Source organism: Streptomyces sp. NPDC028928 (assembly GCF_055564915.1).
On sequence record NZ_JBVHVI010000016.1, the window covers coordinates 1 to 56,934 of the forward strand.

A 56,934-nucleotide genomic window follows, 5' to 3' on the forward strand; every position below is an offset into this window, starting at 1 on the left:
AGCGCGAACATGTTCTTGCTGCGCTCGGCCTCCTTGCGGGACAGGTCGAACTCCTTCAGCGCCTCCACCGTCAACGTCGTCAACGGCACCGGATGGACGTGGTAACCGTCCAGCGAGCCGTCCTCCAGCGGAGAGGTCTCGTAACCCACCTTCGCCATCGCCCGCTTGGCGAACTCGTCCGTGTTGACGATGATCTCGCCCCCGCGCGGCACGTCCCCGATGTTCGCCTTCAGGGCGGCCGGGTTCATGGCGACGAGGACGTCCGGCGCGTCACCGGGAGTGAGGATGTCGTGATCGGCGAAGTGCAGCTGGAACGACGACACACCCGGCAATGTCCCCGCGGGCGCACGGATCTCCGCCGGGAAGTTCGGCAGCGTCGAGAGGTCGTTGCCGAACGACGCCGTCTCCGAGGTGAACCGGTCCCCCGTCAACTGCATACCGTCACCGGAGTCACCCGCGAAACGAATGACCACCCGGTCCGTCGATCTGACCTCTTTGGTGCCCCTGCGGGGGGCAGTCGTGTCGTTCTTCGTGGTGCCGGTCACAGGTCTTCTCCATACATCGGGGATATTCGCCAAGAGGCGCCTCTGCCGTTCAGAGGCGCCTCTCAACGGCGTCGGTCCCGCGGGACCATCGGGGGAACCGCCGTGGGTGGGTCAGTTCGACGCGGACGCGGCGGGCTTGCCACCCCGGAGCAGGAGGGCGATGACCGCGAGGAGCACCAGGCAGGTCGCGGCGAGCACCCAGAGCACGGTGTGGAAGGAACCGTCGTACGCCTTGATCAGGAAGTCGACGAAGCCGTCGCGCTGCGCCGCGGGGACCGCCTCGGCCGGGCCGGTCACGTTGCCGCCGGCGGCCGTACCCGCCACGGTGGCGGCGTCGCCGGCACCCGGGAAGCGGCCGATGCCGTCGCTCGTCCTGCCGGTGAGGAGGGTGGCGAGCAGCGAACCGTAGACGGCGACCGCGATGGCCTCACTGCCCAGGCGCAGGGTGTTGAGGAAGCCCGCGGCCATACCGGCACGCTCCGGGGCGACCAGGCTCAGGGCCTCGCCGTCCACCAGGCCCGCGGCCAGGGCGTATCCGGCGCCGGTGATGAGCATCGGCAGGGCGACCAGGGCGAGGTTGACGTCCGGCGAGTAGAGGGAGAGTCCGGCGACGCCCACCACCAGGCAGACCAGGCTGATGAAGATGATGCGCATCGCGGGGACGCCCTTGGCCACGAGCTTCGCGGCGACCAGGGGGAACACCAGCATCGGGAAGGTGAGCAGCACCATGATGACACCGGCCTTGCCGCTGGAGTAGCCGGCGGCCGCGGTGAGGTAGCTGGGCAGGTAGGTCAGCATGGTGACGAAGCCGAAGGAGCCGGCGACCGGCACCAGGCACAGGGCGAGGAAGCGGCGGTTGGCCACGGCGCTCAGGTCGAGCATGGGGTGCGCCTGGCGCTTCTCCACGGCGGCGAAGACGATCAGCGCGACGATCGTGCCGGCGAACAGGCCCAGCACGCCCGGGCTGGCCCAGCCCCACTGCGAACCCTGGGCGATGCCGGTGGTGAGCAGCAGCATCGCGAGGACGAAGACGGTGGTGCCCGGTACGTCGATCCGCGCGTCCGGGTTACGGCTCTCGGTGACGCCCTTGCTCATCGCCGGAACGGCGAGCAGCACCAGGCCGAGGACGATGGCGTGGAGGGCGAAGACCCAGCGCCATCCGGCGCTCTCGATCAGCAGGCCGGACAGCGACGGTCCGAAGGAGACGCCGATACCGGCGACGGTGCCGAAGAGGGCGAACGCGCGGCCACGAGCGGGGCCTTCGAAGACGGTGGACAGCAGTGCGGCGCCACAGGCGAAGATCGCGGCACCGCCGATGCCGGCGAGCGCGCGGGCGGCGTCCAGCACGTAGACGTTCGGGGCGAAGACGCTGACCAGCGAGGCGAGCGCGTAGATCACCGCACCGACCGTGAAGGCGCGGATGCGGCCGATGATGTCGGCGATCGAGCCCCAGGCGAGAGTGAAGCAGGCGAACGCCACGTTGAAGGCGTTGACCACCCACTGCAGCGGTACCAGGCCCGCGCCGGTGTCGGACCCGATGTAGGGCAGTGCCACGCCGGTGCCGGAGATCGAGGTGGGGACGACGAAGATCGCCAGCAGGACCGCGCTCAGGATCAGCGTCTGCCGCTGAGGCACCGCCTGGCCCGATGCGGGTGATGCGGCCTCTTCCCCGGTGGGGACGGACTCGGTTTGTGTCATTGGAAGAAGCTCCCGTTCCAGCGGCATCCGACCACGAAGGTTCGGAATTTTTCGAACCTAGGTTGGCAGAGGCGGAGGTACGATGCAAGTGAAACCTGACTGCGGCAGCAGTCACCGAACGAAGGAGCCGAAGAGATGCCCGACGAGGAAGGACACCCGAGTCGGAGCGAGATGGATCTCATGACGATCCTGAACGCCCTCTCGGACCCCCTGCGCTACGAGGTGATCCAGACGTTCCTCTCACTTCCCGAGGGGACCGAACGGACCTGCCTGTCCTTCGGCTTCCCGGTGTCCAAGTCGACGCTCAGCCACCACTTCAAGACCCTGCGCGAGTCCGGCCTGGTGCTACAGGTCAACCGGGGCAACAGTCGCAAGGCGCGGCTGCGCAAGGAGGACCTGGAGGCCCGCTTCCCCGGCCTGCTCGAACTGCTGGCGCAGAACCCGCTGCGCCAGGCCCGTACGGCCGGGAAGGAGGCCGCCGCGCCGGCCGCCGAAGCACCATCGCGGTCACGATCAGGCCGTCCCGGGCGAGCCACCGCCCGCTGAGCCGGAGCGACCGCGCGACCCGCTCACCGTGCCCCGGCACGGCGACCCGCGCCTGGAAGGTGCGGCCCGCCGGATCCACCGTGATCAGCGCGTCGCCGAAACCGAGCTGCCCGACCACCGGGTAACAGGCCTTGTAGACGCATTCCTTGGCACTGAACAACAGCCGGTCCCAGCTCACCTCGGGCCTGCGGGTGCGCAGCCGCGCCACCCACGAGCGCTCCGCCGCGAGTGACACCCGCGACAGCACGTCCTCATGACGCAGCGGCTCATCGGGTTCGGCGTCCACACCGATCGACAGCACCTCGTGGCTGCGGGCGACCGCGGCCGCGTGGTAGCCGGTGGTGTGCGTCATGCTGCCGGTCAGTCCCGCCGGCCAGAGGGGCGCGCCCCCCGGACCGCGCGGAATGGCCGCGGGTTCCATCCCGAGCTGTCGCATACCCCGGCGGGCGCAGTCCCGGACGGCCGCGAACTTGGTGCGCCGGGCCGTCCTCATCGCGGCGGCCGTCGCCTCCTCCTCGGGGAAGAGGCGGACGCCGTCCGGGACGTGGAAGGTGTCGACGGCGGCGACGGGCGCAGGAAGCAGTTCCTCGATCACGCGTGCCCCGCGTTTCCGGGGACGGCGACGGGCTCCGCGCCCTTGAGGATGCGGTCCTGGAGCAGTTGGACCTCCCTGGACGGTTCCATGCCCAGTTCCCGTTTGAGCAGTGTCCGCAGCGCCTCGTAGACCCCGAGTGCCTCGGCCCGTCGGCCCGACCGGTGCAGCGCGCACATCAGCTGCGCGTGCATCCACTCGTTGAACGGCTGGTCGGCGACGAGGGCGCGCAGTTCGTCCACGATCTCCCGGTGCCGGCCGCGCCGCATGTCTGCCTCCAGGCGGCTCTCCAGCGCCTGTTCCCTCAGCCCCGACAGCCTGGCCGCGAGCGGCTGCAGCACGGGTCCCTGCTGTACGTCGGCCAGAGCCGGGCCACGCCACAGCGCCAGGGCCCGGCGGAGCGCCTCGGCCGCCTCCTCCACCCGCCCCTGGTCGAGCAGATCGAGGCCGCGCCGGTGGGCCAGCCGGAACACCTTGGCGTCGACGCTCTCCTCCGGAACCTCGAGCAGGTATCCGTGCGGACGGCTGAAGACCAGCGGCCGGGAATCGCCCTCGACCGGCAGCCCGGCGAGCCATTTCCTCAGGTGGTACACGTGCGTACGGGCCGTCATGACCGCGCTGTGCGGCGGCTCGCAGTCCCACAGCTCGTCGATGAGGTCGTCGAGGCTCACGGTCTCGTTGGCCCGCAGAGCGAGAAGCGACAACACCTTTCTCAGTTTCGGGCCACCCAGCGTGAAGTCCCTTGCCCCCACCGTGAGTTGCAGGCCACCCAGAACGCCGAACCACATCATGCCGGCCATGGGTCGGTTCTCCCCCTATCCCCGATCCCCGGATGCGCGCTCATTCCCCACGCGCTCCTCGAAGCTATCCGGACGGACTTCGGCAGTTCCATGGCTCTACCGCCCAGGAGACATCGGGATACGTCCAAAGGCACATGTCCGGGCGATGACACGGGCCCGCGCCCGCCCCGGCCACGCTCCGCGCTCCTGGCCGGACGACCGCCGGGCCGGGAGCGCGGAGCGGAACGCCGCTACCAGCGCACCGGCAGCGAGGTCGGCCGTCGCAGCAGGAAGCCCTCGTCCCACGGCAGGGACTCGGGGGCGGCGTCGAGCGTCAGGCCCGGGAACTCGCGCGCGAGGCGGGTCAGGATCCCGGTGATCTCCAGCCGGGCCAGGGCGGCGCCCAGGCAGTGGTGCATGCCGTAGCCGAACTGCAGGTGCCGCTTGCCCTTGCGGTCCGGGTCGATGACCAGCGGGCGCTCGTACACCGACGGGTCGCGGTTGGCCTCGAAGGCGTCCGCGTAGACGACGTCGCCCTCGTGGATCGTTCCCTCGCTGGTGACCACCTCGCGGTGGGCGATCCGGGGGAACGTCGACATGCTGCCCAGCGGGATGAGCCGGATCAGTTCCTCGACCAGCTGCGGCACGATCTCCGGGTCCGCGACGGCGCGCTGCCACAGCGTGGGGGCGCTGAGCAGCGCGAGGGCCGCCTTGGCCAGGACCGACAGCACGTTCTGGTCGACCGCCACCAGGGCGGTGAAGATCACACCGACCAGTTCCTTGTCCTCGAGCGGCGGAGTGGTCTCGTCGCGGCCGGCGAGGAACTTCTCGACCAGGCCCCCGGGCACCGCCGGACGGACCCCGGTCACCATGTCGGTGACGTAGTTGTAGGAGGTGAAGAACTCCTCCATGAGACGCGGGACATCGTCGTGCAGCGCCATCTGGATGGTGCGGGAGTGCGGGCGGAAGTACGCCACGTCCTCCTCCGGTATGCCGAGGAACCGGCAGGTCACCTCGATCGGCACCGGGTCGAGCACCGCGGTGTACAGGTCCGGGCGCTCCTGGGCGCGCAGGGCGTCGAACCGCCGGGTGATGACCTCGTCGAGGAACGGGCGCAGCTTGGCCACCGCGTTGGCGCTGTAGTCAGCCGTGACGAACCGCCGTATCCGGGAGTGGTCCGGGCCGTCCAGGTTGATCAGCATCTCGGGCGGCAGCGTGGTGGGGAAGAACGTCGGCCCGCCCTCGACGTTGGTCTCGGCCCGGCTGTAGGTGGAGTCGGTCAGGACCTTGTGCACGTCGGCGTAGCGGGTCAGGTGCACCGCGGTGTGGCCGCTCGGCAGCTTGACCTGCGGCAGGCCGCCGGCCGAACGCTCCGCCACCGGCGTGTAGGGCGGCAGCGGATCGAGGCCGGGGATGTCCGCCACGGTGACGTCTTTTTCCAGCGAGGTGGTCATGCTCGGGCTCCTTCAGGGGTCCGTGGGGGACGCGTCACAGCAGGTCGGACAGACCGGTCAGGCCCGTCACGGCACGCAGGTCGGCGATCGTCTGCTCGTCGTCGCGGAACAGCACCGTCTGCCAGCCCTGGGCGCGGGCCGCCGCGAGGTTCTCCTCGACGTCGTCGATGAGGAGACAGCCGGCCGGGTCGACGGCGGCGGTCTTGGCGGCGATGTCGAAGATCTCCGGGTCGGGCTTGCGGTGACCCACTTCCGAGGAGTCGATGAGGACGTCCACCTCGCCCACCGGGGCGATGATCGCCTTCCAGTACGGGCCCCATTCGGTGACGTTGTTCGACAGGACGCCGGTGCGGAAGCCGTTCTCCTGGAGATAGCGGTACGCCCGGACCATCACGGGGTTGGCCTCGACACCGTCGAACCACTGCTGGCCGAAGGTTTCCAGCCGGGCCCGGGAGAGGTCGATCCCGGGGTTCTGCTCGGCCAGCACGCGGGCCAGCCGCCGGCCCCACTCGGGCTCGGAGATCGCCCCGATCTCGACGGGCGCCATGGTGGGCATGCCCATCTCGTCCGCGACGCCCTTGATCGCGGCCTTCAGCTGTGCCGGGGTGATGCCGGTCTTGACCTCGTATGCCTCGTAGATGCGCTCCAGGGGCGGCGACAGGACGCCTCCGAAGTCGAACCAGATCATGGAGAGCTGAACCACCAGTGTGCCTTTCAGGGGAAGTCGGAGGGGTGGAAGGGAGCGGAGGGGGGAGGAGTCGCCCGGCGTGCCGGGCGACTCCGTCGGTCCCGGCCGCGGGACGTCAGGCGAGCGTGACGGAGACGGACGCGACGGTCTCCTCGCCCTGCGCCGCCCGCATCAGCCAGGAACCCGCACCGTGCTCGGGGTCCGGGCCGGCCGACAGGTGCACGGCCTGGTCCAGTTCGGCGAACCGGTCGAAGGAACCGTCCAGGCGTACGACGCGTGCCGCGCCCTCGGTGCCGCGTGCCAGGAGCAGCCCGCACTGCCGGGCGGCCTCGCTGAAGACCATGGCCGGCACATGGTCGTACGGGTGGTCGTACATGCTGCGGTTGCGGAAGCTGCGCGGGCTGAGGACGGCCGTCAGCGTCCCGTCGGATTCGCGGACGTCGTCGAGGACGGCGTTCACCGGGTCGAGGCGGCCGACCGCGTGGGGCGCGACCGGCTCGCCCAGCGGCTCGGCCGGCAGGCCGAAGGCCGTCGGCACCTCGCCGCCCCGCTGCATGTACCGCAGGGAGTGGTACTGGTCGGTCGGGGTCGACCGGACGTCCATGGTCAGCCGGCCCAGCGGCCGGCCGTCGAGGACCAGGTCCATCGCGAACTCCAGCCGGCGCAGCCGCCCACCGCGCTCGTGCCGGCCGGTCACCTCTCCCGCGATGGCCAGTTCCCCGGGCCGGGTGCCGCAGCGCAGCGCCTCCGGGTCGGTGATCTCCAGCGACCACGCGGTGACCATGAAGGTGGTGGCGGACGGGACGCCCTGGTGGAGGTGCGCGGCGCAGGTGACGGACTGCCGGCAGGCCTCCAGCACCAGCAGGACGTCATGGTGCTCCAGACGCCCCACGTGGTCGCGGAAGTAGGCGTGCGACAGCGGGAGTTGGGCGGCCGCCTCGAACCGCCTGTCGTCCAGGGCGCGGGAGCCGGTCAGGAAGACCTCCGAGAGCGACCAGCGGTGGACCAGGCTCCGCGGCATGGTCTGCTCGTACGCGAGCGGGGTCTGCTCCGCGGCCTCCGCTCCCTGCGGGGCGAGGAGGGACGTGCTTTCCATGTGTGTTTCTCCAGTCGGTACGGGAAGTGGCCGGGCGTGGCGGGTCAGCGGGCCGTGGGCCGGGCGACGACGATCGCGCCGACGGAGCCGTCCTGTCCCACGGCGGTGACCACGGCGGCGCGTTCGCCGTCCGGGGAGGCGGTCCCGTCCTGCCAGCGGGCCAGCACAGCCGCCAACTGGAGCGCGGCGCCCGCCGCGTGCGTCTCGCCGAGCACACCGTCGATCCGGACCAGGCGGGACTCCGGGACCGTGCCGAGCGCCTCGCGCAGGGCGCGCCTCTCGACGGCCGCCCAGCCGCGCCGGGCACCCGCGCCGGGTGCGACGACCACCGGTTCGTCCTCGGTCATGCCGCTGCGCGCCAGCGCCGTGCGGACGCAGTCGGCGAGCCGCCGGGCCACGCCGAGCGGGCCCTCGGTGACGGGGTCGGCGAAGCCTGTCTCGCAGGCCAGCAGGTGTCCGAGCGGGCGGCCGTCCTCGTCACCCTCCGCGCCGTCCACGCCGTGCCGCTGGAGAACGAACACCGCGCAGCCCTCACCGAGCGCGGATCCCGGCCGCAGCGCTCCGCCGCGGTGCCAGGCCCAGGCGCTCACGGCGGACGCCTCCTCGACGCCGCCCACCAGGAGCCGGTCGGCATGGCCGCCGACCAGGGCGTTGCGGGCGTAACGCAGGGCGTGCACGGAGGCGAGCGCCCCGCCGGACACGGTCGCGTTCATGCCGGTGAGGCCCAGCCGGATCGCCGTCTTCCCGGCTGCCGAGTTCATCAACGTGCCGGGAAACGCCGACGGGTTGACCAGGTAGGGCCGTTCCTGCACGAACGTGTCGCGGAAGAAGGCCTCCTGCGCGCCCGCGCTGCCGACGTCGGCGCCGAGCACGATGCCGGTCCGCTCCGGGGCGTGCCCAAAGACCGGTGCGGGGCAGGCGGTCACGCACGCGGCCATGGCCAGCCGGTCCGTGCGCGACATCCGGCTCAGTCCCTTGCGGCCGAGGACGGCCTCCGGGTCGAAGTCCGTGACGGTCCGCACGGGCAGCCGCGGCCAGGAGTCGTCCTCCGGCGGCGCCGCCTCGCTCCGTGCGGACGTGGCCGCCGCGGTGGCGAGGGGTGCGAGCCCCCGGCCCGCGGCGCTGAACACCCCGTGGCCGACGATGTCGAGGGGTACGACCGGGGCGGGTACCGCGACCGCCCGGGCGGCGGCCGGCACCCCACCGGTCGTGGGTTCGGCGACTGCGATGGTGGTCATACCCCGGCCTTCCCGAAGAGCACGACGGCGTTGTTGCCGCCGAAGGCGAATCCGTGGTTCTGCACGACCCGGGGGCTCGCGGCCCGGCCGACGTGCGGTACGACGTCCACCTCGCCCAGCCCCGGGTCCAGGGTGCGCAGCGTCGCGCTGGGCGGCAGGAACCCCTCGTGCAGCGCCGCGCAGGACACCACGGCCCCGAAGGCGGCGGCCGCCCCCATGGTGTGCCCGAGCATGGACTTGATGGAGCTGATCGGCGGCAGGTCGTCGCCGAACACCTCCCGCACAGCGGTGACCTCGGTGATGTCGTTGGCCTTGGTCCCGGTCCCGTGCGCGCAGATGTAGTCCACGTCGGCCGGCTTTATCCCCGCCCGCTCGTGCGCGGCGCGCACGCAGGCGGCGATGGTCCCGGCGTTGGGATTGGTCATGTGCTTGGCGTCGCAGGTCATGCCGTAGCCGAGCACCTCGGCGTAGATCCGGGCGCCGCGCGCGAGCGCCGCCTCGAGCGGTTCCAGCACCAGGGCCGCACCGCCCTCCGCCGTCACGATCCCGTCGCGGTCCTTGTCGAAGGGGCGCGGTACGTCCTCGGCGAGGGCTCCCAGGGCGTGGAAGCCCGCGTGGGTCGCGCGGTTGGAGGCGTCGGCGCCGCCGCAGACGGCCAGGTCGGCCTCGCCGGCCCGGATCAGGTCGTAGGCGTACCCGACGGCGTAGTTGCCGGCGGCGCACGCGGTGCCGAAGGTCATGGCCTCACCGGTGAGCCCCAGTTCGGCGGAGGCGGCGGAGGCGATGTTGCCCGGGGAGGTCTTGCCGACCAGCTCCGGGTCCAGGCTTCCGGGCCCCTGGGCGACCCACCGGGAGACGGCCTCCTCGACCGCCTGGGACTCGCCGTTGGTCGTACCGAAGCAGCTGACGCCCCGTCCCGCGGCCAGGGCGTCGGACCCCAGCCCGGCGTCCTCGGCGGCCATGCGGGCGGCGACGGCGGCGAACTGGCCGCTGCGGCCCCAGCGCTCCGGGGCCGTACGGCGCAGGCGGGCCGCGGGCTCGAAGCCGTGGACCTCACCGGCCAGCGTGTGCTCGAAGCCGGTGGGGTCGAACTGCTCGACGGGCCCGATACCGTGCCGGCCGTTACGGATGGCGTCGATCAGCTCCGCGGCGCCGATCCCCAGGCTGCTCACGGCTCCGAGTCCGGTGACGACGACGCGCCGTGAGCCCTGACTATGCACCAACGGCCCCCGCGACGTAGTGCTTGGCCACCAGCTCGTACGCCTCCGGCAGGGTGTCCAGCTCGGAGAGGTCGTCCTGCGGGATCTTGATGTGCAGGTCGCGCTGGAAGCGGGAGATCATCTCGATCACCAGCAGCGAGTCGGCGTCGAAGTCATCCACGAAGCTGCTTTCCTCGGTGATTTCCGCGGGGTCCACCTCAAGCACGTCGGCGACGATTCCCCGGATGTTCACCCGGAGATCTTCAGGAAGCTGAGTGCTGCTCATTCTTTTCCCCTCGAAACTGATCGCTGCGGCCGGATTTCCCGCGCCCGAATTCTTCGCGCCTCGGCTTTCCCGGCGGTTGGCTAATCGGCGCCTTCCATCCGGAATAGAAGCCGTTGGACGACCCCCCGAACAACGTACCGATAGTGGTAGCCGACCATGTGTCGAAGGTAGTAAGGACCCCTCCCACCTGCCCAAACGAATATCCACCTCCCGTTTTTTCACGCAACTTCTAACTCGCTTCTATCGCGTATCGGCATACTCGTGCAGCGAATCCACCAGGAGAGGCGGTGCGGAGATGAAGCTGGCGGAACCGGTGGGCATTACGGCCGCGGCGCTGTGGCTTCCGCAGGGGCGGGACCGGGCCGACGAGGCCGTTCGGGAAGGCCGGCTGACCCCGCGGCACGCACGGGACCTCGGCCACGAGGACGTACCCGCGGCCGTGGACGAGACGGCACCCGACATGGCCGTGTCCGCCGCGCTCCAGGCTCTCGACACGGCCGGGGTCGACCCCAAGGAACTCGACCTGACGTTCCACGCGAGCATGTACTACCAGGGCCACGACCTGTGGTCGCCCGCGCACTACATCGCGCACCGGATCGGCGCCGAGCGGGCCCTGCCCATCGGCATCCAGCAGGTGTGCAACGGCGGGAGCAGCGCCGTACAGCTGGCCTCGACCTACCTGACCGCGGCCCGCGCCACCGGCTCACCGCGCTCCCGTCACGCCCTGGTGACCACCGCCGACCGGTTCGTCGCTCCCGGTTTCGACCGCTGGGCCAGCGACTACGGCGTGGCGTACGGCGACGGCGGAACGGCGGTCGTGCTCACCGCGCCCGCCGGTGACGACGACGCCCTGCTGCTGCTGTCGGTGGCCAGCACCGCGTCGGCCGAGCTGGAGGAGATGCACCGGGGCGCCGACCCCTTCGCTCCCGTCCCCCGGGCCGTGCGCGAGCGTGTCGACATGCGCGTCACCAAGCGTGCGTACCTGCGCGAACACGGCAACGAGCGCTTCGTCGCCGCCAATCTGCGCGGCATTCGGACGGTCGTCAGCGAGGCGCTGGTCGACGCCGGCATGCACCCGTACGACCTCCGGCTGCGATACGCCGTGCTGCCCCGCTTCGGCGACAAGACCCTGCGCGAGTCATGGCTGACCGTGCTGGCCGAGCACACGTCCGCGGAGCCGCTCGACTACGGGCGCGCCACCGGCCACTTGGGCGCCGGGGATGCCGTGGCGGGGCTGGCCGACCTCGTGCGCGAGCGGGCGCTCGCCCCGGGCCAGGCCGCGCTGGTGTTCAGCGCGGGCGCCGGTTTCACGTGGTCGTGCCTGGTGGTCCAGATGCCGGACCGCTGAGCCCGGCCGCCCGCCAGCCCCTTTCGGGGCGCACGCCAGGTGCCCACCGCACATGACAGTAACCAGGAAAGGACGGCCGGACAGCCGTGTCACGATCAGTGTTCATCACCGGAGCGAACCGGGGCATCGGTCTCGCCGTGGCCCGCATGATGGCGGAGGACGGCGACCGGGTGGCCATCGGACACCGCGGCGGCCAGGTCCCGGAGGGCTTCCTCGGGGTGCGCTGCGAGGTCACCGACCAGGCTTCGGTCGACGAGGCGTTCGAGACGGTCGCCCGCGAACAGGGCCCGGTCGAGGTGCTGGTGGCCAATGCCGGGATCACCCGTGACACCCTGCTGCTCCGCATGGGCGACAAGACCTTCGACGAGGTGCTGGACACCAATCTGCGGGGTGTGTTCCGCACGGTGCGCGCGGCGTCCTCGGCGATGCTGGCCGAGCGGCGCGGACGGATCGTGCTCCTCTCCTCCGCGCTGGGCTTCCTCGGCTCCCCCGGCCAGACCAACTACGCGGCCACCAAGACCGCGCTGCTGGGCTTCGCCCGCTCCCTGGCCTGGGAATTCGGCTCCCGGGGCATCACCGTCAACCTCGTGGCGCCCGGCATCATCGAGACGGACATGACGAAGGACCTCAGCGACCGCCGCATGAAGGACACCATGCGGATGACCCCGCTGGGCCGTCCCGGCACCGACCGGGAGGTCGCCGCCGCGGTCCGCTTCCTCGCCAGCGAGGACGCCGGCTACATCACCGGGGCCGTGCTCCCGGTGGGCGGCGGCATCGGCATGGGCATCTGACCCCACCAGACTCCCGACCCGGGCAGCCACCCCGGGGGCAGGCACCCGCCGCGCCCCCGGAGTCGGTGCCCACCCATGGCTCCCGGGTCGGGCGCCCCGCTCCGCACACTCCGGCCGACTTCGAAAAGGCACTGCGCGTGGTGATCAACTCCGGCGTCTTCCGCTCCCCCGAGACCGAGCCCTTCGCCTGGCCCGTGAGCGTCGCAGTCGACCCGTCCGAGCTGTGCTGGTGGCCCGCTGCCGACCCGCGCGGACAGCAGGAGCCGGCCACCGGCGCCGGCGCTCACCCCGCGCGCGACAGCGCGGGCCGTGCGGATGCGGAGGAGGAGCGAAAGCTCCTGGACCAAGGGCCGTACGGCGCGGGACAACAGCGCCGCGCCCTCAGATTCCACGCCGAGACCGCCCTCGCCCAACGCCTGGGCGTACTCCCCGCCACCTGATCGGCAGGTCGGACCGGCAGGTTCCAGGAGCGGCCGTGGGGTGTTCCGAGCCGCACGCGTGTCCGTTCGCCGGTGATCTGCCCGGACCTGAACGACTCGGTGATGTACGCCGTGATCCCGCTCGGCGCGGTCCCGATCGACACGGAGTGCGCGCCCGCCCCGTCAGCCGCGCGCCGGTGCCGGCGCTGGCAGATCTTCCCGTCTGTCCGAGGAAACCCCAGGTCAGACGGCCACCTGGTGAGGTGTCAGGTGGCGCAACACTGCGGCAACCCCGCTTTCCCTACCGGATAGGTAGGGTCCGAGCCATGTCACCCACCGACCGCGTCCGAGACCACGCCGGCCAGGGCGCGTCCACCGTCGCCGCCCACCGCGCGCGGCGGCGGCTGCGTGCGGACCGGGCCCGCCAGCTCGCCGACCTGCTCCGCCACCAGCTCCTGGCCGGGGGGTTCCCCGACGGCGCGCTTCCTCACGAGACGACCCTCGCCGCGGACTACAGCGCTTCCCGCAACACCGTTCGCCAGGCCCTCGGCCTCCTGCGCGCCGAGGGCCTGGTCGACCGCCTCCCCGGCGTCGGCACGGTCGTCGTGGCCCGGAAGTACCCCCACGGCCTCGACCGCCTGATGGGGCTCGCGGAAACCCTGCGCGAACACGGTCACGTCACCAACGAGATCCGCACCGTGGGCCCCGTCCCCGCCCCGTCCCCGGTAGCCGACCGCCTGCACGTCCCACCCGGCACGGACGTCCTCTACATCGAACGTCTGCGCCGGCTCAACGGCCTGCCCCTGTCCCTCGACCTCACGTACATCCCCCTCGACATCGGCACCGCCCTGCTCGGCGAGGACCTGGAGAACACGGACATCTTCCGGCTCCTGGAGACACTCACCGGACGGCACCTCGGCCACGCCGAGATCAGCCTCGAGGCGGTGAACGCCGACGCCCACTCCGCCGCCGTACTGCAGGCACCGCGCGGCGCGGCCGTCCTGATGCTGGAACGCCTCACGTACCTCGCCGACGGGCGACCCGTCGATCTGGAGTTCATCCGCTTCCGCGGCGACCGCATCTCGATGAGCGGTCTGCTGCGCCGGTCCCTGTAGACGCCGCGCTCGCGCACATTCCTGGAGACAGCCATGCCCTTGGTGCCCCAGCGGGCCGACGTGCCCGTGACCATCGACGAGTCGAAGTGCCTCGACGGCTGCACGCTCTGCGTGGACATGTGCCCGCTGGACTCCCTCGCCATCGACGACAGCAGCGGCAAGGCGTACATGCACGTCGACGAGTGCTGGTACTGCGGCCCGTGCGCGGCCCGCTGTCCCACCGGAGCCGTGACGGTGAACATGCCCTACCTGCTCCGGTGAAAGGCCACAACTCCCATGAAACGCACCGCCCTCTCCGTCCCCGCTGCCCTGCTCCTCCTTCCCGTGACCGCCTGCGGCGGCAGCGCCGAGGCGGGTGACCGCTCCACGGTCACCGTCACCGTCGGCTACCAGTCCAAGACCATCAACACGGTCACCGCGGGAACCCTCCTGCGCTCCCTCGGCTACTTCGAGAAGCAGCTGAACTCCCTCCACGACGGCCACACCTACAGGGTCGACTGGCAGGACTACGCCACCGGCGCCCCCATCACGGCCCAGATGACCGCCGGCAAGATCGACATCGGCTCGATGGGCGACTTCCCGCTGCTCATCAACGCAGCCCGCGGCGAGCAGCTGGGCCGCCCCACCCACCTGGTCTCCGTCACCGGCTACAACCTCCGCGGCGGCCTCAACACCATCGTCACCGCGCCCGACTCCAAGCTCGCCTCCCTGGCAGACCTGAAGGGCAAGAAGGTCTCCACCAGCGTCGGATCCGCCGCCGACGGCACCCTCGTACGAGCCCTGCAACGCGCCGGCATAGACCCCGATGGCGGCATCGAGAAACTCAACCAGCAGCCGGCCGTCGGCGCGTCCGCCCTGTCCGCGGGCAGCGCGGACGCGCTGTCGCAGTTCGTCGCCTGGCCCGGCCTGCTCGTCCACCAGGGCAAGGCGAAGGCCCTGTACGACGGCGCCCAGCTGAACCTGCCCACCTTCCACGGCGTCACCGCGCGCGAGGACTTCGCGAAGAAGAGCCCGGCCGTGCTGGAGGCCTTCTTGAGGGCCCAGGCACAGGCCACCGACTACCTCGACGCCCACCCCGTCGCCGCCGCCGAGAAGGTCGCGAAGGCCACCGGCCTGCCCGCCGAGGTCGTCTACCTCTACAACGGCGCCCACGGCATCTCCACCTTCGGCCCGGCCGTCAAGCCCCGGCTCGTCTCCGCGCTCAAGCAGGACGTGTCGGTCCTGAAGGCGGCGAAGCTGACCGGCGATGTGAACGTGGACTCCTTCGTCGACGACCAGTACGTGAAGAAGGCCCTCGGGGCGTCGTACGACAAGCAGCTCGCCGCCGAGCCGCCCGCCGCCGCGAGCGAGGCATGGCCGAAGGGCGCCGAGGAGACCAAGGCCTTCACGTCCCCGGCGGAGCTCCTGGGGTACGTCGCCGCGCACAAGGACGGCATCCGCGCCGCCTACGTGCCCGACGCCACCACCGGCACCCTGTGGTTCGCCGACAAGGCCGTCTGGGTCGCGGACGGCAAGCAGCTGCTGCCCTTCGTCGCCCCGACCACCGCGCAGGCCTACGTGGCCGGTCACAGTGGCGCCCGGGTGATCACATACACGGACGCCCTGGGACGGGCCTCGTGAGCCGGTACCCCCGGCGGGCGGGCCGGCTCGCGCTGCGGGCCGGCTCGCTGGCCGCCGCTCTCGGCCTGTGGCAGCTGCTGACCACGTTCGACGTGAACCTGTGGGTGCGCTTCTCGCAGTTCCCCACGGTGACCGACGTGGCCCGGACCTTCGCCGAACGGCTCACCGGCCCCGACTACTGGACGGACCTCACCGACAGTCTCACCAGGATCGTGACCGGCTTTCTGCTGGCCGCCGTCCTGGGGGTGGCCACCGGCGTGCTCGTGGCACGCTCGCGGCTCGCCGAGGACCTGCTCGGCCCGGTCCTCGAGGTGGTGCGGCCCATCCCGGCCATCGCCATGGTCCCCGTCGCGATCCTCCTGTTCCCCTCCAACGAGCAGGGCATCGTCTTCATCACCTTCACCGCGGCCTTCTTCCCCGTGCTGGTCTCCACCCGGCACGCGGTGCGCGCGCTGACGCCCGTGTGGGAGGAGGCGGTGCGCACCATGGGCGGCGGCCGGTGGCGGGTCCTCGGCTCGGTCGTCCTGCCGGGCGCGCTGCCCGGCATCTTCGGCGGCCTGTCCGTCGGCATCGGCGTGTCCTGGATCTGTGTGATCTCCGCCGAGATGATCTCCGGCCAGTACGGCGTGGGTTACCGCACCTGGCAGGACTACACGATCGTCAACTACCCGGGCGTCTTCGTCGGCATGGTCACCATCGGCCTGCTCGGCTGGCTCACCTCCACCGCCGTCGAACTCCTCGGCCGCCGCCTGACCCGCTGGCTGCCGCGCACGTCGTACGTCCCCGGCACCCGCCCCCGGCCCGCACGGGTCCCGGCGGCGCCGCCCACCGCCGCACCCGCCAAGGCCGAGGAGGCACGCGATGAGCACCTCGTCTGAGACCAGGCCGGCCGAGCCGAGGACCGCGCCGGCGGCCCCGCGCGGCACCCGCCTCACCCTGCGCGGCGCCACGCTCGGCCGACCGGACGCCGCGGCCGTGTCCGGCGTCGACCTGGACGTCGCCGCCGGTGGGATCCTCACCGTCGTCGGCCCCTCCGGCTGCGGCAAGTCGACGCTGCTGCGCACCTTCGCCGGGCTGCTGCCCCCGCTGGAAGGTGCGGTGGAACAGGACGGCCGGCCGGTGACCGGCCCGGGAGCCGACCGCGCGCTGGTCTTCCAGGAGGACGCCCTGCTGCCCTGGCGCACCCTGCGCGCCAACGTCGAACTGCCCCTCGCCGTCCAGGGCCTGCCGCGCGCACAGCGCAGGGAACAGGCCGAGGCCTGGCTGGCCCGGGTCGGACTCGCCGACCACGCCCGCCAGTTGCCCCACCGCGTCTCCGGCGGGCAGCGTCAGCGCGCCCAGTTGGCCCGCGCCCTGGCCGGGCGTCCGCACGCCATCCTCATGGACGAGCCGTTCGGTGCCCTCGACGCCCAGACCCGGGCCGGCATGCAGGACCTGCTGGCGGAGGTGCTGCGGGGCACGGGAGCGACCGTCGTCTTCGTCACCCACGACGTGGACGAGGCCCTGTTCCTCGGCGACCGCGTGGCCCTGCTCGGCACCGGCCGCCTGCTCGCCGTGAGGGACGTACCGCGCCCGCGCGACCGTACGGCCCTCGGCGACCCGGCCCGCGCGGCCCTGCGCCGCGACGTCCTCACCTCGCTCGGCACGTGAAAGGCACCCCGGTGAACCCCCGCGCGAACACCCCCACGGAGCCCCTCCCGATCCCCGCCCTCACCGACGCCGAGGAGCTGGTCTGCGACGTCCTCGTCATCGGCGGCGGCACAGCCGGCACCATGGCGGCCCTGACCGCCGCCGAGCACGGCGCGAGCGTCATGCTCCTGGAGAAGGCGCACGTCCGTCACTCCGGCGCCCTGGCGATGGGCATGGACGGCGTCAACAACGCGGTCGTCCCCGGCCGCGCCGAACCCGACGACTACGTCGCCGAGATCACCCGCGCCAACGACGGCATCGTCGACCAGTCCACCGTCCGCCAGACCGCCACCCGCGGCTTCGCCATGGTGCAGCGGCTGGAGTCGTACGGCGTGAAGTTCGAGAAGGACGAGCACGGCGAGTACGCGGTCCGCCAGGTCCACCGCTCCGGCTCCTACGTGCTGCCGATGCCGGAGGGCAAGGACGTCAAGAAGGTCCTGTACCGGCAGCTGCGGCGGCGCGAGATGCGCGAGCGGATCCGGATCGAGAACCGGGTGATGCCGGTGCGGGTGCTGACGGCGGACGAGGGCGCGGACCGGCGGGCGGTGGGGGCGGTCGGCTTCCACACCCGCACGGGCGCGTTCGTGGTGGTGCGCGCGGGCGCCGTGATCCTGGCGACCGGCGCGTGCGGCCGCCTCGGCCTGCCCGCCTCCGGCTACCTGTACGGCACCTACGAGAACCCGACCAACGCGGGCGACGGCTACGCCATGGCGTACCACGCGGGCGCCGAACTCACCGGCATCGAGTGCTTCCAGATCAACCCGCTGATCAAGGACTACAACGGCCCCGCCTGCGCCTACGTCGCGAACCCCTTCGGCGGCTACCAGGTCAACCGGCACGGCGAGCGGTTCGTCGACTCCGACTACTGGTCCGGGCAGATGATGGCCGAGTTCGCCGAGGAGGTCGCGTCGGACCGGGGCCCGGTCTACCTGAAGCTGAGCCACCTCCCGGAGGAGTCGGTCTCGGCCCTGGAGTCGATCCTGCACTCCACCGAGCGTCCCACCCGGGGCACCTTCCACGCCGGTCGGGGCCATGACTACCGCACCCATGACGTCGAGATGCACATCTCCGAGATCGGCCTGTGCGGCGGTCACTCGGCCTCGGGCGTACGGGTCGACGACCACGCCCGGACGACCGTCCCCCGTCTGTACGCCGCCGGTGACCTGGCCTGTGTGCCGCACAACTACATGATCGGCGCGTTCGTCTTCGGTGACCTGGCCGGAGCGGACGCGTCCCGGTACCGGGCCTATGGGGGCGAGTTGCCCGAGGACCAGCTGCGCGAGGCGCACGAGCTGATCTACCGCCCGCTGCGCAACCCGGACGGCCCGCCGCAGCCCCAGGTCGAGTACAAGCTGCGCCGCTTCGTCAACGACTACGTCGCCCCGCCGAAGTCCGGGGCCCGGCTCTCCCTCGCCCTGGAGGCCTTCGAGCGGATGCGGGACGACATCGCCGCGATGGGCGCCCGCACCCCGCACGAGCTGATGCGCTGCGCGGAGGTCACCTTCATCCGTGACTGCGCGGAGATGGCGGCCCGCGCCTCCCTGGCCCGCACCGAGTCACGCTGGGGCCTCTACCACGACCGCATCGACCACCCGCATCGCGACGACGCGTCCTGGTTCCACCACCTGGACCTGCGCAAGTCGCCTTCCGGCGCCATGGAGTTCACGGCCCGCCCCGTGGCTCCCTACCTGGTCCCGGTCGACGGCTTCACCCCGGCCGGCGGCCCCTCCCGGCACGTGGGCGAGGTCCACCCGGAACGTGTGGCGACGGCAGGGGCCCGGGAAGCGGCACCGGTGGCGTTGCGGCAGGAACCCACCGTGGCCGGCACAGCCGCCCGCCCCCGGGCCGACACGGACGCGCAGGCCACACCTCGCCTGCTCGAACTCCTCTCTCTCGCCGAGGAGGAGCCTGATCTCGCCGTGCTCTCCGACTACTTGACGGATCCCGAGTCCAGCGTGCGCCGGACGGCCGTCACGGTCCTGACGGAGATCGTGCCGCCGGGCACCGGACCGGCACTGGCCTCGGCGCTCACCGATCCCGATGCCGGCGTCCGCGCCGCCGCGGTCGCCTCGCTGCGCGAACTGGTCGAGACGCTGCCGCCGGAACCGGCCCTGCGCGACGGCCTCGCCGCCGCCCTGTCCGAGGCCGACCCCGCCGTCCGTGCCGTCGCACTGGACGTGCTGCGTGCCCTGCGGCTGGGTGACGCCGAGTTGTTCGCACGCTCCCTGTCGGATCCCGACATCGCCGTACGCATCTCGGCCGTGCGCGCGCTGGTGTCGGTCGACGCCTCCGTAGAGGTGGCCCGCGCAGCGGCCGTCGATCCCTCCCGCGAGGTCCGCGTCACGATCGCCAAGGCCCTGGCCACCATGGGCACAGGCTCGGACATGGCCCGCTCGGCCCTTGCCGCGCTCGTCGACGATCCCGACGCCCTGGTGCGGGGGGCCGCCTACGAGGCTCTGGGCGCGACGGGCTGCCCGACGGCCCTGGCCACCCGCGCCGAGGCGGCCCTGTCGGACCTGGCCTGGCAGGTCCGGGCGGGCGCCGCCACCGCTCTGTCCGTCGCGGACTCCGACCTGGCCGTCCCGGCCCTCGCCAAGGCCCTCACCGACCTGAACGCCGACGTCCGGAAGGCCGCCGTACTGGCCCTGGCCCGGCACCGTGCCGTCGAGGACGCCCGAGCCGCCCTGGCCACCGCGACGTCGGACCCGGACGCGGACGTCAGGGCCTATGCGGCACGGGCGCTGTGACCGTCGGCCAGGTCCGTCTGCCGCTGTCCCGCCCTCAGGGATTCGTCCAGGCCTCGGGGTCCTCTGCGAGGCTCAGGACCTCGCCGGGCAGCTTGGCCGCGGCCACGTGGGCCAGGGTCACCTCGTCGAGGATCCTGCGGACGTTGGCGCGTACGGCGATCCACAGCGGCAGCAGCGACTCCGCGGGACCGCTGTAGGAGAGCTCGGGTGGGCGCACTCCCCGCACCGAGACCAGGGGGCCGTCCGCCACGCGGATGACGTCGGCGATGGCGATCGAATCCGCCGGGCGGGCGAGCCGGTAGCCGCCCTTGCCGCCCCGCTGACTGACCACGACACCGCCCCGGCGGAGGTCGCCGAGGATGCCCTCCAGGAATTTGTGCGGGATGCCCTGCGCCGCGGCGATCTCCTCGGCCTTGAGCGAGGCCTCACCCCCTGCCGCGGCCAGCTCCAGTGCCGCCCGCACCGCATAGTCCGCCCGCGCCGAGATCCGCATGCCGCGATTATCCATCACTGTCGTGTCCGCCCCGCGCCGATCGCCCTCCCGCTCAGGCCGGAAGGGCGAAGGGCGGGTGCGCGCCGTTGAGGAAGTAGTCGCCCACCTCGCGCAGTCTGTGGGCGGCAGGCTCGCGCAGGGTGTGCGTCCGGGCGTTGCGCCAGAAGCGGTCGAAGCCGTGCCGCGCGGAGGCGGCGTCGGCACCGATGACGTCCAGGGCACGGGTGGTGATTTCCTGCGCGGCCCGGGCGGCGGCAGACTCGGCCACGCTCGCGAGGACGGCGATCTCCGCGCACTCCTCGTCGCCGAGGTCCTCGCCCTGTACCAGGCCGTGCGACAGGGCCTCCACCGCCTGCTCGGCGAGGGCGGACGCGGCACGTGCGACGACGGTGAGTTCGCCGTACACGGTCAGCGGGTACGGATCTTGCAGCGGGCTGTCCGGCCAGGGCCGCGGCGAGAAGGGCTGCCAGGGGGACCTCATGCCCCTTCCGCACTCGCGGACCTCGGCCAGCAGGCCCTCTGCCACACCGAGACAGAACTGGACGGAGACCAGCCGCGCGGTCGGCGCGGCCAGAGAGGCGAAGGGTGACAGGACGCCCTCGTCCGGCGAGAGGGAGCCGAGTACATCGTCGGCCGCGACCGGCACGGAATCGAACTCCACGCCGCCACCGGCCGCCAGCCGCTGGCCGAAGGCGTCCCCGCTGCTGCCGCTCACGACGCCCGAGCGGGCGGGGTCGACCAGGACGGCCACCGGCTCACCGGTGCCGTACTTGGCGGCTCGAACCACCAGCCGGTCGGCGATGCCGATCCCGGTGGCATACCTCTGGTAGCCGTTGAGCAGATAGCCGCCCGACGTCGGGGTCAGGACGAGTGGTGGTTCATGTGAGGCGATACCGCCTCCCCAGCACCACTCCCCCGCCGCCGACTCCCGCTCGATGCGGGCGGCACGGGTGGGGTCGGTGAAGAACCGGGGGCTGCGGGACAGGAAGTAGTGGTTGCCCAGCAGGTGGCCGATGGCGCCGTCGGCCGCGGCGACGGTCCGGATGACCGCGTAGGCCGTGCGCCAGTCCCCACCGCCTCCTCCCCCGGGTTCGGTCGGTGCCGGCAGTGTCAGCAGTCCCGACTCGCGCAGCCGCGCCACCTCGTCGAGCGGTGCCTTGCCGGCCTGTTCGCGCTCGGCCGCGTCCGTGGCCAGGTCGTCCGCCATCTCGCGGGCTATGTGCAGCCAGTCGGCCTGCCCGGCTCCCGCGTCGGTCACCTCGTCCGCCGTCACCGTCATGTCCTCACCCGCTCCATGTGCGTTGGTCATGGGGCCTTCCCTCACACCGAGGACCGCCGTGGACATTTTCCTAGTAAGTCGATAGGAAAACTAGGAAACCTGATGCGCTGCGGCTGATTCACGCTGCTGGATGGCGAGTTCGCGATAGCGGGCGGAGGCGTTCGCGGAGCACGGCGGCGCCTGGCGCGTTCTGCCGGCCGGACGCCCCTGAGCGGCAGACGAGTCGGGCTGTACGCCGGGGAGAGTCACCACGTCTCTATGACCTGCACAAACGTCCAGGAAGGGCGCTTTGATGGCTACCTTGTTGGCTACGTAACGAGTGGCCCAGCCCCGGTGCCGTTTGGACGGCACCCGCCCCCAGCTTGGTGACGGACGCTCTTGTGATGGGTAGGTCAGACCGGCAGGTTCCAGGAAGGACCGTCGGGTGTTCCGAGCCACACGCGTTGGGTGCCGTCCAAGTCCACGGTCAGGCCGAGGTCCGAGTGTGGGGGTGAGCCCGCGTCCTGCCAGATGGTGAGAGCGTCTTCCACCTGATCCCAGAGGCGAAGAGGGCCGTGCTGGTGCACGGTCCAGCCGTCTCCGGCCGGTTCGGTCCACGCCTGTGACCCGGTGGCGACGTCCACGAGGATCACGCCCGTGCCGGTGGTCATGAGTTCGGCGGACGGTGCGGCGAGCTGAGCGAGGAACTGCCCGGTCCAGTCTTCCAGGAGTGCGGGGTTCACGCGGGTGGCGCGGGTGTGACCGGGATGCTGCTGGAAGGTGGGTCGGGGTGGGCGTTCGTGGGGACGGGCGAGCATGTAGCTGATCTGGTCGGGTTGGAAACGACCGGTGGCGGTGGCGTCGTCCTGGACGGTGAGGCGGACGAGTCCGGAGGCGAGCATCCATCCGCTGATGGTCGTGGTGATGGTTCCGCCGGCGCGTACTTGGTACAGCCAGGCTGGGGGGATGTGGCGGACGGCGCAGGTGGCCACGATGTGGTCGTATTCGGCGTCGTCCTTGTGTCCGGCGAGGCCGTCGCCGGTGATCAGGGTGGGGTGATATCCGGCGGCGTGGATGTGGTCGGCCGCCGCGGCGGCCAGGCCCGGGTCGTACTCGATGGAGTACACGTTTTTGTCGCCGAGGCGGCTGCACAGGATGGCGGTGGAATAGCCGGTGCCGGTGCCGATCTCCAGCACCTTGTGACCCTCGCTGATCCCGGCGACGTCGAGCATGCGCACGATCAGGGAGGGCAGCGTGCTGGACGAGGTGGGGCGGCCGGTGACGGGTCCGGTGGCGTCGACGGCGGTGGTGCCGTCGACCTGGGTGACCCAGGTGGTGTCCTGGTAGACGAGCCCCAACCACTTTCCGGGATCGGTCCGGTCGCGGTGCACGGGAGTCCACTGGCGTCCGTCGAACTGGAACAGGCCGTTACCCAGGAAGAGTTCGCGGGGCACCGTTTCGAGGGCTGTGCGCCATGCCGGGTCGTCCACAGCGACGGCGGCGGCGAGTTGGCGGCGCAGGTCGGCGGGGTCGGTCATGCGGGTGCTCCATGCTGTAGGCGGTCGGCGATGGCGTGCTTGATGGGAGCAGTGATGTGGTCGGGGAACCAGGCCCATTGCCCGTTGGGGTTGCACTCATACCAGTGCCAGACGCCATCACGGTCTAAGCCGAAATCGAAGGCGCCGAAGGTGAGTCCGAAAGCATCGAGGTAGGCGCGTACGCCTTTGACGATGGCCGGGGGGACGGGCACGGGGGTGTAGGCAAGCCGGTCGTAGTGGCGGCGCCAGTCCACGCCAGGTGAACCATCGATACGGACGGCGGTGAGGTGGTCGCCTACGGCAGTGAGGCGGATGTCGGCGGACTTGCTGACGCGCTGCTGAAATAGGTGTGCAGTGTGCCGTAGATGGCTGTCGATCTGGCATGGGGTGACGTCCTCGATCCACACGGTCAGCGCGCGGCCGGTGTCGTCGGTGTACTCGGTTTCCCTGAGCGGCTTGTAGATGACCGGCCCATGTTCGGCGACGAAGGTGCGGGCCCGGTCGGGGTCGTTGGTGATGAGCGTGGGTGGCACGGAGAAGCCGCAGGCGGCAGCCGTGGCCAGTTGTGCCGGCTTGTACTCGGCGTCCCGGTTGCGCCATGGGTGGTTCAGGTAGTGCGCACCGGGGAGAGCGGCGAGAATGCCGCCGAGCCCGTAGCGGGCTTCTTCGACGGCCCATCGACCGGTCTGCTCGTCCATGGCGAGGTCGGCGGTGTAGGGGGTGGGCCGCCGCCAGTACACCGAGCGGACGTTCCCCAGGTCGACGCTCCGGGACACGGTGGCGAGAATGCCACCGGTCCCGATGCCGGCGAAGGTGCCGGACAGGGTCACCTCGCGGGGGAAGTCGCCGGGGTCCAGGCGGACCACGGGCACGCGACGCTGGTTCAGTTCGGTGATCACTTCGTCCGCAGTCGCGTCGTCCAGGCGCGTGACGACGAGGACGGGCGGCCCACCCACAGCCATCAGTCAGAGTCCCCGTTCTGGTCGCTGCCCTGGTCCGGGGTGCCGTCCAGGCTGGTCTTCGTGCTCGTCTCCTTCGACGTCTCCGACCGCTTGTGCTTGGCCTCCGCCGTCAGCGGTGCGCCGTCGGGGCCGACCCATGCGGGGACCTGCGTGTGCGGGTCGAGGACGGGCTGGGCGGCGGAGAGGACGGCCGCAGTCGGGTAGGGCCGCATGCGTCCGAGTCCCCAGGGCTTGGCCTGATCCAGTGACGTCAAGGGCTGTTGCATGATTCTCCTCGTCTCTCAGGTGATCCGACAGTGGCAGCCGCCGCCCGGGGCTTCCGGACGGCGAGAGGGGCTCAGCCGGGGCAGTTGGTGTGAACGAGCGTTGTGCCCCGGCCGGGGAGGTAGTTGGGCCATCCGCCCCAGGGGATAGGGCGGGCGGCCGTTGCGGTCCCCCTCGCGTTTGAGGGACCGCTGTGCACACCAGCACGGAGGACGCTCCGGTGTGGCGAGAGCCACTCCGTGCGGCTCCTTGTCGGGAACGGAGTAGGTATTCGGGGCAGACTCCGTGTGGACTTCGTCGAAGACCATGGACACCACCAGCCCGAGCCAGTGGCGACGGCTCCCAGGAGCCCGGTGCCAGCGGTTATCCCGTCGGCTTGAGGCATGCGGTGGCGGCCGATCATTGGTTACCGACCTTGATCGCGATCTCAGCCCAGACCCGCTTACCCCAGGGAAGGAGATCGGTTCCCCAACGGTCGGAGAGGGCGTCGACCAGGAGGAGGCCACGGCCGCCGATGGCGTCTGGTCCGACGATGTGCAGCTCGGGCACGCGGCGGGACTTGTCGACCACGGCGACGCGGAGCCGGTCAGGACTCGGCTGCTCGGCGATCACCCGGACGCTGTGAGAGTGACCGTGGCGGACTGCGTTGGTGACGATTTCGGAGATAAGGAGCGTGCCGGTCTCTGCGGCGTCCTGGTCCATGCCCCACTCCGCGCATGCCTCGCGGACTATCTGACGCGCCACCGGAACACTGGCGGCCTCGCTCGCGAGGGTGGCGCTCTGGCGCGGGTATTGCCCTGGACTCACTCGCTCGTTGGTCATGGTCGTCGTCACGCCTTGGTCTGGGCGGCTGGAAGAGGCCCCGACCGCGTGCCTCGGGGAGAAGCCTGCTGGCGGGGCGGCGCCGAGGTGCGTTCACGGGTGCGCCTCCCGGCGGCTGGCAGTCAGTCAACGCGTGGAAAAGGGGATGGGGAGACTCCAGAAGGTGACTCCAACGCGGAGTCAGCTCAGCGGCGTTGGGCTTACCATCGGTTCCCTTCGCTACCCGGGGGAGTTGCAGATGGACCGTCGGTCACCGGACCCGCGTGAGGTCGTCGCCGGTCTGCTCGGGGATGAACGCCTGCTCCATGCGTGCGCCGAGCGGGACATGGGGGCGGTGTTCCGGATGCTCAATGCGCGCGGTGTCAGTACGCGGCGCATCGCTGCCGCCGTCGACATCACGCAGGGGCGGCTTTACGACTACATGAACGGCAAGAGCCGGGTGGAGAAGCTGACCCTGTTCGAGCAGATCGCCGACGCCTTCCACATCCCCGGCCATCTGCTGGGGCTGGCTCGACGCTCGTGGGAACCCGCGCCGGCGACCGCCGAGCACGAGCGGACGGACCGGCCGCCGCCGGACGGTGACGACCTGGTGGCAATGGAGCATTTCCGCAGCGCTGACCGGCAGACCGGCGGCGGCAGGTTGTACGGGGCTGTCATCCGGCACCTGTCGGACCGGGTGGCGCCCCGGCTGGTCGACATCGGCAGCGGTCCGCAGGTGTTCGCCGCCGCAGCCGCGCTGACCGAGATGGCGGGCTGGATGGCTCACGACTCCGGTCATGATGACCGCGCGGCCCGGCACTTCGCCCGCGCTCTCCCTCTGGCCCACACCTCTGGTGACCTCCCGTTGGCCGCACACGTCGCTGCGAGCAGCAGCCACCTTGCCCTTGAGACCAGGGATGCGGCCAGGGCGGTCGGCTGGGCACGGACCGGGCTCGAACTGGCCGCGCAGGGACCTCGGATTCCCGCGCTGACAGCGCGGCTGCACACCATGCAGGCGCGTGCGCTGGCGGTCGCGTCTCAGCGCACCCCGGCCGCCCACGCGCTGGAGGCCGCGCTCCGCGACCTGGAGGCTTCGCCCGCTGCTGATCACCCGTGGCTGAGCCCGTTCGACACCGCCGCGCTGGCCAGCGAGTCAGCTCTGATCCTGCGTGACCTGGAGCAGTACGACGAGGCGCTGTTGCACGCCGAACAAGCTGTTGCGCTGCGCGAGGCGGGGCGGGCGCGGTCCCTGGCTCTCAGCCGGATCAGCCTGGTGGACATCCACGTGCGGCGGGGTGACCTGGACGCCGCAGTGAGCGTCGGCCACGACCTGCTCAGTACGAGCCCGACCCTCGGTTCGGTCCGGGTGGTGCAGCAGCTTGACGGGCTGCGCCGGCTGCTGGAGCCGCACCGGGGGTACCGGCCGGTCCGGGAGTACCTGGCGCGGTTCGATGATGCACGCCGCGCCAGAATGCTCCTGCTGGCCGATCTGATTCCGCCGTCCTCGGGAGGCACCACCGCATGAGGCCCACTGCACCCGATCCCGCCGACACCGACGCGTGGAATGCGTACCTCGCGGAGGGCAACGCCAAGCAGGCCCGCAAGCGCGTGGCGGCCGATGTGCTGCTGCGGGACCCGTCCGGCCGTGTGCTCCTGGTGAACCCCACCTACAAACCGGGATGGGATCTGCCCGGCGGTATGGCGGAGGCCAACGAGCCGCCGGAGGACGCGGTACGCCGTGAGCTGATGGAGGAACTCGGCATACGCCTCACGCTGCTCGGGCTGCTGGTTGTGGACTGGGTGGCTCCACACGGTCCCTGGGATGATCAGCTCGCGTTCGTCTTCGACGGCGGCACCCTGGACGAGGAGCAGGCCGACCGGCTACGGCCACGAGACGACGAGCTGTCCGAAGCCGCCTTCGTCACGGCCGCCGAAGCCGCCGGTCGCCTCCGGGACCGTACCCGGCGCCGGTTCGAGCACGCTCTGAAGGCACTGGACGCGGGACGCCCGCTGTACCTCCGCGACGGCGCACCCTTCATGTGAACAACAGACGGGCCACTGCGGGCGCCTCCGTTGCGGCTCGATGCTACTGCCTCAGGTGCCCGAGCACCGGAACAGCGCTCGCCGTGTGGTCATGATCGACTGAGGTGGCGAGGAGAATTTCGTGACGCTCCACACAGTCAGCCTTCCGCCAGCCGGATTCGGGCGAGGATCTCAGCGATCTCCTGGGTGTCCCCGTGGTTCGGCCCGTACACGACGTTCAGATCATCGTGCAAAGGGTGAAGGACTTCGAGCGCTTCGTGTACACGGTTCTCCGCGAGCATGAGCATGCCGATACTGCGGCGGAGGTCAAGTGCTTCCGGGGATGCGTCGCCGCCAGCCTGGCGCACCTGGTCGAGTATGGCCTGGAACTGTTTCAGGGCGGCGGTGGACTGGCCGAGTTCGGCGCGGCAGTAGGCCGCTTGGCGTCGGCATTCGAGGGCGTCCGTGCTGTTTGGGCCCGCCGTGCGCGCATACGCTGCCGCGAGTGCATCGAACTCGGGGAGCGCCCGGCGGAAGTCGCCGCCGATGATCAGGACGGCGGCGCGGCGCTTGCGGATCCATAGGACGCGCGGGTTCTCGGCTCCCAGCCCGGCGGCGGCCGGACTGGTGACGTCGTGGAGTACTTCTGCGGCCTGTGCGAAGCGTCCCTCGTCCAGGAGGGCGTCGCACTGGGCGATCGCTGCTTTCATCGCTTCGATTACCTGTGCGGCAGCCGGGGCGGGTTGCGAGGAGAGGTCGAGGACGGTGGGCGTGGGCACCGCCGCCTGGGGCTGGGGGCGCGGGGCGTAGGGCTGGCGGTAGAGAAGCGTGGGATCCGGTGTGTGGGCCGGGCCGTGGTCCTCGGCCGGTTGCTGCTGGCCGGGGAGCGGGAGATACGGCAGCAGCGCGTCGTAGACCTCTTGGGCGTTGGCGGGGCGGTCCTCCGGTTTCTTCTCCAGCAGGGAGAGGGTCAGCCGCTCCAGCGGTTCGGGGACGTCGGGGCGCAGTTGCCGCAGGGGCACGGGCGTGCCGTAGACCTGCTGGTGCATCAGGTCGAATTCGCTGCCGCCAGCGAAGACCGGCTGTGTGCAGAGGAGTTCGTGGAAGACACAGCCGAGTGCGTACAGGTCGCTCTGTGGGGTGGCCTGGGCGGCCTGGACCTGCTCGGGCGCCATGTACTGGCTGGTGCCGACCGGATTGCCGGTGGAGGTGATGCGAGTGACGCCCGTGCGCAGGATGGCGGCGATCCCGAAGTCGAGGACCTTCACCGTGCCGTCCTCGGCGACCATGACGTTGCCCGGCTTGAGGTCGCGGTGGACGACGGGGATGGCGTGGGCGTGGGACAACACGGTGCAGATCTGGGCCGCGATCGCGCAAGCCCAGGTGACCGGGAGCGGACTGGCGGGCTGGATGTACGCGCCCAGGGAGATCCCCTGCACCCACTCCATCACCAGGTACAGCTGCTCGGTGGTCTGGTCGAGCACGGCGTCGTAGACCTGGGGGACTCCGGGGTGTTTGATCCGTGCGGTGACACGCGCTTCGCGGCGGAAGCGCTGAGCCAGTTCCTCGGACCGTTCAGCGGAGGTGATCGCATCGGGGCGGATGCGCTTCACCGCGATCTCGCGGTCCAGGACGATGTCGTAACCCCGCCAGATCCGGCCCATCCCGCCACCGGGCACCTCATGGGTGAGTTCGTAGCGTCCGGAGATTGGTTGAGGCTGCACACGTCCCCCGTGCTGATCACTGCGTCTTGCCCTTGCACACCGATCTGATGCGGTCAGTGTGTCGCGTGTGCCGAGAGATCGTCCAGGTCGAGCACAGGCCCTGGCTGAAACCGTGCGGTCCACGGCTTCAGCCAGGCTCTGGCGGTACACACGGACGTCAGGCCACGTCGTCCAGCCCGGCGGCGTCCCGGATCATGCGCCATGCGGCACTGCGGGCGCTGCGGTTGAGCGAACTGCGGTAGTCCGGCTGTGCACCGAAGTACTGCCGTCCGATCTCCGCGGTGAGCGTGACGTGGTCCATCATCTTGGCCTCGAAGACCGGCTCGAAAACGTGCCCGAACTTCTCTTCCGACTCGTTGGCCAGCGCCGCCTGCTGTACGTCCTCATCGGCAAGGGCCTCCTCGAAGGCCGGCAGCACGTCCTTCTCGGTGAGCCCGGTACCGAACTTCTCGTTGAACCGTTCGATCAGCTCCGAGAGCAGCGACTGCTCCTTCTCCTTGCCGCCGCCGGAGCCGTCGCCGATGCCCTTCATCAGAGCCGGGCCCTCGGCGGTCAGGCTCTTGTCGTGTTCGCCGGTCTTCTGCACCTTCAGGTGGGTCAGGTCGACCTGGCCTATGTCCACGCCGCCGTCCTGGCGTCGCGGCAGTCTGTTGAGCAGGTGGCGGCCGAACAGGTAGAGCCGTTCCAGGTCGGCGTCGCTGTACGGCACGATCTGCGCGAGGAATCCGTACATGCGGACGTAGCCGTTGAGGTTGGCACGGAAGTCCTCCGCCTTCTGGCGCTCGTCGTCCTCTTCGCTGAACAAGAGGTCGGCGAAGCGCTCCCGGGCCGGGTCGGTGAACCGGTAGAGCTCGGCGTGCAACTTCTCCCACTTGGCGGTGTTGCCGCCCGCCTTCTCCTGGGCTGCCAGGTACGCCTCGACGAACGCCTGCATCTCTGCGTCGACCAGGACCTCGGCCTTCATGACCTTGCTCTGCGCGGTGTAGAGCAAGTTGGGGTCACTGGGCAGCGTCATCGCTTCCGAGAAGTACGGGCGGAACGAGTCCTGGATGTCGTCGGCGTCGTTGACGAAGTCCAGGACCACCAGGTCACCCTGGGACTTGCGGTCGGCCGTCCGGTTGAGCCGGGAAAGGGTCTGTACGGCGGAGATGCCGCCCAGTTTCTTGTTGACGTACATCGTCGTCAGCAGCGGCTGGTCAAAGCCGGTCTGGTACTTCTCGGCGACTACCAGGATCCGGTATTCGGGCTTGCCGGCTCCGCCGCTCTTGATGCTCTTGTCGTCGGCCCGGGTATACGCGAACGCTTTCGGCAGCGCACTCTCGGCCAGCCCGCCGTTCTCCTTCGACTCGGTCGTTTCCTCCCCGTCGTAGGTCAGGGTCCCGGAGAACGCGACCAGCACCCCGATGCCCTTGAAACCACGGTCGCCGATGTACTTGGTGATCGCACGCGCCATCTGCACCGCGCTCTGCCGGGAAGCGGTGACCACCATCGCCTTGGCCCGCCCGCCGAGGCGGCCCGCGGTGTGTGCCTTGAAGTGCTCGACGATCACCTGTGCGTGCTGGGCCACGGTCGAGGCGTGGGTCAGGGCGTAGCGGGCGAGAAGCGGGTTTGCCTTCGAGGGGTCGACTTCGCGGTCGTCCGGGTTCTTGTTGACCAGCTTCCAGTAGGTGTCGTACGTGACGTAGTTCTTCAGCGGATCGAGGATGAAGCCCTCCTCGATCGCCTGCTGCATCGAGTACGTGTGGAAGGGACGGTAGGTGGCCTGGCCGTCAACCTGGTCGAGCGTGCCGAACAGCTCCAGCGTCTTCGCCTTCGGCGTCGCGGTGAACGCGAAGTAGGAGAGGTTCGAACTCTGTCCCCGTTCCGCAGCGCTTTTCTTCAGCTTGGCTTCGGTATCGTCCGCCTGAGGCTCGGCGTCGGCAGGGACCTCGGTGGCACCCTTGTCCTCGGAGTCGGAGTCCAGGCCGAGGTCGCGCAGGGTCTTCCGGACGGCGGTGGCCGCGTCGCCGGACTGCGAGGAGTGCGCCTCATCGATGATGATCGCGAACCGGCTGCCCTTGATCTCAGTCGGCGTGCGCTGCAGATAGTCGATCAGTGCGGGGAACGTCTGCAGCGTCACGATGACGATCTTCCCGGTCTCCCGGGACAGCGCCCGGGCAAGCTGCTCAGATTTCGACCCGCTCTCCTTTCCCCTGCCCACCTTCACGACCAGGCCGGCCGTCTGCTCGAAGCTGCCGACGGTGTCCTGGAGCTGGCGGTCCAGGACGGTGCGGTCGGTGATGATGACGACCTTGTCGAAGACGGGCTTGCCCGGCAGGAGGCCCGCTTCCACGGCGTCCGGGTCCAGGGCGGACGCGTCGGTGAGCGTGTGCAGGGACGACAACCGGTGGGCGAGCCAGGCGATGGTGTTCGACTTGCCCGACCCGGCCGACGCCATCACCAGGTAGTTATGGCCCGCACCGTGCCTGGCCGCGTGCGCGGTCAGCTCACGGACGGCATGCCATTGGTGGAACCGGGGGAAGATCAGGGACTTCTTCGCCCGACCGTCGCTGTCCTTTTCCTTGTGGAGATGGACGTAACGCTCCAGCAGATCCAGCCAGTTGTCCGGCTGCCAGACCTGCTCCCAGAGGTAGGAGGTCGCGTACGTGCCCGGGACGGTAGCGGAGGGATTCCCCGCGCCGCCGGGCCTCCCGGGACCCTCCGAGCCAGTATTGAACGGCAGGAACCGCGTCTTTTCGCCTCGCAGTTGGGTCGCCACGAAGACCAGGTCCGGGTCAACCGCGAAGTTCGCGACCACGCGGCGGGTGAAGATCAGCTCGCTCGGGTCGCGGGAGGTCCGGTACTGCTGCTTCGCCTCCTCCACGCCCTGCCTGGTGAGCGGATTCTTCAACTCGGCGGTGGTGAGAGGAATCCCGTTGAGGAACAGGGTGAGGTCGAGCCGGTTGCCACGGTCGGCCTGCTTGGTGGCGTACTCCAGTTCCCGGACGACCGTGAGGCGATTGCGCCGATAGTTGGTGAGGATCGACTCGGACTCGACGAGCGACGGCTTGAAGTATGCGAGCCGGATGCGGACACCGTGGTCCTTGACTCCGTTACGCAGGACTTCAAGCACACCGCCGTCAGCGTCGGCGATGGCCCTGTCCAGCCGTTGGGCAAACCCACGCTGAGCGGCGTTCGGATCACCGCCGTAATAGCGGATCAGTTCGTTCCACGCGGCGGGCTGGGTTGCCCCAATGAACGTGAACAGCTGGCAGGTGTCCAGGCCGAGCTCGGGCTGGTAGTCGGCGGGGCTTGCCTCCCGCCAACGGAGTGCAGGCGAGCTTGTTTCCTCCCTGCCGTGCTCGCACAACGCCGCGACTATGGCGTCACCGAAGGCGGACTCATGATGGATGGGGCTCATGGGACTACTCCTCGACTCCTCGTCCGCTTGCGGTGGATACGTCGAATTGACCGGTTACGGCGGCGGTGATCAGAGCTTGGCGGCGCTCTGCGGCAAGCGCGTTTGATCGCTCCACCCGAGCGCGGAGAGGCGGGACGGCCCTGACCCACGCACCGATTTCTGCTTGCTCCTCCAAGGCGACACTCGGGATCGGAATCGCCCCGAAGAGGTCCCAGCTTCGAAAGTCCACAGCTCTCTCCCGGGTGCTCGTGGCAAAGAGCCCCAGATACCCGGAGATTGCGAGCACGCGCAGAAGACGACCGTAGAAGGCCGGGTCACCACCATCGCGAGGGACACAGACGTGGTACACCGGGCTACAGTTGCCGGCCGCTTCGGACGTACCAATTGCGCCTGCGAAGCCGTCAAGCCCATGGATGACGACATCGCCTACGAGCACGTGCTGCCCCTGAGCCTCGGTGCTCGCGGTAAGCGTGTACCCATCTGCACGTCGAAGCGAGCGTGCCGTGACCTGGCCGTCCCGGAAGGCAGTAATCACCTCATCCGTGGGCGCTGCTGGTCGAGTCACCTTGGTCAGTAGTCTGCGGATAGGACGGGCAGGCAGCCCAGACACCGAGTTGACGAGCTGGCTGGCGCCAATGTGCCCGAGGACGCGACTGTTGATCCGCTCCTCCAGGAGGGCGAGAATCTCAAGTTTCTTCGCCACAAGGGAATTGATTTTTCCGACTTCAGCATCAAGGAAGTCGGCAATACGACGCTGCTCCTCGCCCTCTGGATAGGCCCAAGGCGACGCCAGGAAAGATCCGGCATCCAAGTTTTGGATTCCGGTGGTCTGTTTGATGTTGCTCTGCGTAAGCCCTTTACTATAGGCCGCAGCGAAAACATAGGCGAGAAACCGCGAGTCAACGTCAGGGCGAGGCACCAAGCGCGAGCAGAAATTTGAACACACGGCCGGTTCTGCCAGATCGAACCTAACGGCAGCGCCCACAGGCTGCTTCTCTCCGCCACCAGACTTCTCAAGAATTAGATCACCTCTTCGCAGGAGGTGCTGGCTAAGAGACCTTTCATCCACGTGCCGCAGGGGCAACTTGTCGGCCCTCACACGCAGTCGGGTCCGATCGAAATCCGCCGCCCGGACGCAATAGACGTCAGATCCGTCGTTGATCGGATCGTTACCCCAGACTCCGTTAGCGCTATCAGAGATCAACGTCTTGAGCCGACCCCTACGCCACCGCTCTGGCGCCTCATCGATCCATGAGTGGACAGTGGAGGTCATTCCGTCACCTCACCGAGCAGCGTCTGAATCTCCGCCTCTAGAGCCTTAAGTTCAGCATCGATCACTGCCAGCGGCCGCGGCGCTTTGTAGGCAAAGAAGTGCCGCGTAACCGGGATCTCATACCCAACCTTGGTCTTTTCGTGGTCGATCCAGGCGTCGGGCACGTGCGGCAGCACCTCGCGCTTGAGGAACTCCTCGACATCCTCCTCCAGCGGTACGTTCTCGTAGTCGCGCAGCTCCGGGTCCGGCTCGGGATTTCCACTCTTCAGCGTCTGGACCTCGCCCTCCGGATCCCGAACGCCTACCGCATCCCGCACCGCCTTGTTGAACGGGGCCCCGGTGGGCCACATCAGGCCCGCCGCGACCACGGCGTCCTTCATCGCAAGCCACGCTTCTGCCTTCGCGGACCATTGCTGCCCGATGAGCGCCTTCAGTGCCTCGATGAACTCCCCAGCCTTGTCCAACCTTTGGACAGGCTTAGCGGCGGCCAGCGCTGACAGCGCCACCTCAGTGACCTCGAAACGGAGCTTCAGTGGACGCTCGACCGTGATGCGGCGGTAGCCGAAGTCCTCATTCTTGAACACCTTGACCTTGCTGTGCAGGGGGTGTTCCGGGTCGGTAGCAATGTCCAGGGCCTCCCCGTACAGACGGGTCAGCTCCTTGATCTGCTTCTCGCTGATCATCTTTCGCTTGTCACCGAGCGACTTGCGCATCTTGACGAAGTGTTCGCGCGCGTCGAGCAGGATGACCTTGCCCTGGTGGCCCGGGCTCTTGCGGTTGGTGAGGATCCAGAAGTACGTGGAGATGCCGGTGTTGTAGAAGAGCTGGTCAGGCAGGGCGACGATGCCCTCCAGCCAGTCGTTCTCCAGGATCCACTGCCGGATCTTTGACTCGCCGGACTCGGCCCCGCCGGTGAACAGCGGGGAGCCGTTGAAGACGATGGCGATGCGACTGCCGCCCTTCCAGTGGCCCGGCTCGTCGGGGCCCTGGGGCGGGACCCATTCGGCGGGCTGGCGCTTGGAAAGCATGTGCTGCAGGAACAGGAGCGAGCCATCGTTGATGCGCGGCAGGCCGGCGCCGAAGCGTCCGCTCTCGCCGAGCGTCTCGTGCTCGCGCTCGACATCGTCCTTGACCTTCTTCCACTCCACACCGAAGGGCGGGTTGGCCAGGATGTAGTCGAAGGTGGCGGGCTTGTTCTTGTCCTTGGCGTCGCGCTTGTGGCCGTCATTGCTGAAGGAGTTGCCGTACTTGATGTTGTCGGGGTCCTGCCCCTTGATCATCAGGTCGGAGCGGCAGATGGCCCACGATTCGGGGTTGAGTTCCTGGCCGTACACCACGACCTTGGCATCCGGGTTGAAGGCGCGGATGTGTTCTTCGGCAGCGGTGAGCATGCCGCCGGTCCCACAGGCCGGGTCCAGTACGGTACGCACCACATTGGGCATGGTGAGTGCATCCTCATCCGGGGCGATGAGGAGATTGACCATCAGCTCGATGACCTCACGGGGGGTGAAGTGCTCACCGGCGGTCTCGTTGGACTGCTCGGCGAAGCGGCGGATGAGTTCTTCGAAGATGTAGCCCATCTGGTGGTTGGAGACGACCACCTTGGGCTGCCCCTTGTCATCGAGGACGACTTCCCCATCCTCGTCGCGCTCGACCGGCCGCAAGTCCAGGTCGGCGAAGCTCGACACCACTTTGTAAAGCAACTTCGCTTCGTCGAGCTTGTCGATCTGGCGGGCGAACTCGTACTTCTCCAGAACCTCGCGGGCGTTCGGCGAGAAGCACCCGATGTACTCGATGAGATGCTCTGCGGCGCGGCCTGCGTCGCCCGCGATCTTCTTCAGTGTGTAGGTGCTGCTGTTGTAGAAGGTGTGGCCCGAAGCGCGGCGCAGGAAGAGATCCGCATCGATGCCCTGCTGACCTTTCAGGAGTTCTGCCTGCTCAATGACCTTCTTCTTGGTGGGTTCCAGGACGCACTCCAGGCGGCGCAGCACGGTGAACGGCAGGATGACCTTGCCGTACTCGGACTGCTTGTAGTCGCCTCGCAGGAGGTCGGCGACGGACCAGATGTGGTTCGCCAGCTCGGTGTGCTTGCTGCTGTTCAACGGGTTCCTTCCAGGGATCCCACCGGTGTCGGAGTGGTGGGCGGAGTTCTGATGATGCGGTATGTCTCGTGTGGGGTCAGAGAGTTCGCGTCATGAGATTGACGTGCCACCAGGTGCCGGGGGCAGAAGCGCGCCACTAGTGAGTCCGGTCTTGAGGTCGCGCGTGGTTGCCTCGGCGAGGCGGGTGACGTGAGCGGCGGTTGCACGTAGGGCGTGCAGGTGCCGGAAGGCCTCCCCGTATTGCTGCTGTTCGTTCAGCGGCAGCAGGGGGACGCGCAGACGGCGTGCGTCAATGCGCCTGATGGTGCTGCCGGTGGCGACGCTGTGGACGTTCTCGTCGGCCGAGAGGAAGCCCGCGAGGAACCACGGGTCGAGGCGTTCGGGATCGGGCCTGAACAACCACAGGTTGGGGCCGAGCAGACTGCCCTCGTCCGCCGAATCCGCTACGTAGGCCGGCGTTTCCGTGCTGTGCAGCAGTTCCGGCAGGAGGACATCGCCCTCCAACACCTCGATCGCCGCGCCTTTCTGGCCCTCCGGGAACTGTCCTGTTGCGGTGTGCCCGGCAATGACGTCGGCGGCGGTGAGCATGAGCATGGGGCGATCGCCGCCGAGTTCTTGTCGGTCCGTGACGCTTCCCTCCCACGCATCCCGCTCGGCCCGAGTGGCATAGCGACCGGGGACCGTGACGGCACGGTGCAGGATGAGCGCGGAACCCCGGGCCAGATCAGCCACCGTCGCGGTACGCCAGGTACGCGTCTCGTCTCCGGCCGCCGGCCACGTGCCCTCCCTGCTCAGTGCGGTTAGTTTCGCCGTGGCGCGCGTGAGTTCGGTACGGGTCCGGTGAGCCTGTTCGGCGAGGTCGTCAGGGCTGACCGTCACCGTCGCGGTTCGGGTATAGCGCGCCGGTGTGAGGTCAGTGAGGTCGTCAAGAAGGTCGATAACGCTAACCGCGTGTGCGATGCCGGGCTCGGCCTCGACCGCGTCCGGTGAGACTGCAAAAGACCGCCATCGCCGTACGACGGCTTCACGAAGGCCCTCTGTCTCGGTCGCCTTGCCACTCCGACTGTTCCATGGGCGAGGCTCTGACATCGTTCCTGGTGCAGTCACGTCGAGGAACAGGACCGATGGGGCTTGCGGTCGCTCATGGACCGGCCGCTGCAGGACCCACAGGTGCAGGCCGATATGAAGAGGCGGAGCGATGCCTGCGGGGAGGGCGATCACAGCCCGTACCGCTCCGCGGCGTACCAGTTCCGCGCGGATCCGGCGCCCAGAGGCGCGTTCCGCCGTCCCTGGTGGGAGGGCCAGGACCGCGTATCCGCCGGGGGCGAGATGGCTCAGACTGTGTTGGATCCAGGCCAGCTCGGACTCGTTCTTCGGCGGAACCCCGTACTCCCAGCGCGCGTCGTAGGCGAGTTCGTCGTGCCCCCAGTCGCGGTCGCCGTAAGGGGGATTGCACAGCACGGCCTCCGCATCGAGGTCCGGGAAGGCGTCATGGCGCAGGCTGTCGCCGACGTGTACCTGCGCGGAGGCAGCGGGGACGACGACACCGAGCCGTGCGGCGGCCTGACCGGCCTGGGCTTCCACTACGTCCTGTCCGTACAGGGTGGCCGCGCCTCGTTCCGCCGCGGCCACCAGTAGACCACCCGTTCCGCAAGCCGGGTCGAGGACACTTCGGGGATAGCCCTCTCCGGCACCGGCCACGAGGTCGGCCATGAGCTCGACGAGCACGGCGGGCGTCGCATAGGCGCCTCGCACTCCGGCGTCGTCCCTCGGCAACTCGGTCAGGGCGTCGAGGACGGGGGCGGCTCCCGTCTCGTCAACGCCGCGCACCACTGCGCGCAGTAGAGGCTCATCGTCGGGTGCGAAGTCTGTCAGTGCCGCCGCTCCTGGCATCTCAGCAGCGTGCTCCCGTACCGCTGAGCCGATGGCTGCTGGAAGAGCCTCTGCCTCGCAGGCGAGCAGTTGCTTCCGCCCTTTGTCCCCCGTGCGCACGAGGGCCAGCACCACAGCACTCATGCGCTGCGCGATCTCGACGCCGCTCGGATGCCTACGTACCTGAGCCTTGACGTCGTCCAGGGGCGACGCGACGGGCAGCTGCCCGCGGCCGGCCAGCCAGCTCTCCACGGCCCGCAGGTCGTACAGCGGGCTGGCTTCGCTGCCACCAGCTGGAGCCGGAAAGTCAGCATGCCGTCGGCGCCAGTTGCTGACGGTGGCACGCGTGACTCCCGCAAAACGCGAGATCTCGGCCGCGGTCACGAACGGGGTCGGTTCCGGCTTGTCAAGCATCCATGCTTCCCGTCGCTGGCTGAAGACGTGCTGTCGAACTGAAACCAGTGTACACACGAGGCAATACCGAACAAGAGATTTGACAGTGCTTTCACTGGATGCTTCTCTGGAATAGCTTTCACTGGCGCCACTGGCCCCAAGGCACTCACTCCCGCATGCCCGGCCCATGTCACCCGCGCCCCACCACCCCTCAACCGCACGCCTCGATCCCAGAGCACGCGAACCGATCCCTGGAGGCACTGTTGGCTCCCAGCACCACGAAGCGCACCCTGTACCGGCTCCCCGATGTCGCTCCGACGCTCGACGCCATGTTCGACGCTCTCGATCACGACTACCTCGCATCCCTTGGTGCCGACATCCGGCTCCCCAAGGGTCGGCTGACCGTGCCCTCCCTCGTGGTCACCGCACCCATGGAGAAGGAGGAGGCGTCCTGGGTCCCCGACGTCTCCCGCACCACGGGGCTGGCGTTCTCCGAGCCGGTACGGCGCCCTTCCTGTCTGCATCTGCTCGCGGTCGACGACTACGTCTACGCCATCGGCTACGACCAGGGATTCCGGCTGATCCCCAACCAGCTGAAGGACAAGCGCTTCGGACTGTCCTTCGCCATTCGCCAGGTGGACCCGATGCAGGTCCAGGACCTCGCCTCACAGGCCCTGGGGGAAGCCAGGACCGATATCGCGATCGCCCCTGGCGGCATGCCCGTACTCCGCCTCGGTATCCAGGAGCATTCCCAGATCGTGCGCCGCCTGGGCGGTTATCTCGACGGCCGGGCGCTCACCCGGGCCCGCGCGGGCCGCGGCGAGATCTTCAGCGCGGACGGCGGCTGCGGTCTCCGTCTCCCCCTCGGGATCGAGGCTGAGGACCTGGTCGCCGACATCCGGGAGATCGCACGCGTGTGCCGCGAGGTGGCGCCCCAGCCCGCCCTGGAGTTCGTCGAGCACATCGTGCCCCTGAAGGACGATCCCGTCGTGACCCGTCTGGAGGACGCACTTGATGACGCACTCGGCGAACCTGCCGACGGCCGGATCGCCAGCACCGTCCCCATGGACCACTGGGAGGACTACTCCGCCGCGCACGCCTTCCACGTGAAGATCAACAGTCACGAGGCCGGGCGTTCCGACAAGTTCGACCTGGAGTATGTGCTGCGCCGGGCCCGCGTCCAGCGGGCAGGCCGGCGCCTGGACGCCCTGCGGCAGGGCACGGTCACCCTCTACCGTCACCGCCGGGCCGCGGCGCAGGATGCACTCGCTTCCACCACCGTCTTGCGCTGGATCGAGGCGAATCTCTCCCTCGGCTCCCGCCGGTTCTGCCTGCTGGACGGCGAGTGGTATGAGATGGGCGCGGCGTACCTGGACTCGGTCAGGAATACCGTGGCCCGCCTCTTTCCCACCTCGCCGTCGGTGAACCTGCCGCCGTGGCGCGACGGCGACACCGAGCGCTCGTACAACGCCCATGTTCCCGACCAGGTGAACGGCTACGTCTGCATGGACCGCAAGAACGCGAAGAACCCGCTCAGGCCCACCACCGAGTTCGAGGTCTGCGACCTGCTCACGGCCGACGGCACGCTGGTGATGGTCAAGCACGCGCACGGCGGCTCTGGCCCCCTGAGCCATCTCTTCAGCCAGGGCCTCCTCGCTGTTCAGCTCCTGCAGAAGTCGGCCGAGGTCCGCGCCGAGTTCGCCCGCCGGGCCTTCGAGGAGAGCAAGGGAAGGCACGTGTTGCCGGACGACTTCATGCCCAGGCGCGTCGTGTTCGCCATCCTGCTCAAGCACGGCACCGTGCTGACGCCTGAGACGCTCTTCCCCTTCTCGCAGGTCACGCTTGCGCAGGTCGCCAGAACGCTGGAGCTGTGGGGCGTGACGGTGGAAGTGGTCGGGATCCCGGAGGTGCCGTCGGCGGTCGACGACCGACCGGAGCTGTGCCGTACGGCCGCATGACAGCGGCTACTGGAGCTGTACAGGCTAGTTGGCCGATCGGTGCCTGGGAGCGGGGAGCTGGTGGGGCGGCCGGTGTGGATGATGCGGTGAGACAGGGGCCCTGGTCAGGGCCACAATGGCAGACGAGTCGGGCTGTACGCCGGGTTCTGTTCCCGGTGCTCCTCGCGGAGCGCCGGGCGACGGCCATCCATCTAGGACCGGCGTTGCCGCCGGCCTCGTGCGGTCTACCCGCGGACTCGGGCGGGCAGCCCTCGATCGTCCGCGCAGGGACGCCCTTCGTGCGAAAGGCGGCCCCTTCTTGACCTTGCTCCGGGTGGGGTTTACCTAGCTGCCCAGGTCACCCTGGGCACTGGTGGTCTCTTACACCACCGTTTCACCCTTACCAGGGGCCGAAGCCCCGGGCGGTTTGCTTTCTGTGGCACTGTCCCGCGGGTCACCCCGGGTGGCCGTTAGCCACCACCCTGCCCTGTGGAGCCCGGACGTTCCTCGGGAAGCCCCCTTGCGGGAACTCCACGCGGCCGTCCGCCCGGCTCGTCTGCCGTGCCGACCATGGTACCGGGCGGTCGCCGCGCCGTGGACCGCCGGCCGCCGCCGGGAGGTCGGCGGGCCCTCACCGCCCGCCGGGGTCCCGGTCAGCAGGCCACCCCCGCCCGCTCCAGCACCCCGAACGCCGCCTCCAGCCGTCCCCGGTGGTCCCGCGCCACCTCCTCCACCGGATCCCCGGCCAGCAGCCGGCGCACGGACGCGAGGAAGACCGTGCGGTACGCGGCCACCGTCAGTGCCGCCGCCAGCTCGGGGTCGGCCACGCCGGCCTCGCCGAGCGCGTCGGCCAGCGCCCGCTCGACCTCCTCGACGCCCTCGCGGGCGCGGGCGCGCAGGGCGGGCGAGCCGACGACGACCCGCCAGAAGCCGGCGAAGGTCTCCCCGACACCGCCCAGCGGGTGCCGTTCCTCGAGGAGCCGGAGCGCGAGGCGGCGCAGGGCGGTGAGCGGGGGTTCCCCGGGGGCGCGGTCGCGTACGGCGGCGGAGAAGAGGTCGGCGGCCTGCGGGATGCGGTCGAGGAACAGGTCTTCCTTGCGCGGGAAGTAGTTGAAGACCGTCATCGGGGAGACCCCGGCCGCGCGGGCGATCTCGGCGACGGTCACCGCCTCGAAACCCCGCTCGCCGATCAGCACCGTCGCGAGGTCCGAGATGCGCTGCCGGGTCTCGCGCTTCTTGCGCTCCCGGAGGGGGAGTTCCTGATCGCCCGTTGAGTCCATGGGACAACTATAAGGAACAAACTTGTAGCCACTCAAAAGTTTTAGTGGCTACAGTGAGCGGCATGACGATGACCGAGTACGACGTGGTGGTGGCCGGCGCAGGCCCCGTGGGGCTCTTCCTCGCCTGCGAGCTGACCCTGGGCGGGGCGCGGGTGCTGGTCCTGGAGCGGCTGACCGAGGTGGACGAGACGATCAAGGCGGGCTCGATCAACGTGCCGACCGCGGTCGCCCTGTACCGGCGCGGCCTGCTGCCCGAGGTGACGGCGGTGTGGGAGGCGGCCCGGGCCCGGATGAGCGCCTCCGGCCGGTCGGGCAAGCTCCCGCCGAAGTTCGCCGGGCACTTCGCCGGGATCATGCTGGACCCGGACCTGTTCGACGGTTCCGACCCCGTCTGGGCGGACGTCGGCCCCGCCGGCGCCACCGGCCTCGCCGTGCCCCAGGCCGAGCTGGAGCGGATCCTGGCCCGGCGGGCCGGCCGGCTCGGGGTCGAGCTGCGCCGGGGCGTCGAGGTGACCGGCTTCGACGCCGACGACGAGGGGGTGACCGTACACACCGGGGAGGGCAGCGTCCGGGCCGGCTGGCTGGCCGGCTGTGACGGCGGGCGCAGCACGGTCCGCAAGCTCGCCGGGTTCGACTTCCCCGGCACGGACCCGGAGATCACCGGCTACCAGGCGCTCGTGCGGCTGACCGGTGCCGAGCGCCTCGGCCAGGGCTGGCACACCACCGACGTGGGGACGTACGCCCACGGCCCGTTCCCCGGCCGCATCCTCACCGTGGAGTTCGACGGCCCGCCCGCCGACCGCACCGCTCCCGTCACCGCCGGGGAGCTGGAGGCGAGCCTGCGCCGGGTCTCGGGGGTGCCCGAGGTGAGCGTCACCGAGGTGGTCACGGCGACCCGGTTCACCGACACCGCCCGCCAGGCGAGCGCCTACCGCGAGGGCCGGGTCCTGCTCGCGGGCGACGCGGCGCACGTGCACTCGCCGTTCGGCGGGCAGGGGCTCAACCTCGGCATCGGGGACGCGCTGAACCTGGGCTGGAAGCTGGCCGCCGTGGTCCGCGGCCGGGCGCCCGAGTCGCTGCTGGACACCTACACCGCCGAACGGCACCCGATCGGCGCCTGGGTGCTCGACTGGACCCGCGCCCAGATCGCGCTGATGCGTCCCGACCGGCACGCCCGCGCCCTGCGCGCGGTCGTCACCGATCTGGTGCGGACCACCCCCGGCACCACCCATCTGGTCGACCGCATCTCCGGCGTCCGGCAGCGCTACGACCTGCCCGGCGCCCACCCGCTGACCGGCGCATCCGCCCCCGACCTGCCCCTGGCCGACGGCACCCGGCTCGGCGAGCGGCTGCGCTCCGGCCGCGCCCTGCTGCTGGACCTGGCCGACGACGCCGGGCTGCGGGCCCGCGCGGAGGGTTACGGCGACCGGCTGGACGTCGTCACGACCGCCTGCCCGGACCGCCCCGGCCTCAAGGGCCTCCTGGTACGCCCGGACGGCTTCGTGGCCTGGGCCGGCGACGAGCCGGGCGGCGACGGCCTGGCGGAGCCCCTGGAGCACTGGCTCGGCACCCGGCAAGCCGTGGCCTGATCTTGACCCCGACCGAGTGTCACCCGCGGCTCCCGCCGGCCGGGATCAGCGCCGTACACCGACGCCCCCGGCGCCCTCGTCCGGCCCTCACGCCACGGTGAACAGGATCTTCGCCGTGCCCGGGTCGGCCCGCGCGAGCCGGACCCGCAGGCGTTCGCCGAGTGGCAGGTGAGCGCCCTCGACACGGCCGATCACCGCCGGGCGGAGCACCTGGACGGTCCCCACGGTCGGCCGGTGCTCGTCGACGTCCACCACACAGCCGTCGAAGACCTCCCCGACCCGGTCCTTGAGCAGGGCCGCCTCCACGATGTCGACGCACTCCCGCTCGACCGTGCCCGCGCGCCGAGAGCCCTCGGCCATCCGCGGGGGCAGCGCGTCCAGCGCGGCGAGCACCCAGTCGGGCGGGGCCTGCCCGGCCGCGGCGGCGAGGCACAGCTCCGAGGCGTAGCGGTCGGCGAGGCGGCGCAGCGGGGCGGTGCAGTGGGCGTAGGGCGCGGCGACGGCGGCGTGCGTGGTGAGCGCGGGCAGCGCGCCGTCCCGGAAGACGGTGTAACCGGCGCCGCGCAGCAGCGTGGTGCACTCCTGGAGGAAGGCCGCGTGGTGCGGGTCGTGCGGGTTCAGGGTGCGCAGCAGCGCGGCGTACGACACATGGTGCGGCCAGTCGATGTGCAGGGCGGTCGCGGTACGGCGCAGCCGTCCCACGGCGCCGTCCGGGGCCGCCGGGAGGGTGCGCAGGATGCCGGTGCCCTGGGCGAGCATCAGATCGGCGGCGGCCATGCCGGTGAGCAGCGAGAGCTGCGCGTTCCAGCCGTCGGCGGGCAGCGGGGCGCGATAGCGCAGCGCGTAGGCGTGGTCGTACTCGATGATCTCCTGCTCGGGCACGTGCAGGGAGATGCCGCCGCGGTCGGCCTCCAGCCGCTCCCGGGCCTCCCCGACCTCCTCGAGCAGCGCGACCGGCTCCTCGGCCGTCCCGGCGTCGACGTCCCGCTGCACGCCCGCGTAGTCGAGCCGGGCCCGGCTGCGGACCAGGGCCCGCCGCACGTCCACGGCGAGGGTACGGCCCTCCTCGTCCAGGTCGATCGTCCACAGCACGGCCGGCCGGGTCTGGCCGGGCAGCAGGCTGGCGGCGCCCTCGCTGAGCACGGTGGGGTGCAGCGGGATCCGCTCGTCCGGGAAGTACAGGGTGGTCACCCGCCGGTGCGCCTCCGCGTCCAGCGGACCGCCGGGTACCACGAAGGCGGCGACGTCGGCGATGGCGTACCGGACGCGGTAGCCGGTGCCCTGCCGGGAGAGGTGGACGGCCTGGTCGAGGTCCGTGGCGCCGGGCGGGTCCAGGGTGAAGAAGGGGACGTCCGTCGCGTCGTCCAGCGGCAGGGCGGGGTCCCTGGCCGCCTGCTCGGCCGCCTGCCGGACCTCCGCGGGGAAGGCCTCCGGGATGCCCAGCTCGGCACGGAGCGCGGCGAGCGCGGCCCGGAGGGGGGCCTCGGGGGCGCCGGTGACGCGGATCTTGCGGCGGGGCATACAGCGAGCGTAGGCCGGGGCCGGGCGGGCGGCACGCCGTACTCTGGCGCGGAGGTCTACGTAAGGAGTACGTGTTGCTGGTCCTGCTGCCGCCCTCCGAAGGAAAGGCGAACCCGGGCGAGGGTGCCCCGCTGGAGCTGGAGTCGCTGTCCCTGCCGGGGCTGACCGCCGCGCGGGAGGCCGTGCTCGGGGAGCTGGTCGAGCTGTGCGCCGGCGACGAGGAGAAGGCGCGCGAGGTGCTCGGGCTGAGCGAGGGGCTGCGCGGCGAGGTCGCGAAGAACGCCGGGCTGCGCACGGCCGGCACCCGCCCCGCCGGGGAGATCTACACCGGTGTGCTCTACGACGCCCTGGGCCTGGCCACGCTGGACGCGGGCGCCCGGCGGCGCGCGGCGGACTCGCTGCTGGTGTTCTCCGGGCTGTGGGGCGCCGTGCGGGTGACGGACCCGATTCCCTCCTACCGCTGCTCGATGGGCGTGAAGCTGCCGGGGCTCGGCGCGCTGGCCGGGCACTGGCGGGCACCGATGGCCCGGGTGCTGCCGGAGGCGGCCGGCGAGGGGCTGGTGCTGGACCTGCGGTCCTCGGCCTACGCGACGGCGTGGAAGCCGAAGGGCGAGGTGGCCGGGCGGACGGCGACGGTACGGGTGCTGCACGCGCCGACCCGGAAGGTCGTCAGCCACTTCAACAAGGCGACGAAGGGCCGCATCGTCCGCAGCCTGCTGACCGCCGGGGCCGCGCCGAAGGATCCCGCCGAGCTGGTGGCGGCGCTGCGGGAGCTGGGGTACGTCGTGGAGGCGGAGGCGCCCGGGAAGGCGGGCAAGGCGTGGGCGCTGGATGTGCTGGTGGACGAGATCCACTGAGACAGATGGACGGAGGGCGTTGCAACATGCGCAATGCTCATTGCGCGTGATGCTGCCGCTGGGCACGATGAGGGCATGACCTCGCCGCTGCCCTCCTCTCCGGCTGCCTCCGTCCTGGACCTCGCCCCCGTCCTGCCCGTGGTCGTGCTCGCCGACGCCGCCGACGCCGTGCCCCTGGCGCGGGCCCTGGTGGCGGGCGGGCTGCCCGCGATCGAGGTGACGCTCAGGACCCCGGCGGCGCTGGAGGCGCTGCGCGCCATCGCCGACGAGGTGCCGGAGGCGGTGGTCGGCGCGGGCACGGTGGTCACCCCGGAGCAGGTGGAGGCGTGTACGGCGGCCGGGGCGCGGTTCCTGGTCAGTCCCGGGTGGACAAAGGCGCTGCTGGCGGCGATGCGCGCGTCCGGGGTGCCGTTCCTGCCCGGGGTGTCGACCACCTCGGAGGTGGTCGCGCTGCTGGAACGCGGGGTGCGGGAGATGAAGTTCTTCCCCGCGCAGGCGGCGGGCGGCACGGCGTATCTGCGGTCGCTGGCCGGGCCGTTGCCGCAGGCCCGGTTCTGTCCGACCGGCGGGATCGGGCCGGAGACCGCGCCGGAGTACCTCTCCCTGCCCAACGTCGGCTGTGTCGGCGGGAGTTGGATGGTCCCGGCGGAGGCGGTGGCCGCCGGGGACTGGGACCGCATCGAGGGGCTGGCCCGGGCGGCGGCCGGTCTGGGACCTTCCGGCGGGCGCAGGGGCGCGGGCGGGACGTGTCGCTGAAGAGCCGTACGCTCGCGCCGCCGTCCGCGTAGGAGGCCACCGCCCACCGAAAACCCCGGCCGCAACGCGGAACCGGCGCGGGCCACGGCCCGGCCGGGTCAGGGGCGCAGGTGGGACGTGTCGTTGAAGAGCCGCACGCTCGCGTTGCCGTCCGCGTAGTAGGCCACCGCCGACAGGGAGGCCGCCGAGAGCTCCATCCGGAACAGCGACGTGGGCGGGGCGCCGAGGGCGAGGCGGACGAGGGTCTTGATCGGGGTGACGTGCGTGACCAGCAGGACCGTACGGCCCGCGTACGCCGCGACCAGCTTGTCCCGCGTGGCGGCGATCCGGGTGGCCGTCTCGGCGAAGCTCTCGCCGCCGCCGGTGGGGTGGGCCTCCGGGTCGGCGAGCCAGGCGTTCAGGTCGTCCGGGTAGCGCTCACGGACCTCGCCGAAGGTCAGGCCCTCCCAGGCGCCGAAGTCCGTCTCCCGCAGGCCGCCTTCGACCGTCACGTCCAGGCCCAGGCGGGCGGCGACGATCTCCGCGGTCTCGCGGGTCCGGGCGAGAGGGGAGGCCACGATCGCCTGGATCGTGCCGCGCCTGGCGAGTGCCTCCGCGACTCGGTGAGCCTGCTCGCGGCCGGCGGCGGAGAGGGAGGGGTCGGTGCCGCCGCTCCCGGAGAAGCGCTTCTGGGGGGTGAGGGGGGTTTCGCCGTGCCGGAGCAGGACGAGGGTGGCGGGAGCGCCGAGGTCCGGGGCGGCGCTCCAGCCGGGGGCGCTGGAGAGCTGCTGCTCGCTGGGGGCCGTCAGGCGCTGCTCGCCGGCGGGCGCCGCTGCGGCGGCCTCCGTCTCGCGTACCGCTTCCGCCTCGACGTCGTCCTCGGCCGGAGCGGCCACCGGCTTCACCTGACCGGCCGGCCGGCCCTCCGCCAGCGCCGCGCGGGCCTTCGCCGCGCCCGCCGCCGCGTCCCCGGGCGGGCCCGACGGCTCGGGGACGGCGGGCGGTGTGTCCAGGGCCGCCCTGGACTCGGACGGGGACCACTGCCGGCCCTTCGCGCCCGCGTCCATCGCCTCGTTGGCCAGGCGGTCGGCGTGTTTGTTCTGCTCCCGCGGGATCCACTCGTAGGTGACCTGGTCCGGCGCGAACACGGAGCGGGCCTCGGTCGCCAGGGGCTTCATCGCGGGGTGTTTGATCTTCCAGCGGCCCGACATCTGCTCGACGACGAGCTTGGAGTCCATGCGGACGTGCACCGTCGCCGTGGCGTCGAGGGCGTGGGCGGCGCGCAGGCCGGCCAGGAGACCGCGGTACTCGGCGACGTTGTTCGTGGCGACGCCGATGTACTCGGCCGCCTCCGCCAGTGTCTGGCCCGTCGCCACGTCACGGACCACGGCCCCGTAGCCCGCGGGCCCGGGGTTGCCCCGCGACCCGCCGTCGGCCTCGACGATGAACTCCCGCACGCCCAGAGCCCCCAACGTCCCCTACAGACCCGACTCGGCCGTACGCACCAGGATGCGGCGGCAGTTCTCGCAGCGGACCACCGTGTCCGGCGCCGCCGAGCGGATCTCGTTCAGCTCGGTGATGGCCAGTTCCTGCCGGCAGCCCTGGCAGGTGCGGGCGTACAGCTTGGCCGCGCCGATCCCGCCCTGCTGCGCGCGCAGCTTGTCGTAGAGCTTCAGCAGGTCCGCGGGGACGGACGCCGCCACGACCTCGCGCTCCTTGGTGACCGAGGCGACCTCGGTGTCGATCTGCTCGAACGCCGCGTCCCGCCGACCGGTCGCGTCGTCGATCTTCGACTGGACGGAGCCGACCCGCTCGGTCAGCTCGTTCACCCGCTCCTGCGCGGCCTCGCGGCGCTCCATGACCTCCAGGACGACGTCCTCCAGGTCGCCCTGCCGCTTGGCGAGGGAGGCGATCTCGTGCTGGAGGTTGGACAGGTCCTTCGGCGAGGAGACCGCGCCGGAGTCCAGGCGCTGCTGGTCGCGGGCGGCGCGCTGGCGCACCTGGTCGACGTCCTGCTCGGCCTTGGTCTGCTCGCGGGCGCAGTCGCTCTCCTCGGTCTGCGCGGCCACGAGCAGGTCGCGCAGCTGCGTGAGGTCCTTCGTCAGCGACTCGATCTCGGCGTGCTCCGGCAGGGACCTCCGCTTGTGCGCGAGCTGCTGCAGGCGGACGTCGAGGTCCTGGACGTCGAGGAGTCGGATCTGGTCGGCGGGCGCGGCGTTCAGTTGGGGGCTCCTGTTTAGCTAGAGGTGGTGGACGCCGCGTGGGCGGTCCAGGGGTCGGTGACCGTCTTGGACACGTGGACGCGGAGGTCCCAGCCGTGGCGGTCGGAGATCTCGTCGAGCTGGCTCGCGGCCAGCTCGCACCAGGGCCACTCGGTGGCCCAGTGCGCCGCGTCGAGCAGCGCGAGGGGGCTGTGGGCCACCGCCTCGGAGGCCGGGTGGTGGCGCAGGTCGGCGGTGAGGAAGGCGTCGACGCCGGCCGCGCGGACCTGGTCGAAGAGGCTGTCGCCGGAGCCGCCGCTGACGGCGACCGTGCGGACGACGGCCTCGGGGTCGCCGGCCACCCGGATGCCCTGCGCGGTGGCGGGCAGCCGCTCGGCGGCGCGGGCGGCCAGCTCGCGGACGGTGAGCGGGTGGTCGAGTTCGCAGACGCGGCCGAGGCCCCGGCAGCCGTGCGGGTCGGCCGGGTCCGGCACGAGGGGGCGTACGACCCGCAGGTCGAGGGCTCCGGCGAGGGCGTCGGAGACACCCGGGTCGGCGGTGTCGGCGTTGGTGTGGGCGACGTGCAGCGCGATGTCGTTCTTGATCAGCGTGTGCACGACCCGGCCCTTGAAGTGCGTGGCCGCGACCGTGGTCGTACCGCGCAGATAGAGCGGGTGGTGGGTGACCAGCAGGTCGGCGCCGAGTTTCACGGCCTCGTCGACGATCTCCTGCACGGGGTCGACGGCGAACAGCACCCGGGTGACCTCCTGGCCGGGGTCGCCCACCACCGTGCCGACCGCGTCCCAGGACTCGGCCCACTCGGCGGGCCACAGGTTCTCCAGCGCGGCGATGACTTCAGACAGACGGGGCACGGCCCAAGGCTACCTGGCTGTTCGGCGGGGCTGTACCGCATGCGTCCGGTCTGACCCCGGTCAGCACACACGCCCCGGTTTCCTCAGGCGAATCGGTTCTGCACCACCCGTACGTGTGAAGCCGCAGATGGCCGCTCCCCCGCCTGTGCGTGCGAAAACTAGCTTCGTCGCCGGAGGTGACCGAACGATGACGGCCTGTGCGATCGAATCCCCGTCCACGGAGGGAGCCGACGGCGTGCCGGAGGCGGGGTGTGTGATCACGGCGGACGGCGCGTACGCCGCCCGGCTCGCGCGGGACGGTGACTCCTGGTTCCCGGAGCGCTGGACCCTGGACGGCCCGGAGCCGTACGCCGTACCGCTGCCCGGCAACCAGCCCGAGGAGCCCGGCACCGAGGTGCAGCCGATGGGTGACGGGCGGGTGCTGATCCACCGGCTGGTGGCCGGGCGGCACGCCTTCTCGCTGCTGTACCCGACCGGTCCCGGCACCGGCGAGCTGCCGCTGGGCGCGGTGGAGTGCCCGGAGCCCGGTACCCGGCTCACCCTGCTGCCGCCGGCGCCGGGGGGCGTCCGGGCGTACGCGCTCGCGGTCGGGCCGCGCTGCAGCGTGGTGTGGCTGGTGGCGGGCGGGGCGTTCGGACCCGAGCGGCTCGCCGAGGTGCCGGGGCGCTGCTCGGGCGGGGTCTGGCTGGACGGCGCCGGGCGGATGCTGGCGCTCGACCGGGAGCTGGGCGGGCGCACCAAGACGGTCGTGGTGGACCTGGAGCGCGGGGAGGTCTCGCCGCTGCTGCAGATCGCGGACGGCAGCGACGACCGGCTGCTGCTGGCCGACCCGGACAGCGGCCTGCTGCTGATCTCCTCCGACGCACCCTCCCCCGGGCAGGAACGATTGGGCTGGGGAGTGCTCGGCAGCACCCTGCCGGTGCGGTTCCCGGAGTGCCTGCGGGTGACGGAGTGCGCGGTGACCCCGTTCGCGATCCAGCCCGGGCAGGTGCTGATGCCGGAGAACTGCGCCGTGGGCCTCAGGATCGACGGCGCGTTCGGCACCTGGGTGGGCACCTGGCGGCCGGCCGAACGCCGGGTCCGCCACCTCGCGGCACCCGAGGGCTGGCTGGCGGGGGCCGGGGTGTGGACGCGGGACGGGGTGCTGCGGCTGCCGTACGCCACGGAGACGACGCCGTGCGGGGTGTCGGCCGTGTCTGATGTGTCACCCGTGGCTGATGTGTCACTCGTGGCTGACGTGTCGCCCGTGGCTGACGTGCCGGTGTCCGAGGTGACCGCCGTGTCTGATGTGACGGCGGCGACGGAACCGGATCGTCCGGTGGCGGACGCGGATCCTCCGGTGGCGGTAACGGATCCGGCGGCGGCCGAAGCGGATCCGGCGCTGGTGGAACCCGACCTTCCGCCGGTGGAACCGGAGCCTCCGGTGCCGGTGATGACCCGTCCCGTGCCGTTGCAGCAGGCCCCTCTGGGACGTCTTGTAACGAACTAGTGGCGGTTGGCGTGTGCGCCTGGATTCGCACCGTGGTGCGCCGGTTACACTCGCCCGGCTGTACGAAAGATCATGTTGACGGGGTGAATACGTCCGATGAGCGACACCAGCACGACTGAGCAGCTGTCTGCCGACTCTTACGAGACCGCCGGCCACGGTCGGCACCGGGGCCCGGTCGCGGCCCACGAGAGTGAGTCGACTCCGCACGGCCGGCACCGCAAGCCGGTCCAGGAGAAGGCGGAGGCGGCTGCCTGACGGCAGTGAAGAAGAGGGGGCGTTCGCTCGGCGAGCGCCCCCTTCGCCTTACCCCCGCCTGAGCCCCAGCACCTCCGCCGCCGCGAACGTCTCCCCCTCCGGCCGGCCGGCGTAGTACGGGGTGAGCAGCGCGTCGAGTTCGTCGTAGCTGAAGGTCTCCTGCTTGCTGTCGAACTTGGCCTGCACGCGCGGCCGTTCGAGTACGGCCACCATGCCGCCGTGCACGACGAGCAGCTGGCCGTTGATCCCGGCGGCGGCCGGCGAGGCCAGGTAGCCGACGAGCGGGGCGACGTGCGCGGGGGCCAGCGGGTCCAGGCCCTCCTCCGGTTCGCGCAGGCCCGCGAAGACGTCCTCGGTCATCCGGGTCCGGGCGCGCGGGCAGATGGCGTTGGCCGTGACGCCGTACTTGCCGAGGGCGAGGGCGGTGGAGGTGGTCAGGCCGACGATCCCGCCTTTCGCCGCCGCGTAGTTGGGCTGGCCCGCGGAGCCGGCCACGAAGGCCTCCGAGGAGGTGTTGACGATCCGCCCGTACACCGCCGCGCCGGCCGCCTTGGACCGCTCCCGCCAGTGCGCGGCGGCGAAGTGGGTGGTGTTGAAATGTCCCTTGAGGTGGACCCGGATCACGGAGTCCCACTCGTCCTCCGTCATGGAGAAGACCATGCGGTCGCGCAGGATGCCGGCGTTGTTGACGAGGATGTCCAGCTTGCCGAACTCCTCGACCGCCAGCCGGACCAGCTCGCCGGCCTGCCGGAAGTCGGCGACGTCTCCGGTGTGCGGTACGGCGGTGCCGCCGGCCGTACGGATCTCCTCGGCGACCTGCCCGGCCGGGCCCGCCGACGCCGCGCCGGAGCCGTCCCGGCCGGGTTGCCCGTAGTCGTTGACGACGACGGCCGCGCCGAGCCGGGCGAGTTCCAGGGCCTCGGCCCGGCCGAGCCCGCGCCCGGCGCCGGTGACGATCGCGGAGAGCCCCTCGAGTGGCAGTGACATGCGCCGTCCTCAGATCTCGATGCAGGTGCGCAGGGCGGTCCCGGTGCGCATCTGGTCCAGCGCCTCGTTGATCTCCGTGAGCGGCACCCGGTGGGTGATCAGGCCCGCCAGGTCGACGCGGCCGGCCCGCCACAGGGCGATCGTGCGCTGGTAGGAGCGCAGGACGTCGCCGCCGCCGTACATGGAGGGCAGGATGCGTTTCTCGTCGAAGAACAGCTCGAACATGTTGAGCTGGAGGAAGTCGTCCATGGCGCCGGCACCGACCACGACGAGGGTGCCGCCGCGCCGGGTGTTCTCGTAGGCGGTGCGGGCGGTGGCGGACCTGCCGACGACCTCGAAGACGTAGTCGAAGCCCTCGCCGCCGGTGACCTGCTGCTTGGCGTCGGCCAGCTCCTCCGGCGAAACCGCCCTGGTCGCGCCGAACTTCAGGGCGGACTCGCGCCGGGAGGCGACCGGGTCGACGGCGACGATCTCGGCGGCGCCCTTCAGCCGCGCCCCCTGTACGGCGGAGATGCCGACGCCTCCGCACCCGATGACGGCGACCGACGAACCGGCCGCCACGTCGGCGGTGTTGAGGGCGGCGCCGAGCCCGGTGGTCACCCCGCAGCCGATGAGGGCGGCGATGTCGAAGGGCACGTCCTCCGGGATGGGCACGGCGCAGCCGGCGTCGACCACGACCTCCTCGGCGAAGGTGCCGGTGCCCGCGAAGCCGAACAGGTCGCCGCCGGAGCGCCGGAAGTTGGGGGTGCCCGCGTTCATGAACCCGGCCAGGCAGAGCTGGGTCTGCCCGCGCCGGCAGGCCGGACAGGCGCCGCAGGCCGGCAGCCAGCACAGCACGACCCGGTCCCCGGGCTTCAGGTGCCGTACGCCGTCCCCCACCTCCAGGATCTCCCCGGCGCCCTCGTGACCGGGCACGAAGGGGGCGGGCTGGGGCAGCACCCCGCTCATCGCGGACAGGTCGGAGTGGCACAGCCCGGTGGCGCGCACCCGGACCCTGACCTTGCCGGGACCGAAGCCCACCGCCTCGACGTCGTCGAGGACCTCCAGTTTTTCCTGGCCGATCTCGTGCAGTACGGCTGCGCGCATGGTGCGGCTCCCCTCGCGGTCTGTCACTCGCGGTCTGTCACCCGCGGTCTGTCACCCGCGGTCTGTCACTCGCGGTCTCTCAGGAGTGCTGGACGACGGTGTCGGCGAGGACCGGCGCGTCGTCCCGTTCGACGGCGCTCACGGCGACCCGCGCGGAGGCTTCCGAGGCCCACATGCGGATCCGCAGGGTCTCCCCCGGGTACACGACCCCGGCGAACCGCGTGGTGTACGACCGCACCCGGCTCACGTCCCCGCCGAGCAGGGTGTCCACGACCGCCTTGAGCGTGACGCCGTAGGTGCACAGGCCGTGCAGGATGGGGCGTTCGAAGCCGGCGGGCTTGGCGAACTCGGGGTCGGCGTGCAGGGGGTTCCAGTCGCCGGACAGGCGGTAGAGCAGCGCCTGGTCCTCGCGCAGGCGCCGCTCGACGACCCGGTCCGGCTCCCCGGTGGGCGGCTCCGGCCGGGCGGACGGCCCCCGGTCGCCGCCCCAGCCGCCCTCTCCCCGTACGAAGATCTGCGCGTCGTTGGTCCACAACGGGCCGTCGGTGTCGGCGACTTCCGTGCGCAGGACGAGGATGGCGGCCTTGCCCTTGTCGTACACGGCGGCGATACGGCTGATGGCGGTGGCGGTGCCCTCGACCGGGATGGGGCGGTGCAGGGTGAGCGTCTGACCGCCGTGCAGGACCTTGGCCAGGTCGACGTCGACGCCCGGCATGGACAGTCCGCTGATCACCCCGGGCGAGCCGGCGCCCGCGACGGTGGCGAAGCTCGGCAGGACGTGCAGCCGGGTCTCCAGGGTGTAGCGCAGCTCGTCGGGGTCGGTGGCGGGGACGCCCGCGCCGATGCCGAGGTGGTAGAGCAGGACGTCCTTGCGCGTCCAGGAGATCTCTCCCGACCGGGGTTCGGCGGCGAGTGCCTGGGCTGCGTCGATGGGCATGGGGCTCCTGACGGGTCTCAAGACCTCGGTGCGGACGTCCGCACCGTCGGCCGCACCGAGGTCGTCCACGTGCGGACCTAGAACGCGTTCCAGTCCGGCGCCCTCTGTATAGCCGAGCGCTCCGCAGTTGTGAAGGCTCCTGACGCTGCGTCAGCTCGGCAGTGACATTTGTACCGTCCGACTCCGTACATGCCTCCCTGCCGGGGCCGGGCCCGGTTCCGTACCGTTCGATTCGTACGCTGTGCTGCCCCGCCGTGACCGGGCGGGGACACACGAACGGTTCGAACGGGGGACACCGAGATGACGTGGTGGCGGAGACTGCGCTGCCGGACGGCCGCCTGGCAGTCGGAACGGCTGGCCTGGCGGGCGCAGATGCGGCGCTCCGAGGCGGCCAGGCACAGCGGTGCGGACTCCGCCGCCGCCGACCATCCGGGCCCGCCGCCCACCGGCTTCGCCCTGCTGCCCTGGCTGCTGATGGGCATGGGCTCCTTCTCCAACCTGCTCCAGGGCCGGACCCCGGACCCGTGGATCGGCGGTCTGGGCCTGCTGGCCTTCAACTCCCTCTACATCTACGTCACCTTCCGCGCCTTCGACCGGGCCAGGCGGGAGTCGGCGTCCACCCGGGTGGCGCTGGGCCTGATGGGCCTGCTGACCACGGGCCTGGCCCTCGGCTACGGCGGCAGCTGGCTGATGTTCTTCCCACTGCTGGGCCTGGCCACCGGCGCCGTCCTGCGCGGGCCGTGGCTCGGCCGCACCGGCATCCTGCTGGCGGTGTACGCCGGTGCCGTCACCGCCGTCCAGGACGGCTGGGAGGACGCGACCAGCATCGGCTACGGCACCTTCATCTCCGCCATGGTGACCGCCGCGATCCTCAGCCTGTCCGAGGCGGTGCGGGAACTGCGGGCCGCCCGCGAGGAGCTGGCCCGGAGCGCGGTGGAGCAGGAGCGGCTGCGGTTCTCCCGGGATCTGCACGATCTGCTCGGGCACACGCTGTCGGTGGTCGTGGTGAAGTCGGAGGCGGCCCGCCGGCTGGCCCCGCGTGATCTGGACGCGGCGCTGGCACAGATCTCGGACATCGAGTCGGTGGGCCGGCAGGCGCTCACCGAGATCCGGGAGGCGGTGACCGGCTACCGGGAGGGCAGCCTGGCCACCGAACTGACCCGGGCCCGGTCGGCGCTGTCCGCGGCGAGCGTGCGGGCGGTGGTCCGCCAGTCCGGGGCGCCGCTCGACCCGCAGACCGAGGCGCTGCTCGGCTGGGTGGTGCGGGAAGCGGTCACCAACGTCGTCCGGCACAGCGGCGCGAGCCGCTGCGAGATCACCGTGACGGGGGCGGCCGAACGGGTCCGGCTGACGGTCACGGACAACGGCACGGGCACCGGCACCTTCACCGGCGGGGGTGTGGGCGGTACCGGGCTGAAGGGGCTGGCCGAGCGCCTCGCGGCGGCGGGCGGCTCCCTCACGGCCGGCCCGGCACCGCGCGGCGGCTTCACGGTCACCGCCGACCTCCCGGCCGGCGGTGACGGACCGGTGCCGTCGGCGGCTACGGCGCCCAGGGCGCTGTGACCGCCCAGCTGACGTCGTCCGTCCAGGACGTGGCGCTGTCGAAGGCGTTGCTTCCGCCGTTGCTCGCTATGTAGAGGGTGTGGTCGTAGTGGCGCAGATACCTCGTCGGGTAGTTGTACGAGGCGAACGACGTGCCGGTGCCGCTCTTGTCGGTCCCCGGGCAGAAGGTGGCGTCGGCCCGGAACCGGGCGGTGCCGTCCATCGGCTGCCGGTAGACCCGGTAGTCGTAGTGGCGCAGGAAGTCACCGGGGTAGTTCCGGGACTCGAAGGAAACGCAGGAGCTGTCGGCGAGCCCGCGGCGGACGATCCAGGTGGCGTCGTTCTTGTCCAGGGACGAACTGCTCGACGTCACCGTGGAGATGGCGGCAGCGTCGTTCTGGTGGCGGACGTAGCCGCTGGTGCAGCAGGAGGTCGTGGCGCGCAGGGAGATCTCCGAGCCGGGGGTCAGCGTGCCGGTGCTGCCGGTCGGGCCGCCGTAGCCGACGGAGACGATGCCGGCCTGGACCGCGTCGTCGGCGGCGTCGGTCGGGATGCCGGCGGTCATCGCGCCCTCGAAGAAGGAGCCGATGGAACCGTTGCTGTTGTCACCGCCGGTGCCGAGGACGATCGCGCCCTCCTGGTGCATCGGCGCGTACCCGCCCGCGGTCGGCTCGCCCCCGGAATAGGTGGTCGTCAGCCCGCCCGACCGGGCGTTTCCGTATTTCAGCGCGAAATGGTTCTGGCCGTTGTTCTTGAGCAGCGCGGTGACGAAAGGAAGCGGTCCGGCCCCGGTGTTGGCGGTGTTCTTGCTGTAGCCGGCGTCGGACTGGAACAGCCCGTTCTCCAGGTCGGCCTGCACCCACGGCCCCTGCCCGTAGCAGGGTGAGAACCAGCACTCGGTACCGAAGTTGATGGCGTCCATGTGGCCGTTGCCGGTGTCCATGTTGTTGGTCTCGGCGTTGCCGTAGTCGAAGCAGCAGCGGTTGTTGACGTGCGTGCCCGAGGTCACCATGTACATCCCCTCGGCCTGCCCGTTCACGGCCACGCCCGAGGTGGAGTTGTCCCGGTAGCCCATGCCGGCGGAGATCTCCAGGCCGTAGACCTGGTGGCCGCCGGCGGTCACCGGCAGGGCGTCCGCGGGCGCCCCCACATCGGCGGCCCCGGCCCCGCCGGCGCCCTCGATCGTGAGGTCGTTGTGGCGCGGGGACTGGTCGTAGATCTCGGTGGTGATGCAGGTCGTGCCGGAACAGAAGGAGTCCTGGGCGGCGGCGTCGGCGTACCCGCCGGCGGACAGCAGACCGATGTTCGTCTTCGCCCCGTCCTTGGCGCGCTGCACCTGGTACAGCGGCCCGTTGTACGACGCGTAGAGCGCCCGGACCAGGCTGTGCGCGGCGACGCAGGGCGTACCGGCGGCGGCGTAGAGGTCGCAGGGCAGCGAACTCGCGGCGGCGGCCGGGGGCGCTCCGGCGCCGAGGAACAGCGCGGCGAGGGTGGCGCAGACGGCGAGGAAGGAGAGGAGTGCGCGGGGGGTTCGGCGTGCGCGAAGGGTTCGGCGTGCGCGGGGGGTTCTCAACAGCACGGTGCACCTCGGGTTCGTCGTGGGGCGAGGCCTGCCATCGTCCGATATCCCGAACAACGTTCGACCGACATACCGAACTCATTCACCTGCGAAATGGGGCGGGAACGGCGAGAAA

At 70.9% G+C, this 56,934-nt stretch carries 48 protein-coding genes, 1 other RNA gene and 1 pseudogene; 19 read left to right on the forward strand and 31 right to left on the reverse strand.

Annotated features, from left to right (window positions below):
- Positions 1-545, reverse strand: a 545-nt coding sequence (locus ACZ4U1_RS32665; RefSeq protein WP_467907781.1) for a 2-oxoacid:acceptor oxidoreductase family protein, incomplete at its 3' end; no start/stop codon positions are given.
- 111 nt (positions 546-656) lie between these two features.
- Positions 657-2,243 carry an MFS transporter gene (locus ACZ4U1_RS32670; RefSeq protein WP_467907782.1) on the reverse strand — a complete coding sequence of 529 codons (1,587 nt, stop codon included), beginning with the start codon at positions 2,241-2,243 and terminating at the stop codon, positions 657-659.
- Between the two features lie 135 nt (positions 2,244-2,378).
- Between ACZ4U1_RS32670 and ACZ4U1_RS32675 the strand changes: the two genes are divergently transcribed.
- The gene (locus tag ACZ4U1_RS32675) at positions 2,379-2,789 is read left to right on the forward strand and encodes an ArsR/SmtB family transcription factor (RefSeq protein WP_467907783.1); all 411 of its coding nucleotides are present in this window, start codon (positions 2,379-2,381) and stop codon (positions 2,787-2,789) included.
- A 118-nt stretch (positions 2,790-2,907) separates the two neighbouring features.
- Here ACZ4U1_RS32675 and ACZ4U1_RS32680 read toward each other — a convergent pair.
- The 8 genes and pseudogenes from ACZ4U1_RS32680 to ACZ4U1_RS32715 all read right to left on the reverse strand — a co-directional run.
- Positions 2,908-3,384, reverse strand: a pseudogene (locus ACZ4U1_RS32680) (4'-phosphopantetheinyl transferase family protein); the annotation flags it as partial.
- On the reverse strand, positions 3,381-4,181 hold the full coding sequence (locus ACZ4U1_RS32685) for an AfsR/SARP family transcriptional regulator (RefSeq protein ID WP_467907784.1): 801 nt from the start codon (positions 4,179-4,181) through the stop codon (positions 3,381-3,383). The gene ACZ4U1_RS32685 and the pseudogene ACZ4U1_RS32680, both read right to left, overlap by 4 nt.
- Before the next feature lie 230 nt (positions 4,182-4,411).
- A complete protein-coding gene (locus tag ACZ4U1_RS32690; RefSeq protein ID WP_467907785.1) occupies positions 4,412-5,614 on the reverse strand; it encodes a cytochrome P450 in 1,203 nt (400 codons plus the stop codon).
- A gap of 34 nt (positions 5,615-5,648) precedes the next feature.
- Positions 5,649-6,317, reverse strand: coding sequence for an HAD family hydrolase (locus ACZ4U1_RS32695; protein WP_467907786.1), 669 nt, complete (start codon positions 6,315-6,317; stop codon positions 5,649-5,651).
- Positions 6,318-6,417: 100 nt separating this feature from the next.
- Positions 6,418-7,398 carry an AfsA-related hotdog domain-containing protein gene (locus ACZ4U1_RS32700; RefSeq protein WP_467907788.1) on the reverse strand — a complete coding sequence of 327 codons (981 nt, stop codon included), beginning with the start codon at positions 7,396-7,398 and terminating at the stop codon, positions 6,418-6,420.
- A 44-nt stretch (positions 7,399-7,442) separates the two neighbouring features.
- Positions 7,443-8,636 carry a beta-ketoacyl synthase N-terminal-like domain-containing protein gene (locus ACZ4U1_RS32705; RefSeq protein ID WP_467907789.1) on the reverse strand — a complete coding sequence of 398 codons (1,194 nt, stop codon included), beginning with the start codon at positions 8,634-8,636 and terminating at the stop codon, positions 7,443-7,445.
- Complete coding sequence (locus ACZ4U1_RS32710; protein WP_467907790.1) at positions 8,633-9,856, reverse strand: beta-ketoacyl-[acyl-carrier-protein] synthase family protein; 1,224 nt, start codon at positions 9,854-9,856, stop codon at positions 8,633-8,635. Before ACZ4U1_RS32710 ends, ACZ4U1_RS32705 begins: the two co-directional genes overlap by 4 nt.
- The gene (locus ACZ4U1_RS32715; RefSeq protein ID WP_467907791.1) at positions 9,849-10,121 is read right to left on the reverse strand and encodes an acyl carrier protein; all 273 of its coding nucleotides are present in this window, start codon (positions 10,119-10,121) and stop codon (positions 9,849-9,851) included. The genes ACZ4U1_RS32710 and ACZ4U1_RS32715 overlap by 8 nt, the downstream gene beginning before the upstream one ends.
- Positions 10,122-10,416: 295 nt before the next feature.
- Here ACZ4U1_RS32715 and ACZ4U1_RS32720 point away from each other — a divergent pair, with 295 nt between their 5' ends.
- The 9 genes from ACZ4U1_RS32720 (at position 10,417) to ACZ4U1_RS32760 (ending at position 19,850) form a co-directional block, all read left to right on the forward strand.
- Positions 10,417-11,469: a ketoacyl-ACP synthase III family protein gene (locus ACZ4U1_RS32720; RefSeq protein WP_467907792.1), complete on the forward strand. Its 1,053-nt coding sequence runs from the start codon at positions 10,417-10,419 to the stop codon at positions 11,467-11,469.
- Positions 11,470-11,555: 86 nt separating this feature from the next.
- Positions 11,556-12,260 (forward strand): SDR family oxidoreductase, encoded by a 705-nt coding sequence (locus tag ACZ4U1_RS32725; RefSeq protein ID WP_467907793.1) that lies wholly within the window; start codon positions 11,556-11,558, stop codon positions 12,258-12,260.
- A 65-nt stretch (positions 12,261-12,325) separates the two neighbouring features.
- A complete protein-coding gene (locus tag ACZ4U1_RS32730; RefSeq protein ID WP_467907794.1) occupies positions 12,326-12,700 on the forward strand; it encodes a hypothetical protein in 375 nt (124 codons plus the stop codon).
- Positions 12,701-13,005: 305 nt separating this feature from the next.
- Complete coding sequence (locus tag ACZ4U1_RS32735; protein ID WP_467907795.1) at positions 13,006-13,794, forward strand: GntR family transcriptional regulator; 789 nt, start codon at positions 13,006-13,008, stop codon at positions 13,792-13,794.
- A gap of 33 nt (positions 13,795-13,827) precedes the next feature.
- On the forward strand, positions 13,828-14,055 hold the full coding sequence (locus ACZ4U1_RS32740) for a 4Fe-4S dicluster domain-containing protein (protein ID WP_467907796.1): 228 nt from the start codon (positions 13,828-13,830) through the stop codon (positions 14,053-14,055).
- Between the two features lie 15 nt (positions 14,056-14,070).
- Positions 14,071-15,414 (forward strand): ABC transporter substrate-binding protein, encoded by a 1,344-nt coding sequence (locus tag ACZ4U1_RS32745; protein ID WP_467907797.1) that lies wholly within the window; start codon positions 14,071-14,073, stop codon positions 15,412-15,414.
- Positions 15,411-16,292, forward strand: a complete 882-nt coding sequence (locus ACZ4U1_RS32750; RefSeq protein WP_467907798.1) for an ABC transporter permease — start codon at positions 15,411-15,413, stop codon at positions 16,290-16,292. The genes ACZ4U1_RS32745 and ACZ4U1_RS32750 overlap by 4 nt, the downstream gene beginning before the upstream one ends.
- Complete coding sequence (locus ACZ4U1_RS32755; protein ID WP_467907799.1) at positions 16,276-17,064, forward strand: ABC transporter ATP-binding protein; 789 nt, start codon at positions 16,276-16,278, stop codon at positions 17,062-17,064. The genes ACZ4U1_RS32750 and ACZ4U1_RS32755 overlap by 17 nt, the downstream gene beginning before the upstream one ends.
- Positions 17,065-17,075: 11 nt before the next feature.
- Positions 17,076-19,850: a fumarate reductase/succinate dehydrogenase flavoprotein subunit gene (locus tag ACZ4U1_RS32760; protein ID WP_467907800.1), complete on the forward strand. Its 2,775-nt coding sequence runs from the start codon at positions 17,076-17,078 to the stop codon at positions 19,848-19,850.
- Positions 19,851-19,884: 34 nt separating this feature from the next.
- Here ACZ4U1_RS32760 and ACZ4U1_RS32765 read toward each other — a convergent pair whose 3' ends face one another.
- The 6 genes from ACZ4U1_RS32765 to ACZ4U1_RS32790 form a co-directional block, all read right to left on the reverse strand.
- Positions 19,885-20,343 (reverse strand): RrF2 family transcriptional regulator, encoded by a 459-nt coding sequence (locus ACZ4U1_RS32765; RefSeq protein ID WP_467907801.1) that lies wholly within the window; start codon positions 20,341-20,343, stop codon positions 19,885-19,887.
- A gap of 52 nt (positions 20,344-20,395) precedes the next feature.
- Positions 20,396-21,622, reverse strand: a complete 1,227-nt coding sequence (locus ACZ4U1_RS32770; protein WP_467907928.1) for an acyl-CoA dehydrogenase family protein — start codon at positions 21,620-21,622, stop codon at positions 20,396-20,398.
- Positions 21,623-22,014: 392 nt separating this feature from the next.
- Positions 22,015-23,139 carry an ATP-grasp peptide maturase system methyltransferase gene (gene tgmC / locus ACZ4U1_RS32775; protein WP_467907802.1) on the reverse strand — a complete coding sequence of 375 codons (1,125 nt, stop codon included), beginning with the start codon at positions 23,137-23,139 and terminating at the stop codon, positions 22,015-22,017.
- Positions 23,136-24,101 carry an ATP-grasp ribosomal peptide maturase gene (gene tgmB, locus ACZ4U1_RS32780; protein WP_467907803.1) on the reverse strand — a complete coding sequence of 322 codons (966 nt, stop codon included), beginning with the start codon at positions 24,099-24,101 and terminating at the stop codon, positions 23,136-23,138. The genes tgmC and tgmB overlap by 4 nt, the downstream gene beginning before the upstream one ends.
- Positions 24,101-24,367 (reverse strand): putative ATP-grasp-modified RiPP, encoded by a 267-nt coding sequence (tgmA, locus tag ACZ4U1_RS32785; protein WP_189293996.1) that lies wholly within the window; start codon positions 24,365-24,367, stop codon positions 24,101-24,103. Before tgmA ends, tgmB begins: the two co-directional genes overlap by 1 nt.
- Positions 24,368-24,764: 397 nt before the next feature.
- A complete protein-coding gene (locus tag ACZ4U1_RS32790) occupies positions 24,765-25,187 on the reverse strand; it encodes an ATP-binding protein (RefSeq protein ID WP_189293997.1) in 423 nt (140 codons plus the stop codon).
- 133 nt (positions 25,188-25,320) lie between these two features.
- Here ACZ4U1_RS32790 and ACZ4U1_RS32795 point away from each other — a divergent pair, with 133 nt between their 5' ends.
- Positions 25,321-26,691, forward strand: a complete 1,371-nt coding sequence (locus ACZ4U1_RS32795) for a tetratricopeptide repeat protein (RefSeq protein WP_467907804.1) — start codon at positions 25,321-25,323, stop codon at positions 26,689-26,691.
- On the forward strand, positions 26,688-27,209 hold the full coding sequence (locus ACZ4U1_RS32800) for an NUDIX domain-containing protein (RefSeq protein WP_467907806.1): 522 nt from the start codon (positions 26,688-26,690) through the stop codon (positions 27,207-27,209). The genes ACZ4U1_RS32795 and ACZ4U1_RS32800 overlap by 4 nt, the downstream gene beginning before the upstream one ends.
- A gap of 137 nt (positions 27,210-27,346) precedes the next feature.
- Here the strand turns inward: ACZ4U1_RS32800 and ACZ4U1_RS32805 are convergent, their stop codons facing one another.
- The 5 genes from ACZ4U1_RS32805 to ACZ4U1_RS32825 form a co-directional block, all read right to left on the reverse strand.
- Entirely contained in the window at positions 27,347-28,912 is a 1,566-nt protein-coding gene (locus ACZ4U1_RS32805) for a serine/threonine-protein kinase (protein ID WP_467907807.1), read from the reverse strand.
- Between the two features lie 157 nt (positions 28,913-29,069).
- Positions 29,070-32,312, reverse strand: coding sequence for a type I restriction endonuclease subunit R (locus ACZ4U1_RS32810; protein WP_467907808.1), 3,243 nt, complete (start codon positions 32,310-32,312; stop codon positions 29,070-29,072).
- A 4-nt stretch (positions 32,313-32,316) separates the two neighbouring features.
- Positions 32,317-33,585 carry a restriction endonuclease subunit S gene (locus ACZ4U1_RS32815; protein ID WP_467907809.1) on the reverse strand — a complete coding sequence of 423 codons (1,269 nt, stop codon included), beginning with the start codon at positions 33,583-33,585 and terminating at the stop codon, positions 32,317-32,319.
- A complete protein-coding gene (locus tag ACZ4U1_RS32820) occupies positions 33,582-35,687 on the reverse strand; it encodes a type I restriction-modification system subunit M (RefSeq protein WP_467907810.1) in 2,106 nt (701 codons plus the stop codon). Before ACZ4U1_RS32820 ends, ACZ4U1_RS32815 begins: the two co-directional genes overlap by 4 nt.
- A gap of 90 nt (positions 35,688-35,777) precedes the next feature.
- Positions 35,778-37,973 carry an N-6 DNA methylase gene (locus ACZ4U1_RS32825; RefSeq protein ID WP_467907811.1) on the reverse strand — a complete coding sequence of 732 codons (2,196 nt, stop codon included), beginning with the start codon at positions 37,971-37,973 and terminating at the stop codon, positions 35,778-35,780.
- A gap of 242 nt (positions 37,974-38,215) precedes the next feature.
- Between ACZ4U1_RS32825 and ACZ4U1_RS32830 the strand changes: the two genes are divergently transcribed.
- Positions 38,216-39,910: a DUF6119 family protein gene (locus tag ACZ4U1_RS32830; RefSeq protein ID WP_467907812.1), complete on the forward strand. Its 1,695-nt coding sequence runs from the start codon at positions 38,216-38,218 to the stop codon at positions 39,908-39,910.
- A gap of 119 nt (positions 39,911-40,029) precedes the next feature.
- On the opposite strand, the gene rnpB is transcribed toward ACZ4U1_RS32830, so the two are convergent.
- Positions 40,030-40,444: RNase P RNA component class A (gene rnpB / locus ACZ4U1_RS32835), an RNA gene on the reverse strand.
- Positions 40,445-40,542: 98 nt separating this feature from the next.
- The gene (locus ACZ4U1_RS32840; RefSeq protein ID WP_467907813.1) at positions 40,543-41,169 is read right to left on the reverse strand and encodes a TetR/AcrR family transcriptional regulator; all 627 of its coding nucleotides are present in this window, start codon (positions 41,167-41,169) and stop codon (positions 40,543-40,545) included.
- A gap of 68 nt (positions 41,170-41,237) precedes the next feature.
- On the opposite strand from ACZ4U1_RS32840, the gene ACZ4U1_RS32845 reads away from it, so the two are divergent.
- Entirely contained in the window at positions 41,238-42,758 is a 1,521-nt protein-coding gene (locus ACZ4U1_RS32845; RefSeq protein WP_467907929.1) for an FAD-dependent monooxygenase, read from the forward strand.
- Positions 42,759-42,845: 87 nt separating this feature from the next.
- On the opposite strand, the gene ACZ4U1_RS32850 is transcribed toward ACZ4U1_RS32845, so the two are convergent.
- On the reverse strand, positions 42,846-44,279 hold the full coding sequence (locus ACZ4U1_RS32850) for an RNB domain-containing ribonuclease (protein WP_467907814.1): 1,434 nt from the start codon (positions 44,277-44,279) through the stop codon (positions 42,846-42,848).
- A gap of 74 nt (positions 44,280-44,353) precedes the next feature.
- Here ACZ4U1_RS32850 and yaaA point away from each other — a divergent pair, with 74 nt between their 5' ends.
- Both yaaA and ACZ4U1_RS32860 read left to right on the forward strand, forming a co-directional pair.
- The gene (yaaA, locus tag ACZ4U1_RS32855) at positions 44,354-45,136 is read left to right on the forward strand and encodes a peroxide stress protein YaaA (protein ID WP_467907815.1); all 783 of its coding nucleotides are present in this window, start codon (positions 44,354-44,356) and stop codon (positions 45,134-45,136) included.
- A gap of 75 nt (positions 45,137-45,211) precedes the next feature.
- A complete protein-coding gene (locus ACZ4U1_RS32860) occupies positions 45,212-45,892 on the forward strand; it encodes a bifunctional 4-hydroxy-2-oxoglutarate aldolase/2-dehydro-3-deoxy-phosphogluconate aldolase (protein ID WP_467907816.1) in 681 nt (226 codons plus the stop codon).
- Positions 45,893-45,990: 98 nt separating this feature from the next.
- Here ACZ4U1_RS32860 and ACZ4U1_RS32865 read toward each other — a convergent pair whose 3' ends face one another.
- From ACZ4U1_RS32865 to ACZ4U1_RS32875, 3 genes are all read right to left on the reverse strand, one after another.
- The gene (locus ACZ4U1_RS32865) at positions 45,991-47,328 is read right to left on the reverse strand and encodes a bifunctional RNase H/acid phosphatase (RefSeq protein WP_467907817.1); all 1,338 of its coding nucleotides are present in this window, start codon (positions 47,326-47,328) and stop codon (positions 45,991-45,993) included.
- A gap of 21 nt (positions 47,329-47,349) precedes the next feature.
- The gene (locus ACZ4U1_RS32870) at positions 47,350-48,033 is read right to left on the reverse strand and encodes a zinc ribbon domain-containing protein (protein WP_467907930.1); all 684 of its coding nucleotides are present in this window, start codon (positions 48,031-48,033) and stop codon (positions 47,350-47,352) included.
- 74 nt (positions 48,034-48,107) lie between these two features.
- Positions 48,108-48,944: a Nif3-like dinuclear metal center hexameric protein gene (locus ACZ4U1_RS32875; protein ID WP_467907818.1), complete on the reverse strand. Its 837-nt coding sequence runs from the start codon at positions 48,942-48,944 to the stop codon at positions 48,108-48,110.
- Positions 48,945-49,131: 187 nt separating this feature from the next.
- Between ACZ4U1_RS32875 and ACZ4U1_RS32880 the strand changes: the two genes are divergently transcribed.
- Positions 49,132-50,433 (forward strand): hypothetical protein, encoded by a 1,302-nt coding sequence (locus tag ACZ4U1_RS32880; RefSeq protein WP_467907819.1) that lies wholly within the window; start codon positions 49,132-49,134, stop codon positions 50,431-50,433.
- Between the two features lie 96 nt (positions 50,434-50,529).
- On the forward strand, positions 50,530-50,688 hold the full coding sequence (locus ACZ4U1_RS32885) for a hypothetical protein (protein WP_467907820.1): 159 nt from the start codon (positions 50,530-50,532) through the stop codon (positions 50,686-50,688).
- 48 nt (positions 50,689-50,736) lie between these two features.
- Here the strand turns inward: ACZ4U1_RS32885 and ACZ4U1_RS32890 are convergent, their stop codons facing one another.
- From ACZ4U1_RS32890 to ACZ4U1_RS32900, 3 genes are all read right to left on the reverse strand, one after another.
- Complete coding sequence (locus ACZ4U1_RS32890) at positions 50,737-51,675, reverse strand: 3-oxoacyl-ACP reductase (protein WP_467907821.1); 939 nt, start codon at positions 51,673-51,675, stop codon at positions 50,737-50,739.
- Positions 51,676-51,684: 9 nt separating this feature from the next.
- Positions 51,685-52,761: a Zn-dependent alcohol dehydrogenase gene (locus tag ACZ4U1_RS32895; protein ID WP_467907822.1), complete on the reverse strand. Its 1,077-nt coding sequence runs from the start codon at positions 52,759-52,761 to the stop codon at positions 51,685-51,687.
- A gap of 79 nt (positions 52,762-52,840) precedes the next feature.
- Positions 52,841-53,698, reverse strand: a complete 858-nt coding sequence (locus ACZ4U1_RS32900) for a MaoC/PaaZ C-terminal domain-containing protein (RefSeq protein WP_467907823.1) — start codon at positions 53,696-53,698, stop codon at positions 52,841-52,843.
- A 300-nt stretch (positions 53,699-53,998) separates the two neighbouring features.
- On the opposite strand from ACZ4U1_RS32900, the gene ACZ4U1_RS32905 reads away from it, so the two are divergent.
- Entirely contained in the window at positions 53,999-55,261 is a 1,263-nt protein-coding gene (locus ACZ4U1_RS32905) for a sensor histidine kinase (RefSeq protein WP_467907824.1), read from the forward strand.
- On the opposite strand, the gene ACZ4U1_RS32910 is transcribed toward ACZ4U1_RS32905, so the two are convergent.
- Positions 55,239-56,819: an alpha-L-arabinofuranosidase B gene (locus ACZ4U1_RS32910; RefSeq protein ID WP_467907825.1), complete on the reverse strand. Its 1,581-nt coding sequence runs from the start codon at positions 56,817-56,819 to the stop codon at positions 55,239-55,241. The genes ACZ4U1_RS32905 and ACZ4U1_RS32910 overlap by 23 nt on opposite strands.
- Positions 56,820-56,934: the final 115 nt, after the last annotated feature.

Coding starts and splice junctions, on each gene's coding strand:
- ACZ4U1_RS32740 (WP_467907796.1), top strand. CDS start 13,828: ATGCCCTTGGTGCCCCAGCGGGCCGACGTGCCCGTGACCATCGACGAG.
- ACZ4U1_RS32685 (WP_467907784.1), bottom strand. CDS start 4,181: ATGGCCGGCATGATGTGGTTCGGCGTTCTGGGTGGCCTGCAACTCACG.
- tgmC (WP_467907802.1), bottom strand. CDS start 23,139: ATGACCGACCCCGCCGACCTGCGCCGCCAACTCGCCGCCGCCGTCGCT.
- ACZ4U1_RS32735 (WP_467907795.1), top strand. CDS start 13,006: ATGTCACCCACCGACCGCGTCCGAGACCACGCCGGCCAGGGCGCGTCC.
- ACZ4U1_RS32905 (WP_467907824.1), top strand. CDS start 53,999: ATGACGTGGTGGCGGAGACTGCGCTGCCGGACGGCCGCCTGGCAGTCG.
- ACZ4U1_RS32765 (WP_467907801.1), bottom strand. CDS start 20,343: ATGCGGATCTCGGCGCGGGCGGACTATGCGGTGCGGGCGGCACTGGAG.
- ACZ4U1_RS32890 (WP_467907821.1), bottom strand. CDS start 51,675: ATGTCACTGCCACTCGAGGGGCTCTCCGCGATCGTCACCGGCGCCGGG.
- ACZ4U1_RS32700 (WP_467907788.1), bottom strand. CDS start 7,398: ATGGAAAGCACGTCCCTCCTCGCCCCGCAGGGAGCGGAGGCCGCGGAG.
- ACZ4U1_RS32800 (WP_467907806.1), top strand. CDS start 26,688: ATGAGGCCCACTGCACCCGATCCCGCCGACACCGACGCGTGGAATGCG.
- ACZ4U1_RS32880 (WP_467907819.1), top strand. CDS start 49,132: ATGACGGCCTGTGCGATCGAATCCCCGTCCACGGAGGGAGCCGACGGC.
- ACZ4U1_RS32825 (WP_467907811.1), bottom strand. CDS start 37,973: ATGCTTGACAAGCCGGAACCGACCCCGTTCGTGACCGCGGCCGAGATC.
- tgmB (WP_467907803.1), bottom strand. CDS start 24,101: ATGGCTGTGGGTGGGCCGCCCGTCCTCGTCGTCACGCGCCTGGACGAC.
- ACZ4U1_RS32895 (WP_467907822.1), bottom strand. CDS start 52,761: ATGCGCGCAGCCGTACTGCACGAGATCGGCCAGGAAAAACTGGAGGTC.
- ACZ4U1_RS32885 (WP_467907820.1), top strand. CDS start 50,530: ATGAGCGACACCAGCACGACTGAGCAGCTGTCTGCCGACTCTTACGAG.
- tgmA (WP_189293996.1), bottom strand. CDS start 24,367: ATGCAACAGCCCTTGACGTCACTGGATCAGGCCAAGCCCTGGGGACTC.
- ACZ4U1_RS32840 (WP_467907813.1), bottom strand. CDS start 41,169: ATGGACTCAACGGGCGATCAGGAACTCCCCCTCCGGGAGCGCAAGAAG.
- ACZ4U1_RS32900 (WP_467907823.1), bottom strand. CDS start 53,698: ATGCCCATCGACGCAGCCCAGGCACTCGCCGCCGAACCCCGGTCGGGA.
- ACZ4U1_RS32720 (WP_467907792.1), top strand. CDS start 10,417: ATGAAGCTGGCGGAACCGGTGGGCATTACGGCCGCGGCGCTGTGGCTT.
- ACZ4U1_RS32745 (WP_467907797.1), top strand. CDS start 14,071: ATGAAACGCACCGCCCTCTCCGTCCCCGCTGCCCTGCTCCTCCTTCCC.
- ACZ4U1_RS32810 (WP_467907808.1), bottom strand. CDS start 32,312: ATGAGCCCCATCCATCATGAGTCCGCCTTCGGTGACGCCATAGTCGCG.
- ACZ4U1_RS32770 (WP_467907928.1), bottom strand. CDS start 21,622: ATGACGGTGACGGCGGACGAGGTGACCGACGCGGGAGCCGGGCAGGCC.
- ACZ4U1_RS32755 (WP_467907799.1), top strand. CDS start 16,276: ATGAGCACCTCGTCTGAGACCAGGCCGGCCGAGCCGAGGACCGCGCCG.
- ACZ4U1_RS32690 (WP_467907785.1), bottom strand. CDS start 5,614: ATGACCACCTCGCTGGAAAAAGACGTCACCGTGGCGGACATCCCCGGC.
- ACZ4U1_RS32815 (WP_467907809.1), bottom strand. CDS start 33,585: ATGACCTCCACTGTCCACTCATGGATCGATGAGGCGCCAGAGCGGTGG.
- ACZ4U1_RS32790 (WP_189293997.1), bottom strand. CDS start 25,187: ATGACCAACGAGCGAGTGAGTCCAGGGCAATACCCGCGCCAGAGCGCC.
- ACZ4U1_RS32675 (WP_467907783.1), top strand. CDS start 2,379: ATGCCCGACGAGGAAGGACACCCGAGTCGGAGCGAGATGGATCTCATG.
- ACZ4U1_RS32715 (WP_467907791.1), bottom strand. CDS start 10,121: ATGAGCAGCACTCAGCTTCCTGAAGATCTCCGGGTGAACATCCGGGGA.
- ACZ4U1_RS32845 (WP_467907929.1), top strand. CDS start 41,238: ATGACCGAGTACGACGTGGTGGTGGCCGGCGCAGGCCCCGTGGGGCTC.
- ACZ4U1_RS32860 (WP_467907816.1), top strand. CDS start 45,212: ATGACCTCGCCGCTGCCCTCCTCTCCGGCTGCCTCCGTCCTGGACCTC.
- ACZ4U1_RS32705 (WP_467907789.1), bottom strand. CDS start 8,636: ATGACCACCATCGCAGTCGCCGAACCCACGACCGGTGGGGTGCCGGCC.
- ACZ4U1_RS32670 (WP_467907782.1), bottom strand. CDS start 2,243: ATGACACAAACCGAGTCCGTCCCCACCGGGGAAGAGGCCGCATCACCC.
- ACZ4U1_RS32850 (WP_467907814.1), bottom strand. CDS start 44,279: ATGCCCCGCCGCAAGATCCGCGTCACCGGCGCCCCCGAGGCCCCCCTC.